We start from the raw sequence: 57671 nt of genomic DNA on the forward strand, positions 1-57671 counted from the left end.
CCTTACTGTAATAGGAAGCAATATTTGCAGCTTCCATTATCGTGGCCTCAGCGGGATTTTTAGATTTGATGACGACGTGAGAGCCTGGTATGTCCTTCGTATGAAGCCATGTATCATCTCTCGCTGCAGCACGGTTGGTTAAGTATTCATTTTGTTTGTTGTTTTTCCCGACAAGGATGACGGTACCGTCTGATGCTAGGTACTGCTCTAAGACGGGAAGAACCACTTTCGCTTTCTTGCCCTTTTTCAAAACCTTCTTCTTCATATATCCGCCATCCTGAAGCTCTTCGCGGATTTCTTCTAAATCTTTAGGAGAAGCAGACTCTATTTGCTGAAGAAGATTATCCAAGTAGTCAATTTCCTCTCCTGCCAGCCTCAATTGCTCATGTATATGGGCAATTGATTTTTTAGCCTTTTGATACTTAGTAAAGTAGCTCTGAGCATTTTCAGAGGGGGTTTTCTGAGGGCTTAAGACAATCGTCATCGTGCTTCCGTTTTCATCATAATAATTAATCACTTCCGCTTGCTTGTCCCCGCGCTTAATGGAATATAAATTAGCGGTCAGCAGCTCTCCATAAAGCTGGAATTTTTCTGCATCTTCCGCGTCGTTCAGTGACCGGTGAAGTTTTTTTATTTTTGACTTATTTTTCTTCAGTTCGTTATGAAGAAACCGCTCCAGATCATTACCCTGCTGCTTTACCCGGTCGCGATCCGCTTTTCCGAAGTAGTACCTGTCCAGCAGTTCGCTCAGGGAATCGAAAAATTTTCTTTCTCCTTTTAAATGGGTGAGGTCCGTTAAATAAAAGGCTTCCTTTTCATGCCCTGTAATCATGACCGGATTCAAGTCCCCCTGCTGAAGACGACTCATTGTCTCTATAAATGCTTTTGGAAGGGTTGCACGATTGACCATACCTGAACGTTCAGTAATCTCGCGGGCTAGCAGAGGGGAAATGCCTGCAAAATGCTCTACAAGCTGTTTGTCAAGTTTTCCTCCAAAGAAATCAAGCTTCTTTAAGACCGTTTCCTCGTCCAATCCAAAAGGCTGCGTTTTGTCCTGGCTAGGGGGAAACACATAAGGATGCCCGGGCAATACAGTCCGATAGCTGTTTACTGCAGGAGGAAGATGCTTGATGCTGTCGAGTATAACTTGCCGTTCTGAGTCAACAAGCACCATATTGCTGTGGCGGCCCATAATTTCGACGATCAGTTCCTTATAGGTGATATCCCCCAGTTCACTGCGTCCTTTCACATGAAAAATGATGATCCGCTCCATATCCTTTTGCTCGATGCGTTCGATAACACTGCCTTCCAAATGCTTTCTCAGCAGCATGCAAAACATAGGAGGGGAGGCGGGATTATCATAATTTTCATTGGTTAAGTGGATTCTTGCATAGCTCGGATGTGCTGAGATCAGCAATTTATAATTGGTGCCTCCAGAACGGATCTGAAGAATCAGTTCATTTTTAAAAGGCTGATAAATTTTAGAGATTCTGCCATTCTCAAGCTTTCCCTGAAGCTCTTTTGTCATGGCATATGTAAAAATTCCGTCAAACGACATGTCCTTCACCTGCTCTGTTTCAAAAAGATTTAGAGGATGGTCCTCTATTTGCATTTCCCTGAATACGTTTCTCATTAGTCCGGAATGCCGGTACTAAAGCCGCCGTTTACAGACGTTTCCCTCTATTATAACGTGTAAAGCCACTATCTTTCACTATAAATGACTTTTTTAATGAGCGTGCATCTAGAGACGGATGCTGTACCTTCTTTTTTAAGTCATCTTTCTGTGCTTGTCTGAATAGGATGATGATAGAGAAGGGCTTGACCAATTTGGAGCAAGGGGTGCATATGCAGATCATGAAATGGCATGAGATGGAGATTCACGATGTGGCGGAGTCCGTTAACACCGACCGGGATACAGGCCTTTCGGACAGAGAGGTACATTCCCGCTATGGTAAATTTGGCTATAACGAGCTGCAGGAGGCGGAAAAGACTTCCGCGCTTTTATTATTTTTAGGGCAGTTTAAAGATTTTATGGTACTCGTTTTGCTTGGGGCTACCATCATTTCTGCATTTTTAGGGGAATACATTGATGCTGTTGCGATTGTGGCGATTGTGCTGATGAATGGCATTCTGGGGTTTTTCCAGGAAAGACGGGCTGAAAAATCGCTTGAAGCCCTGAAACAGCTTTCCGCACCTCAGGTCAGCTGTCTTAGGGAAGGTGAGTGGATCAGGATTCCTTCCAGAGAATTAGTGCCAGGGGACATTATTAAATTTACGGCAGGGGACAGAATTGGGGCCGACTTAAGGCTGTTATCCGTAAAAAGTCTGGAAATAGAGGAGTCTGCATTGACGGGAGAATCCGTACCTGTTCAAAAATCTCAGGACCCTTTGAATGTAAAAGAGGCGGGACTTGGTGATTTAACAAACATGGCCTTTATGGGGACGCTTGTTACAAGAGGAAGCGGAATTGGAATGGTGGTAGCAACGGGGATGAAAACGGCGATGGGACAAATCGCTGATTTGCTGCAGTCTGCTGAAGCGATGGATACACCGCTTCAAAAACGTCTTGAACAGCTTGGAAAGATCCTGATTGTGGTTGCTCTCATTTTAACTGCGCTCGTCGTGGGCGTGGGCGTGATCCAGGGTCACAGCTTATATTCAATGTTCCTTGCCGGGGTATCCCTTGCGGTTGCAGCCATACCGGAAGGCTTGCCGGCGATTGTCACCGTTGCGTTATCACTTGGCGTGCAGCGGATGATCAAGCAAAAGTCCATAGTCAGGAAGCTGCCGGCGGTGGAAACGCTTGGGTGTGCTTCGGTCATCTGTTCTGATAAGACCGGGACGATGACTCAAAATAAAATGACCGTAACCGATATATGGTCAGGCGGAAAACAGTGGAAGGTATCGAGAACGGGCTTTGATGTAAATGGGGAATTTACGTATAAGGAAAGAACGGTTGTCCTGAAAGAAGAAAAAGCGCTTCAGCAGATATTAACGTTCGGAATGCTGTGCAATACTGCTGAATTAACCGAAACGGATGCTGAAAAGAGGATTGACGGGGATCCAACAGAAGGCGCTTTGCTAATTGCCGGAATGAAGGCGGGAATGACAAGAGAGGCCCTTAGCAAAAGATTTACGATAATCGAAGAGTTCCCTTTTGATTCTACAAGGAAAATGATGAGTGTCATCGCAGAGGATTCTGCCGGGAAGCGTTTTGTAGTGACAAAGGGTGCACCTGACGTCCTTCTTGGCATTGCAGGTCAGGTTCTTTGGGAAGACAGGCAGCAGTCCATGTCGTCACAATATGAACAGCGTATTAAAGAATCAATTGAAAGCATGGCGTCCAAAGCGCTAAGGACCATTGCCATTGCCTATAAGCCGATCGGCCGGGACGGGGTGTTTAAACAGGAAGATGCAGAAAAGGATCTAGTGTTTGTTGGACTGCAGGGAATGATTGATCCGCCAAGACCTGAGGTCAAGCAGGCTATAAAAGAATGCCGGGCAGCGGGAATTAAAACCATCATGATTACAGGGGACCACGTTATTACTGCAAGGGCTATAGCGAAGCAGCTTGACCTGCTGCCTCACAATGGAAAGGTAATGGACGGCGCGGCACTGAACAAGCTTTCTTCTGATGATTTAGAGAAGGTTGTAGAGGATGTTTATGTTTTTGCAAGGGTTTCACCTGAACATAAGCTTAAGATTGTTAAAGCCTTTCAAAAACGCGGGCATATCGTGGCGATGACGGGAGACGGTGTGAATGATGCCCCCGCAATTAAAGCTGCAGACATCGGCATTTCAATGGGCATTACCGGGACCGATGTTGCGAAGGAAGCGTCATCGCTTGTTCTGGCAGATGACAACTTTGCTACCATTAAATCCGCGATCCGCGAAGGAAGAAACATATATGAGAATATCCGGAAATTCATCCGCTACCTGCTCGCATCCAATGTAGGAGAAATACTGGTTATGCTGTTTGCGATGCTTCTTGCTCTGCCGCTGCCTTTAGTACCTATACAGATCCTTTGGGTGAATCTGGTGACAGATGGACTGCCTGCAATGGCGCTTGGCCTCGATCAGCCTGAAGGAAATCTGATGAACCGCAAACCGCGGCATCCTAAAGAGGGGGTATTTGCAAGAAAGCTCGGCTGGAAGGTTATTTCAAGGGGATTCCTGATTGGAGCAGCAACACTGGCGGCCTTCATGTTTATATACAACCGTGATCCTGAAAATCTTGCATACGCTCAGACTGTTGCGTTTTCAACACTCGTAATGGCTCAGCTCATTCATGTATTCGACTGCCGCAGCGAGAAATCCATTTTTGACCGCAATCCATTTGAAAATTTATACTTAATAGGTGCGGTCGCTTCCTCCATTCTGCTTATGCTTGTAGTTATCTATTATCCGCCGCTCCAGCCGATTTTTAAGACGGTATCCATCATCCCGAGAGATTGGATTCTTATATTGGGAATGGCCTCGCTTCCTACATTTTTACTGGCCGGTTCACTTTTAACAAGAAAATCCTAACCTGTTATGATATAATTCACAAGGTAATAGCGCGTCTATTACCTTTTTATTTTTTCTTCTTTCTAAATGATTGCTGTTTATTTGCCGCGTAAAATTTTTCGGCAGCAAGGTTTGCAGAAACATCTTATATTTCCAATTCATTCTTGGAAAACGGAAGTGATCATAATGATAGCAAGCATGACAGGGTTCGGAAGGGCCGTTCATGAGAAGGATGGACGGAAGATTTCAGTTGAAATGAAATCGGTTAATCACCGCTTCTGTGAGATTAGTGTAAAAATGCCTAGACAACTTATGTCCGCAGAGGATAAAATCAAAAAAGTAATCTCCGGCCGGATCCGCAGGGGCCGATTAGAAGCATACATAACAATTGACGGAGAGCCGATTGCTAGGCGTACTGTCAGTGTTGACTGGAATCTGCTTGATCAGCTGACGGAAGCTGCATCAAAAATGAAAGAACGGTACGGCTTGAACGGCCAGCTTTCATTGGATGGTCTATTAAAAATAGAAGACGTGTTTGATGTCCGGGAAGAATACGGGGATCAAAGCGGTTTGGCTGAAGAAATTCTTGAAACGGTAGAAACCGCGGTCATAGAGCTTAGTGAAATGAGGCTGAGCGAGGGGAAACATCTGCTTAAAGATATTGAAATCAGGCTGAGTGATGTTCGGAGGGCTGCGGAGCAAATAGAAGCAATTGCTCCAGGTGTCCAAAAGACCTATACGGCAAAGCTTTCCATCAAGCTGCAGGAATTGCTGCAGACCGAAGCGGAAGAGTCGAGGATTCTGACTGAAGCAGCCATTTTTGCAGAAAAAGCCGATATTACAGAAGAAGTTACCCGCATATACAGTCATCTTCAGCAGTTCAGCCAGGCGCTTAATTCGGATGAGGCAATTGGCAGAAAGCTCGATTTTATCGTGCAGGAGCTGAACCGCGAAGCCAATACCATTGGCTCTAAAGCCAATGACAGCCGAATCGCAGCATATGCAGTGGAGCTGAAAAGCGCCATTGAAAAAATAAAGGAACAGGTCCAAAACGTGGAATAGGCGCCTGTTTAGACCGCCATTTTTCAGGCTAAACTAGAGCTGGTATCATATAGGGGGAGCAAACGTTGAACATTAAACTCATTAATATCGGTTTTGGAAATATTGTATCAGCTAATCGAATTATCTCCATCGTCAGCCCTGAATCTGCACCTATTAAAAGGATCATCCAGGATGCCCGGGACCGCGGCATGCTCATTGACGCCACGTATGGACGCAGAACGAGGGCCGTTGTCGTTATGGACAGCGATCATATTATATTATCCGCCGTACAGCCTGAAACTGTGGCACACAGACTATCAAATAAAGAAGAGTTATCTGATGAAGGGTAGGGGTTATTGAAAGCTATGAAAGAAAGAGGACTGCTCATTGTCCTTTCAGGTCCTTCGGGAGTCGGAAAAGGTACAGTCAGAAAAGAGATTTTTTCTCAGGATGATACAAAATTCCATTATTCCATATCCGTAACAACAAGAAAGCCGCGTACAGGCGAAGTCGACGGCATCGATTATTTCTTTAAGTCCCGTGAAGAGTTTGAAGAAATGATCGAGAATGAAAAACTGCTGGAATGGGCAGAATTCGTAGGCAACTACTATGGGACTCCAGTCGATTATGTGGAAAAGACGCTGAGTGAAGGGAAAGATGTATTTCTGGAAATTGAAGTGCAGGGTGCCCTTCAGGTGCGAAAAGCGTTTCCGGAAGGATTATTTATCTTCCTTATGCCGCCATCCCTAGATGAATTGAAAAATCGGATTGTGACGCGCGGGACGGAATCAGCAGATATCATTGAAAACCGCCTGCTTGCCGCTAAAGAAGAAATACTTTTGATGGATGCCTATGATTATGTTGTTGAAAATGATCAGGTAAATCTAGCCTGCGACAGAATCAAAGCAATCGTCACGGCTGAGCATTGCCGCCGCGAACGTGTTGCCCCAAGATATAAAAAGAAAATTTCGGAGGTCGAATAACCCTATGTTAAATCCTTCTATTGACTCGTTGATGAATAAACTTGATTCAAAATACACACTTGTAACGGTAGCATCGAAACGTGCTAGAGAAATGCAGATTTACAAGGACCAGCAGATTCAAAAACCGATTTCGCATAAGTTTGTAGGAAAAGCTTTGGAAGAAATCGATGCAGGACTGCTTTTTTACGATAAAGAAGAGAATTAATTCTGTTTGCTTTGCGCCTCTCAAGGCTGACCCGCTCAATCTGAAAGCCATTAGCTTTTCACCTTTTCTCTGAAGGCTGACTGTTAAATGCCGCCCGGTTGCAATGGGGCGGCCTATTTTTATGGAGAGAAATTTAATGGAGTCTTCTGCTTTGGCATTCCTTGAAACATTGGTAAAATGATAGACAAATAACAATGATGGCGGGGGTTTACAATGGGAGATAAGAAAAAGATTCTGCTGGGAGTAAGCGGAGGCATTGCCGTTTATAAAGCCGCTGCTCTAACAAGCAAGCTTACGCAGGCAGGTTATGATGTAAAAGTGATCATGACTGCCTCGGCCTGCGAATTTGTTTCGCCGCTGACCTTTCAGGCACTCTCAAGACATGATGTATTTACAGATACCTTTGATGAAAAAGATTCAAAGGTAATTGCTCATATTGATTTGGCAGACTGGGCGGATTTGATTGTCATCGCACCGGCCACCGCCAATGTAATCGGCAAGCTGGCCAACGGTCTTGCAGACGATATGCTGACTACCACTATGCTTGCTGCCACAGCACCAGTTTGGATTGCACCGGCCATGAACGTCCATATGTATGATCACCCTGCAGTAAAACGGAATATCCAGACGCTTTTTGAGTATGGATACCGGTTTATCGAACCGAGCGAGGGGTATTTAGCGTGCGGATATGTCGGGCGCGGAAGGCTTGAAGAGCCTGAAAAAATCGTCCGCCTTATTCAAAGCCACTTTCGTATTGATGGACGTGGACCTTTAAAAGGAAAAAAAATTCTGATTACAGCCGGTCCAACTGTGGAACCAATCGACCCTGTACGGTATTTCTCAAACCGTTCCACAGGCAAGATGGGATTTGCACTTGCTGAGAGGGCTGCGGAGATGGGGGCGGAAGTAACGCTTATTACCGGACCTTCCCATTTGGAGGATCCTTACGGAGCAGCTGTTGTAAGGATTCAATCAGCTGAGGAAATGCTGAACGAGGTAATGGAACGATTTGATCGGCAGGATGCTGTTATAAAATCTGCAGCTGTGGCTGATTATCGTCCCGCACACCGCATGCAGCATAAAATGAAAAAACAGGAAGGTCCGCTATCCATTGAAATGGAACGGACAGCAGATATATTAAAAACACTCGGTGAAAGAAAACAGCATCAGCTTTTAGTGGGGTTTGCTGCAGAAACAGACCATGTACATGAATATGCAATGGCAAAACTCGTGAAGAAAAATCTCGATTTGATCATCTCAAATAATGTAACAGTTCAGGGAGCCGGCTTTGCTGCTGATACCAATCTAGTTACAATCCACCGCAAAGAAGGAACCAGTAAGGAGCTGCCTTTAATGTCTAAAAATAAGGTTGCCGAGAGTATTTTGCTGGAGGTTGCTTCAATGCTTAATACGGAGAAAGAAGAATGAAAATTGCAAGGGTAGTGGTCGATGTCCCTGCCATGCAGACGGACAGGCCCTTTGATTATTTAATCCCGGATCAGTGGAAGGATGTCATTGTACCGGGCATCAGGGTGATTGTACCGTTTGGCCCGCGAAAAGTGCAGGGATTTGTAATAGAAGTGACCTCAGCCTCAGAAGTCAGCAAGTTGAAGAAGATCTCAGAGCTTTTTGATTTGACGCCTGCTTTAACGGATGAATTGCTTGAACTGGGAAAGTGGCTTACAGAAAAAACGCTGTGTTTCCAGATTTCGGCTTTTCAGGCCATGCTTCCGGCAGCCATGAAAGCAAAATATGAAAAAAGGATTTGTCTTACCCGGAGCAGCGGTGAAATGTCCCCAGAGCTTGCTGCTCTATTCGAAAACAACCAGGATTTATCCTGGAAGGACGCAGAAGCTCACAATCTTTTCGCTGCTCTGCAAAAGGAGATTAAAAAAGGGACATTAGAAGTTGTCTACCAAGTATCCCAAAAAGGAAAGCAAAAAAAAGTCCGGTATTTGACACCTGCAGCGGATTTTGAAACCTTAAAGAGAACAGCAGAGGAAATGCCGGCACAAGCAGGCAGGCAAAAAGCGGTTCTTGATTATATTATAGCTTCCCAAAAGAGCGAGATTTCAATTTCCGATTTGAAAGCAAGAGTGAATGCAAGTGATTCTTCCATTAAATCTCTTGTTCAAAAAGGGATATTGGCTGAAAAATGGATGGAAATATATCGTGATCCATTCGAGCATCGAACCTTTAAGCAAACGAAAAATATGGCGCTTACCAATGAACAGCAAACCGCCATCGCTCCGATTCTGGATTCGATTGAAGCCGGCAGGCATGAAGTCTTTATGATGTACGGCGTTACAGGCAGCGGGAAAACAGAAGTGTACCTTCAAGCCATCGACCGGGTCATGAAAGAGGGAAAAGAGGCCATTGTGCTCGTTCCTGAAATTTCCCTGACTCCGCAAATGGTTGATCGGTTTAAAGGCCGGTTCGGTTCCAAGGTCGCTGTATTGCACAGCGGATTGTCGACGGGAGAGAAATACGATGAATGGCGGAAAATTCAGCGCAAAGAAGTACAGCTGGCCGTCGGTGCCCGCTCTGCAATATTTGCCCCTTTTGAAAACCTTGGAATCATCGTAATTGATGAGGAGCATGAATCAAGCTATAAACAGGAAGAAAATCCGAAATATCATGCCCGTGATGTCGCGATTCGCAGAGCTGAAAGCTACCGCTGTCCAGTCGTATTAGGAAGTGCGACTCCTTCCCTTGAATCATTTGCAAGGGCAATCAAAGGGGTCTATCATCTCCTTCCATTAAGAGAGCGTGTGAACAGCCGTGCCCTGCCTGAGGTGAATATTGTTGATATGAGAGAAGAGCTGAGAAAAGGAAACCGTTCGATGTTTTCATCAGATCTTTTTGAGCAGCTCCAGCTCAGGCTGGACCGAAAAGAACAAACGGTTCTGTTTTTGAACAGAAGGGGATTTTCCGCCTTTGTTATGTGCCGGGACTGCGGCTATGTGATTCAATGTCCAAATTGTGATATTTCGATGACATACCACCGCCAGGGAAATAAACTAAAATGTCATTACTGTGCACATGAAGCCCCGATGCCTTCTGTATGTCCGGAGTGCAGCAGCGAGCATATCCGCTTTTTCGGAACGGGAACTCAAAAGGTGGAGGAAGAGCTTGCAAAGGTGCTGCCTGAAGCGCGTGTAATCCGAATGGATGTTGATACAACTTCAAGAAAAGGGGCCCATGAACGGCTGCTCGGACAATTTGGGGATGGTAAAGCAGATATCCTGCTTGGAACGCAAATGATTGCAAAGGGCCTCGATTTTCCCAATGTCACTCTTGTAGGCGTGCTTGCTGCAGATACGATGCTCCACCTGCCGGATTTCAGGGCTGCAGAGAAAACCTTTCAGCTGCTTACACAGGTGAGCGGCAGAGCGGGCAGGCATGAATTGTCCGGTGAAGTGGTCATACAATCGTATACCCCGGACCACTACAGCATCCAGCTCGCGAAGGATCACCATTTTGATGGCTTTTACGAGAGGGAAATGATGGAAAGAAAACAGCATGCCTATCCGCCGTTTTATTATCTCGCGGTTGTGAATGTATCGCATCCAGATTTGCTTAAAACTTCGTCAGTTATGGAAAATATCGCCCAGTTTCTTATCCAGAATCTTGATCCTCATACAAAGGTGCTCGGTCCCGTTGCATCACCGATCCCCAGGATCAAGAATAGATATCGTTATCAATGCATGATAAAATACAAACGGGATGAAAAACTGATCCCTTTGCTGAAAAAAGTGATGGATCGCTATCAGCAGGAAATGGCAAGAGATGAACTCGCAATTTCAATAGATTTGAACCCGACAACTTTAATGTGACATCCTAAGACCGGCCGGTGCCGGTTTTATATATGTAATTGGGTCTGAAGAAAGCGTGCTGCTGCCGAAGTTTTTATTTTCTCGGTAACCGGTGAACAATTCAAAATAGTGAGGGAGGAACCTTTTATGGCTATACTGAAAATTGCAGAGCACCCGGATCCAATCCTTGAGCAGTCCTGTGAGAAAGTGACTGTGTTTGATAGAGAATTGACCCGTTTGCTTAAAGATATGTATGAAACCATGATAGAGGCGGATGGGGTTGGATTAGCTGCCCCTCAAGTAGGTGTTGCAAAACGAATCGCTGTAGTGGATATCGGCGATGATTATGGAAAAATCGAAATGATTAACCCGAAAATTATTAACTCCCGCGGTGAACAGACTGGACCGGAAGGATGCTTGAGCTTCCCGGGACTGTTTGGTGAAGTAAAACGCGCGGATTATGTGAAAGTGCATGCGCTCAATCGAAAAGGCAAACCTTTTACTGTGGAAGCAGACGGTTTTTTGGCAAGAGCCCTTCAGCATGAAATTGACCATCTGGATGGCACTCTTTTTACCACAAAAGTTCTTCGATACTATGAAGATGGAGAGCTCGAGGAAATGGAAGGATGAACGAAATGACAAGAATCGTATTCATGGGAACTCCTGATTTTTCTGTTCCTGTTCTAAGAAGGCTCGTAGATGAAGGGTACAATGTGGTCGGTGTAGTAACCCAGCCGGACCGTCCAAAAGGCCGCAAAAAAGAACTGACACCGCCCCCGGTCAAAACGGAGGCGCTAAAGCATGGTATTGAGGTTTTGCAGCCGGAGAAAATCCGCCATCAAAAGGATCTCGACCAAGTGCTGGCATTAAAACCTGATCTGGTTGTAACGGCGGCATTCGGACAAATTCTGCCGAATGAGCTGCTGGAAGCGCCAAAGCACGGCTGCATCAACGTCCATGCTTCCCTGCTCCCGGAACTTCGCGGCGGTGCACCGATTCATTACTCCATTTTACAGGGGAAAGAAAAAACAGGAATTACCATTATGTACATGGCCGAAAAACTTGATGCCGGGGATATCCTGACACAAGCAGAGGTTGTCATTACAGAAGAAGATAACGTCGGTACTTTGCATGATAAACTAAGCAAAGCGGGAACAGAACTTTTATCCGAAACCCTTCCAATGCTTCTCGAAGGCAAACTTAAGCCGATTAAGCAAAACGATTCAAAGGCCACCTTTGCTTCCAATATTAAGCGTGAACAGGAAAAGATCGACTGGACGAGAACAGGTGAAGAAATTTACAACCATATTCGCGGGTTAAATCCCTGGCCGGTTGCTTTCACCACTTTGGAGGGCCAAACGGTGAAAATTTGGCGGGGAGAAAAAATAAAAAGTTCGAATCCATCTGAACCAGGCACGGTCATTGGGGTTGACTCTGACGGTTTTGTTGTGGCTTCAGGAAACGGCACTGCCATTAAAATAGTCGAACTTCAGCCGTCAGGCAAGAAAAAAATGAGCGGGGAAGACTTTTTGCGCGGCAGCCAGATTACTCCCGGAACGAAACTTGGTGAATAAATGAAAACAGCAAATGTAAGAGAATTAGCCGTAGAAGCATTGATTGCCATTGAGAAGAATCAGGCATACAGCAATCTTCTGCTCAATACCACAATTCAGAAAAGTAATTTGTCACCTAAAGACGTGTCCTTATTCACAGAGCTTGTATACGGAACACTCCAAAGGAAAATGACGCTTGATTATTATTTAGAGCCTTTCATCTCCAAAGCAAAAAAAATGGAATTATGGGTACGGATTTTGCTTAGAATGTCCCTTTATCAAATGGAGTACCTTGACCGCATCCCAGAAAGAGCGATCTTTTTTGAAGCAGTCGAAATCTCCAAAAAGAAAGGGCATAAAGGCATTGCCGGGTTTGTAAATGGGGTCCTTCGCGCTGTTCAAAGAGAGGGCGTGCCTTCACTGAATGAAATAGAAGATCCCATTGAGCGTTTGGCGCTTGAAACCAGCCATCCGGTCTGGCTGGTGGAAAAATGGGCAGATCAGTATGGATTGGATAACACACGAAAAATGTGCGAAGTGCATCTTAAGCCGCCTGTCGCTTCAGCGAGGGTCAACCGAATGCATCTTACAGTTGAAGAGGCCGTTGAAGGTCTTCTAGAAGAATCTTTCGACGCTGCAAAAGGAGTTCTTTCAGAGGATGCGGTTATCCTGAAAAAAGGCAACGTATCAAAAAGCAGCCTGTTTAAAGCAGGAAAGCTGTCCATTCAGGATGAAAGCTCCATGCTTACAGCAAGAGCCGTGAATCCAGTAAAAAATGATGCAGTGCTTGATGCATGTGCTGCGCCTGGAGGAAAGTCATTGCATATGGCTGAAATGATGGAGGGCACAGGTGAGGTTGTTTCTCTTGATCTTCACAAACATAAAGTGAAACTAATTGAGGAACAGGCTAATCGGGCAGGCCTTATCAACATTTCTCCTCAGGTCATGGATGCAAGGGAGGCTCCACTAAAACTCAATGGAGTCAAGTTTGACAAAATTCTTGTAGATGCCCCTTGCTCAGGATTTGGTGTAATCCGAAGAAAACCGGATATAAAATATGCAAAAAATGCCGATGATGTTATCAGACTGTCTGCCATTCAGCAGGAGCTGCTGGATTCGGCTTCGCGTTTGCTTAAAAAAGGTGGTACACTTGTCTATAGTACGTGTACGATCGATAAGGAAGAAAACGAAGAGGTTATCGCTGATTTCCTTGCGTCCCACCCAGATTTTGAAGAAGATGATTCCTTAAAACAGTTCCTTCCGGAGAAGGTTCACCCATATATCAACGGCGGAAAGCTGCAAATTCTTCCGCATTATTTTGAAACAGATGGATTTTTCATCACGAGATTAAAAAAGAAGGTGTAGTCATTGAATAAAACAACAGCATTACAAGGAAAAAATGCATTAACAGCTGCCAAGCCGTCTATCTATTCACTTGAGCTCCATGAAATTAAAACATGGCTGGAGGAGAATGGGGAGAAAGGTTTTCGTGCACAGCAAATTTTTGACTGGCTTTTCATAAAAAGAGTCACCTCTTTTGAAGAGATGTCCAACCTGTCAAAAGAACTTCGCCAAAAACTGGAACAGCAATTCACATTGACAACGTTAAAAACGCTGATCCAGCAAACGTCCGGCGACGGTACGATGAAGTTTCTTTTCGAGCTGCATGATGGCTCTTCTATTGAAACGGTGCTGATGAAGCATGAGTATGGAAACTCCATTTGTGTAACCACTCAAGTTGGCTGCCGGATCGGATGTACGTTCTGCGCATCAACCCTTGGAGGATTAAAAAGAAACCTCGAAGCAGGAGAAATCGTTGCTCAGGTCGTAAAAGTACAGAAGGCTCTTGATGAACTTGGCGAACGCGTAAGCTCTGTCGTCATAATGGGAATCGGCGAACCGTTTGATAACTATGATGCGATGATGTCCTTCCTTAAAATCATCAACCATGATAAAGGATTGAACATTGGAGCACGCCATATTACTGTTTCCACAAGCGGAATTATTCCTAAAATCTACAAATTTGCAGATGAACAGATGCAAATTAACTTTGCCCTTTCCCTGCACGCTCCAAACAATGAAATCAGAAGCCGTCTAATGCCGATCAACAAGGCTTATAAGCTTCCTGATCTTATTGAATCCATCCGTTATTACGTAAACAAAACGGGACGCAGAATCTCATTTGAGTATGGATTATTCGGCGGTGTGAACGATCAGGTGGAGCATGCAGAAGAATTGGCTGACCTTATAAAAGGCATCAAATGCCACGTAAACCTTATTCCAGTGAACTATGTGCCGGAACGTGATTATGTGCGGACACCGAGGGAACAGATTTTTGCTTTTGAAAAAGCACTGAAAGACCGCGGTGTAAACGTAACGATTCGCCGTGAGCAAGGTTCCGATATTGATGCAGCATGCGGGCAGCTAAGGGCGAAGGAGCGGAAAGAAGAGACGAGGTGACCTTTTTTGGAGACTGCTTTTCGATCGGACATAGGAAAAGTCCGTTCTCATAATGAGGATTGTACAGGTATTTTCTTTAATAATGAACAAGCGGCTTTTGCCGTGGTAGCAGACGGAATGGGAGGCCATCTGGCGGGCGATGTAGCAAGCTCGATGGCCGTTTCCGCATTCCGCGGATTATGGGAGGAATCCGAGGGGATTCATACACCGGATGACGCGGAAAAATGGCTGAGCGGAAAGATCGAAGAGGTTAACCGGCTTCTGTTTGATCATGCCCTTAACCATCCTGAATGCAGCGGAATGGGGACGACTTTTGTCGGTGCCATCTGCACCCGTTCTTTTGCAACAATCGGGCATATCGGAGACAGCCGCTGCTATTTGCTGAATGCGAGCGGATTTAAACAGATTACCGAGGATCATTCCCTAGTTAATGAACTTGTCCGGTCAGGAGAAATTACGAAGGAAGATGCTGAACATCATCCCCGTAAAAATGTGCTGATGAGAGCGATGGGCACCGAGCTCAGGGTCCAAGTGGAAATCAAATCCTTTTGCACAGAAGAAGGAGATGCGCTGCTGCTGTGCTCAGATGGACTGTCCAACAAAGTAAGCGAAACTGAAATGGAAAACATCCTCACATCCGGTGCATCTCTAAATCATTCTGCTGAAAAGCTGATTCAGCTTGCGAATGAAAATGGCGGAGAAGATAATATTTCGGTTGCCATGGTCCTTATGCCTTCCGGGGATGGGGAAGGTGATCTTACTTGCTAATCGGAAAGAGAATCAGCGGCCGCTATCGCATTCTTGAAGTGATTGGCGGAGGAGGTATGGCGAATGTATACCTTGCTCAGGACGTGATTCTGGAACGAAAAGTTGCGGTTAAAGTGCTAAGATTTGATTTTGCAAATGATGAGGATTTCATTCGCCGATTCCGGCGTGAGGCACAATCAACGACGAGTCTGGATCATCCGAACATTGTGAGTATATACGATGTAGGGGAAGAAAACGGGATATATTATATCGTCATGGAATATGTGGCGGGTACCACCCTGAAACAATACATACAAAATCATGCTCCTCTTCATCCATCAGAAGCCTTGGATATTATGGTGCAGATTGTATCAGCTATTGAACATGCACATGAGAATTTTATCGTTCACAGAGACATTAAGCCGCACAACATACTGCTGGATCATGATGGAAGTGTGAAGGTTACAGATTTTGGAATCGCGATGGCGCTGAGTTCGGCTACTATTACACATACAAACTCTGTGCTCGGTTCAGTTCACTATCTTTCTCCGGAACAGGCGCGGGGCGGTTTGGCAACGAAAAAATCCGATCTGTATTCGCTTGGAATCGTACTTTACGAAATGCTTACAGGAAGGGTTCCATATGATGGAGAGTCGGCTGTGTCGATTGCCTTAAAGCATTTGCAGTCAGAAACTCCATCACCTGAGCGCTGGAATCCTTCTATTCCGCAGAGCTTGATTAATATCATATTAAAGGCAATGGCAAAGGACCCGTTTCATCGATATGATTCTGCCGAGGAGATGGAAGAGGATTTAAGAACCGCTTTGAATGCGGACAGGCTCAATGAGAAAAGATATGAGATTCCAGTAGATGATGAAGCAACAAAGGCCATTCCCGTCATAACGGATCAATACCTTTCAGATAAAAGTGAAACGATTAATCATTCGCAGCCGCCCGGCAATTCAAATGATGAAGCTAATCAGCATGGAAAACCTAAAAAGCCAAAAAAGAAAAAAAGCAAATTTGCTGTCTTTATCATAACAATTTTTATTATTTTGCTGGCTGCAGGAGTCAGTGCAGTCACCATCGTCCCTTCGCTGCTGCTGCCTGAAGATGTTTCAGTTCCCGATGTTTCAGGAGAAGAATACGGAGATGCGGTAAACACGTTAAGCGAGGCTGGATTCAGGGTGACGGAGAGATCGATGGCAAGTGATGACGTACCCGAAAATCATGTTGTGAAAACAGATCCTGAGAATGGAAAAATGGCTAAGGAAGGCTCCATGGTAACAATCTATCAAAGCACCGGAAAGAAAACGGCTGAGATTGAAGATTTAAAGGGCCGGGACATTGATACTGCAAAAGAATTACTGGAACGAAAAGGTTATGTAAACATAACCGTAGATGAAATTAATGACGACCAGGAGGCCGGGCTTGTAATTGATCAGGAGCCTTCGGCAGGAACAGAAGTCATTCCTTCGGAGGATGAAGTTAAGCTAACGGTCAGCAAGGGGCCGGAGGAAATTTTACTTGAAGATTTAAAGGGATATACTCAGAATGATGTAAACAGCTATACACAGGAAAAAGGACTCCTTCTTAAAGAAAAGGAAGAGTATTCTGATACGGTTCCCGAAGGCCAGGTTATTTCCCAGTCACCGGCAGCCGGAGAAAAACTAAAGCCCGGCGAAAGGCTTGAAGTGATTTTTTCACTTGGTAAAGAGCAGCAGGAAGTAGCAACTGTCTCCAAAGAAATTGAGATTCCGTATGAGCCTGCTGTACCTGGTGAAGAACAGGAAGTTCAAATTTGGATTAATGATGCGGAGCGGTCTTTTTCAGAACCGGAAGCAACCTTTAAAATTAAAGCGCCTGAAAAAAGAACGATTCAATTTAAAATAGCTCCCGGCCAAAATGCTTACTATCAGGTAACCGTTAATAGCCGAATCGTTGATAATGATACGATACCTTATCCAGACTAAAGGAGGGAATGTATGCCGGAAGGAAAGATTGTGAAGGCTTTAGCCGGCTTTTACTATGTATTAGACGGAGAGCGTTTTGTGCAGTGCAGAGGCAGAGGTCTATTCAGAAAGAACAAAGTAACCCCGCTGGTCGGGGATGAAGTGGTTTATCAGGCGGATAATGACCTGGAAGGAACGATTCTGGAGGTCTTGCCCAGAAAAAACGAGCTGGTCAGGCCGCCTATTTCAAACGTGGATCAGGCTATTCTTGTTTTTTCGGCTATCGAGCCTGCCTTCAGCACGCTTTTGCTGGACCGTTTTTTGGTATTGGTTGAAGCGAATGCTATTGAGCCGGTTATATGCATCAGCAAAACAGATTTAATTTCAAATCCCGATCAAAGAGAAGAAATTCTTTCATTTGCCGCGGATTACAAGGAAGCCGGATACCAGGTATTCCAGACTTCCACGGAAAGCATGGATGGTATTGCCGCACTGGGACCGCTGTTCGATAATAAAATATCGGTTTTTGCCGGTCAGTCCGGAGTTGGAAAATCATCATTGCTTAATGCGATTAAACCGGATCTTGCTTTAAAGACAGATGATATTTCGAGTCACCTTGGCCGTGGAAAGCATACAACGAGGCATGTTGAGCTCATTACGATTGATAACGGGCTTGTAGCTGACACGCCAGGATTCAGTTCTCTTGATTTCACTGATATTGAAGCCCAAGAGCTCGGCCAGTGCTTTCCTGAAATGAGGGAGAGGGCTCAGAATTGTAAATTCAGAGGCTGCACACATGTATCAGAGCCAAAGTGTGCCGTGAAAGCCGCTGTTGACAGCGGAGAAATTAAAGATTACAGATATGAGCATTATTTAAGTTTTCTAGAGGAAATTAAAGACAGAAAGCCGAGGTACTGACGTGGTTTATATCGCTCCATCTATTTTATCTGCGGATTTTTCAAAGCTAAAAGAAGAAATTAAGGATGTCGAGCACGGAGGGGCGGACTGGATCCATATCGATGTAATGGACGGCCATTTTGTCCCGAATATTACGATTGGGCCGCTAATTGTGAGAGCAGTGCGGCCTGTCACAGAACTGCCTTTAGACGTGCATTTGATGATTGAGAATCCGGATTCATACATTGATGAGTTTGCTGAAGCGGGAGCAGATTTGATATCCGTTCATGCCGAAGCGTGCACACACCTTCACAGAACCATTCAGCATATCAAATCTAAGGGAGTTAAAGCGGGAGTTGTTCTTAACCCTCATACACCGCTGCATGTCCTTGACTATGTATTAAAGGATTTGGATTATGTATTGCTAATGACGGTTAATCCGGGATTCGGAGGACAGGTATTCATACCGGAGATGCTCGCTAAAATTGAGACATTGTCAGAAAAGATTAAAGCGGCGGGTTTATCTGTACTGATTCAAATCGATGGCGGTGTAAATGCGGGCAATGCGAAGGCCTGCATGGAAGCAGGGGCTGATGTATTGGTTGCCGGCTCAGCTGTCTATGGATTTCCTGACCGGAAAAAAGCGATAAATGATATCAGAAGTGCTACTTGAAGGAATCACCGATAAGGTGATTCCTTTTTCATCATAAAATCAATATAATAATATTATGTAAACTTAAGGGGAGGAATTGGCTTTGAAATACATATACATAGTTGCAGGTGGACCTGAGAGGCTGATACCTGACCTTGCTGCTGCTGTTCACCCTGAAGTATCGTGGGTTGGAGTGGACAGAGGTGTCGTCTATCTCGCTGATCGAGGCATGAAAATGGAAGAAGCGATTGGAGATTTTGATTCGATCTCCGAGCGGGAACGCGAGGATCTTCAAACAAGACATAATGAATTGAAGATTTATCCTTCAGAAAAGGATAAAACGGATACAGAACTTGCACTTGACTGGGCAATCAGCAGGAATCCTGAACGAATCCGCATTTACGGTGCAACCGGGGGCAGACTGGACCATTTTTTTGCGAATATTTACTTATTAATGAAGGAATTTGAATGCTCCATTCCAATTGAGTTAGAGGACCGCTTTAATTTTATCAGGCTTTTGCCGCCTGGAAATCATGAGGTCGAATCAAGCGGGATCTTTCCATATGTGTCGTTTGTCCCTGCTGCTTCAGACGTTGAAGGTCTAACGTTAAAAGGATTTAAATATCCTCTGGAAAATCGTCATATTCCTTTTGGTTCTACACTATGTATTAGTAATGAATTGATTCATCACACCGGTACTGTTTCGTTTAACAGCGGCATATTAATGATGGTAAGAAGCCGTGATGAAACGAATATAAAGTGATGAATGCTAACCATAAGGCCAGCTAGTGCAGGGCCATTTCAAAGATCATTGAAAGGGCTGAGGAGGGAAATTATGAAGTTCTATACGATCAAACTGCCAAAGTTTCTGGGAGGAATAGTTCGGGCAATGCTTGGTTCTTTTAAAAAGGACTCATAAACATACAGGCGGATCCGCTTGTTTTCTAAAGTGCAAATCAGCAGAACGATGCTCTTCAACGGGCATCTTTTTCTTTTGGAACCAAAAAAGAGGAAATGCAGGTGATCCTGCCATTTCCTCTTTGCAGCCGTGAACGGCTATCTTATTGGCGTTCCAATTATACGCGTTCCACTTTACCGGATTTAAGGGCGCGAGCTGAAACGTATACACGTTTTGGCTTCCCGTTAACCAGGATGCGCACTTTTTGAACGTTGGCTCCCCATGTACGCTTGTTAGCGTTCATTGCGTGGGAACGTGTATTGCCAGAGCGGGTTTTTCTGCCTGTAATTACACATTTACGTGCCATAATATTCCCTCCTCACCTTGCAAAACCTCATTTGTAGCAAGCTATCGTTTCATTTCCGTTTGTCTTTTTAAAAAGACGCCCATCTTTGATGATTGCTCATACGGTTTAAAACGTCTCTATTCACGAGATACCTTAATAATTTACCATAATCCCCTTTTGAATTGCAACTATTCTTTGTCAAGTTTTTTTCCTTTGCGGACTTTTCACAATCAGGTTACGAATGGATGTGTTAGGGGAAGGTATAACATGAAGGATGCCGGTACCCTCTCCCTTGCTGATGGGAAATTTAAAAAAGTTCTTTCAAGAAAAACCCCTTGACATACCTGATGATGCTATGCTCTATAATAATAAGAGCCTTTTATGCCGTCCTATACAGCAATTCCTTTAAAATTTGCACGGCCTATAGTAAAATAGCTTTATCATGCGTATGGTCATCTAGACTGTGAACACGCCATCATGCTCATTGAAGGAAATTCATTGACCGAAAAACAAGGGAGGAAATAGCATGTCCATCGAACTTACCACCAAATACGGACAAATCGATATCTCCAATGAAGTAATTGGAACGGTAGCAGGCGGTGCCGCCATTGATTGCTACGGTATTGTAGGAATGGCCTCCAAAAATCAGATTAAAGATGGAATTACAGACATCCTCCGCAAGGAAAATTTCAGCAGGGGTGTCATCGTGCGACAAGCAGAAGACAGCATTCACATCGATATGTATATCATTGTAAGCTACGGAACGAAAATTTCAGAGGTAGCACATAACGTACAGACCAAAGTGAAATATACGCTTGATCACACGGTTGGATTAGCTGTAGACTCAGTAAATATTTTCGTTCAGGGAGTTCGTGTAACGAACCCGTAGTAAGGAGGAAAAATCGTGTCAATCAAAACTTTGGACGGCGAGCGCTTTGCTGAAATGATTTCACAGGGTGCCAGCCATTTATCCAATAATGCCAAAATGGTGGATGCCCTAAATGTTTTTCCGGTTCCAGATGGAGATACAGGCACTAACATGAACCTGTCTATGACATCAGGGGCCAAGGAAGTGCAAAAAAATGTCCAAGCCCATATTGGCAAAGTAGGGACAGCCCTTTCCAGAGGACTGCTTATGGGTGCACGGGGGAATTCGGGCGTCATCCTTTCTCAGCTGTTCAGAGGCTTCTCGAAGTCAATTGAAAGCAAAAGCACGATTACAGCGAAGGATTTTGCACAAGCTCTTCAAACCGGTGTTGATACAGCCTACAAAGCTGTAATGAAGCCTGTAGAGGGGACGATCCTTACTGTAGCAAAAGATGCAGCCAAAAAAGCCGTTTCTGAATCTAAAAATGAAGATGATCTTGTCAAACTGATGGAAGCGATTCTTGACGAAGCAAAGGCTTCATTGAATCGCACCCCCGATTTGCTTCCTGTTTTAAAGGAAGTGGGAGTTGTCGACAGCGGAGGTCAAGGTCTTGTATTAGTATACGAAGGGTTCCTGGCTGAATTGAAAGGCGAGAAAGTACCTGGAACTCCAATGGCACTGCCGTCCATGAATGATCTTGTCAGTGCGGAACACCATAAGAATGTTCACGCTCATATTAATACGGAAGACATTGAGTTCGGATACTGCACAGAGTTCATGGTTCGCTTTGAAGAGGGCAAGAAAGTCTTTTCTGAGGATCAGTTCCGCAATGATTTAAGTGAATTCGGAGATTCATTGCTCGTGATATCTGACGATGAGGTAGCGAAAATACATATTCATGCAGAGCACCCTGGCGAGGTGCTGTCATATGGACAAAAGTATGGAAGCCTGATCAGCATGAAGATTGAAAACATGCGTGAACAGCATAGCAGTCTTGTCGGTGAATCAGCTAAATCTCAGCCTGCCCAGAAGAAAAAGCAGAAGGAAAAATACGGCATCATCACCGTTACTATGGGTTCAGGAATTGCCGAATTGTTTAAAAGCATAGGCGCCCATGAAGTCATAGAAGGCGGCCAGACGATGAATCCAAGTACAGAAGATATCGTTTCTGCGATTGAAAAAGTGAATGCAGAAAACATTATCATCCTTCCGAACAATTCAAATATTGTGATGGCAGCCCGCCAGGCCGCATCAGTTGTTGAAGAGAATGTGCTGGTTATCCCTTCTAAAACCGTTCCTCAAGGGATGTCTGCTCTGCTTGCTTTCAATCCAGGCGTTAAACCTGAGGAAAACGAAGAAGTTATGACTGAAGCTCTCGGAAATGTAAAATCAGGTCAGGTAACATATGCCGTTCGCGACACTCAAATTGACGGCATGGATATTTCCAAAAATGATTTTATGGGTATTCTGAACGGAAAGATCGTGACGAAGGACAAAGTGCAAGTTCAGGCTGCTGTTAAGCTTCTTAAAGAAATGATCAATGATGAAGATGACATCTTGACCATTCTTTATGGAAGTGAATCAAGCGAAGAAGAAGTAAGCGAGCTTGTAAAGCAAATTGAAACGATGTTCAGCGACATTGAAGTGGAAGTGCATAACGGCAAACAGCCTCTGTACTCTTACATTTTCTCTGTCGAGTAAGAAGCTGTTATAAGGGTTAAGGACCGTCTGTATGACAGACGGTCCTATTTATGCGGAATTCGGCCGTATACAGGTTTAAAAGAAATCTGTTAAACTGAAATCAAACTGTAATAGGATGGTTTCTTTCATAAGAGAGGGGTATACAAAGCATGAAATATCGCAGTGTATTTGACATCATCGGTCCAGTCATGATTGGACCTTCAAGTTCTCATACAGCTGGAGCTGCAAGAATTGGCAGAGTAGCCCGCAGTTTATTCGGCAGGGAGCCGAAATGGGCGACCGTGTCTTTTTACGGTTCTTTTGCAAAAACGTACCGCGGACACGGGACAGATGTTGCCATTATCGGAGGCATTCTGGATTTTGATACGTTTGATGAACGCATCAAAACATCCCTGCAAATAGCGGATGCCAACGGGATGAAGATCACGTTTATAGAAGAGGAAGCAGTTGCAGATCATCCAAATACAGCAAGAGTGATTATTGGAGATGATCAGGGGCAGCTTGAACTGGTTGGTATATCAATTGGCGGAGGCAAGATTGAGATAACTGAGCTGAATGGCTTTCTGCTGCAGCTGTCCGGCAACCATCCAGCCATTCTGGTTATGCATAATGACCGCTATGGTGCAATCGCAGGGGTGGCAAATGTCCTCGCTAAGCATGCGATCAATATTGGACACATGAATGTTTCGAGGAAAGAAAAAGGCCAGCTGGCGCTCATGACCATTGAAGTGGATCAGAATATTGAAATAGGGGTTATTGAGGAATTGAAAACGCTGCCAAATATTCTGCAGGTTACTAAAATAGCAGAATAAAATAGATCGGCTATTGAAGATTGGAGGAAACAGCATGTTTCGAAATGTAGCTGAGCTCGTGGAGCTTGCAGTAAGCCGGAATTGTAAAATTGCTGAGGTCATGATTCAGCAGGAGATGGAAGTAACCGGCAAAAGCCGTGAGGATGTATTTTCTATGATGGACCGTAATCTGAAAGTCATGGAGCAGGCTGTAGAAAAAGGCCTTGCCGGAGTCAAATCCCACTCTGGCCTTACTGGCGGGGATGCGGTGCTGATGCAGGCATATATTGAAAAAGGGAATTTTTTATCTGGTGAAACCATTTTAGATGCAGTAAGCAAAGCGGTAGCAACGAATGAAGTTAACGCCGCAATGGGAACGATCTGCGCGACGCCGACAGCAGGTTCTGCCGGTGTTGTACCGGGTACGCTCTTTGCTGTAAAACATAAACTGCATCCGACAAGAGAAGAAATGATTGAATTTCTATTTACTTCCGGAGCTTTTGGATTTGTCGTAGCCAATAATGCCTCCATTTCTGGTGCGGCTGGAGGCTGTCAGGCCGAGGTGGGTTCTGCTGCTGGAATGGCTGCCGCCGCTATCACAGAAATGGCAGGGGGAACACCGGCTCAGGCTGCTGAAGCCATGGCTATTACGCTTAAAAATATGCTTGGTCTCGTTTGTGATCCGGTAGCCGGACTTGTCGAAGTTCCTTGCGTCAAAAGAAATGCTATGGGTGCAGCGAATGCAATGGTTGCAGCGGATATGGCCCTTGCTGGAATAACAAGCAGGATTCCATGTGATGAGGTTATTGATGCGATGTACAAAATTGGACAGACCATGCCAAGTGCATTAAGGGAAACCGCGCAGGGAGGTCTCGCTGCCACACCTACGGGACGTGAACTGGAAGCGAAAATTTTCGGAATCCCTCTGGATCGCCGTGAACCCTAATCTCAATCAGCCTGTATCCGTATTGAAAGGAATCGGAGAAGAAACAGCCTCCGTTTTACTTGAAATGGGGATAAGGACCATTGAGGACCTGCTTGAATATTTTCCTTACCGGTATGAAGATTACCGGCTGAGAGATTTGGCTGAAGTTCAGCATGATGAGAGAGTTACAGTTGAAGGGAAGGTTCATAGCGAGCCTTCTCTTGCTTATTACGGGAAGAAAAAGTCAAGACTCACCTTTAGGCTGCTTTCCGGCAGATATCTGGTAAGTGTCGTCTGTTTTAACCGTCCTTTTTATAAAAAACAGCTTTCAATCAATCAAGTTGTTACAGTGAGCGGAAAATGGGATAAGAACCGTCAGACCATAACACTGCAGGACATCTCCTTTTCGCCGCATGTATCCAAGCAGGATTTGGAACCGGTGTATACGGTTAAAGGTTCTGTCACCATCAAGCAGCTCAGGAAGCATGTCGTCAATGCACTGAAAGAATTTGCAGAGGAGATTCCAGAAAACCTGCCTGCCCAAATTCGCGATGCCTACAAGCTGATGCCGAAGCATGAAGCGGTCAAAACCATTCATTTGCCTCTTAGCCATGCTGATTTAAAGCATGCCAGAAGAAGATTTGTTTATGAAGAATTTTTAATGTTCCAGCTGAAAATGCAGTCATTGCGCAAAGTCCAGAGAGAGAACTCTAAGGGAATTGAACATCAGTTTACAGATGATGAACTTTCTGTCTTTACGGATGCTCTTCCATTTAACCTGACGGAAGCTCAAGCAAAAGTGCTGGATGAAATCCTGGGTGATATGAGGTCGCCATATCGGATGAATCGATTGCTTCAAGGAGATGTCGGATCAGGAAAAACGGTTGTAGCGGCAATTTCCATGTATGCAGCCATTCTATCAGGCTATCAGAGTGCTCTCATGGTGCCGACTGAAATACTCGCCGAGCAGCATGCGAATTCCCTGTCAGCACTCTTTGAACCGCTAAATATCACGGTTGCTCTTTTAACAAGCTCTGTGAAAGGGAAAAGGAGAAGAGAACTGCTGGAGCGTCTTTCAAACGGAGAGATTCAAATTTTGGTAGGAACCCATGCCCTTATTCAGGAGGAAGTGAACTTCCAGAAGCTAGGTCTCGTAATTACCGATGAGCAGCATCGATTTGGAGTGAATCAGAGAAGGGTGCTAAGGGAGAAAGGGGAATCGCCGGATGTTCTTTTTATGACAGCAACCCCGATTCCAAGGACCCTGGCGATTACCGCATTCGGAGAGATGGATGTTTCCGTCATTGATCAGCTCCCTGCCGGAAGGAAAACGATTGAGACTTACTGGGTGAAGCATAATTTGCTGGACCGGATACTGGGATTCATAGATAAAGAGGTGAAAAAAGGACGGCAGGCCTATGTCATCTGCCCTTTAATTGAAGAATCAGAAACGCTCGATGTCCAAAATGCAATAGACGTTCATGCGATGCTTGTTCATTCTTTCTCGCCAAAGTGGAATGTCGGTCTAATGCACGGGCGTCTTCATCCAAATGAAAAAGAAGCTGTGATGAGGGAATTCAGTGAAAATCAGACGCAGATTCTCGTCTCAACGACTGTAGTGGAAGTCGGTGTCAATGTCCCGAACGCCACTATTATGGTTATTTATGACGCAGAGCGTTTCGGGCTTTCTCAGCTCCATCAGCTGAGAGGACGTGTAGGAAGGGGAAGTGAACAATCCTATTGCATACTGCTCGCTGATCCGAAATCGGAAACAGGCAAAGAGCGAATGAAAATTATGACTGAAACGAATGACGGATTTGTGCTGTCAGAAAAGGATCTTGAACTGCGCGGACCTGGCGACTTTTTTGGGAAAAAACAAAGCGGTGTCCCGGAATTCAGAGTGGCTGACATGGTTCATGATTACCGGGCACTTGAAACGGCAAGAGGGGATGCGGCAAAATTGATCAATTCCAAGGCATTTTGGCATGAGCCTGAGTATGAATGGCTAAGAAAATATCTTGAATCGACAGGGGTTCTTGAGGGAGAAAAACTGGATTAAATCATCCTTGCAATCCGATTATTAAGATTATATACTACTATTAGTACCTAGTCATAATAGTGCGGATGGTGTAACCTATAACATGAAAAGAACGAAAAAAGACAGACAGCAGCAGCTGCTGGAAACGATAAATGATACTCCTTTTATTACGGATGAAGAGCTTTCAGATAAATTTCAGGTCAGTATTCAAACCATTCGTCTTGACCGGCTTGAGCTGAGTATACCGGAGCTCCGCGAGAGAATCCGTTCCGTAGCTCAAGCTTCTATGGAAGACGAAATAAGAGCATTGCCTCCGGAAGAAATTATCGGAGACATCATTGACCTGGAGCTTGATCATAGTGCGATTTCCATTTTTGAAGTCAAGAAAGAGCATGTTTTCCGGCGCAATCAAATTGCCAGGGGTCATCATTTATTTGCCCAAGCCAATTCCCTTGCCGTTGCCGTGATTAATGATGAACTGGCATTGACAGCAAAAGCGGATATCCGGTTTACCAGACAGGTAATGGCGGGGGAACGTGTAGTATCGAAAGCAAGAGTAGCGAACGTAAACGGAATGAATGGACGAACGCTGGTGAGTGTTAACAGCTATGTAGGGAACGAGCTGGTGTTTTCAGGAGATTTTGAAATGTACCGCTCTAATCAACCATTGGATAAAGGATGATTCACAGATGAAAATCGCTATTGATGCAATGGGCGGCGACAATGCCCCGCAAGCACTGTGTGAGGGTGCTTTAAAGGCCGCGAATGCTTTCACCGATCTTGAATTAACGCTGATCGGGAACGAAGCTGAAATCAGCAAGTACCTTTCAGGGCATGACCGGATCAAGGTTATACATACAACTGAGGTCATTGAATCTGAAGACGAACCGGTAAGAGCGGTTCGCAGAAAGAAAAATGCTTCAATGGTTTTAATGGCCAATGAAGTAAAAGAAGGAAGAGCGGATGCTTGTATTTCTGCCGGCAACACCGGTGCCCTTATGACAGCAGGACTGTTTATTGTCGGCAGAATTGAGGGCATTGACCGTCCCGCCCTTGCTCCTACCCTTCCAACTATGGATGGACAAGGCTTTCTTTTTTTGGACGCAGGCGCAAACGTTGATGCGAAGCCTGAACATTTGCTGCAATATGCTATTATGGGCTCGGTTTACGCTGAGAAAGTCCGCGGAGTAAAAAATCCTTCAGTCGGCCTTCTGAATGTAGGAACAGAAGATAAAAAAGGAAATGAATTAACGAAGCAGGCGTTTTTAAAGCTGAAGGAATCCGGACTTCATTTTAAAGGCAATGTAGAAGCCAGAGATCTTCTGGAAGGTGCCGCTGACGTAGTCGTGACCGATGGTTTTACTGGGAACGTCACGTTAAAAACGATCGAAGGAACCGCATTTTCTGTTTTCTCAATGCTTAAGTCTGCTTTAACAAGTACCTTGCTGGCTAAGCTTGCGGCCGCGGTTCTGAAACCGAAATTGAATGAAATCCGTTCACAGATGGACTACTCGGAATACGGCGGTGCTGCTCTATTCGGCTTAAATGCACCTGTAGTAAAAGCTCACGGCTCCTCTGATGCAAATGCAGTTTATAACGCTATCCGCCAAACAAGAGATATGATTTCAAATGATGTATCAGGGACGATAAGAGCCGCAATGGCTGGCCGTCATCATCCTGAATAACCGACGGAGGGAAGAATATGTCTAAAATCGCATTTGTGTTTCCCGGACAGGGATCCCAAACAGTAGGAATGGGTCAGGACTTTGCAGAACAAACTCCTGAAGGGAAAGAACTTTTTCAGAAAGCCGATGAAGTATTGAATGATCAGCTCAGCAAAATCATGCTTCAGGGTCCTAAGGAAGAATTAACTCTTACATATAACGCACAGCCTGCTCTTGTTACAGCAAGTATTGCTGCTTGGAAGCTCCTTGATAAAGAGGGAATTAAACCAGATTTCACAGCCGGACACAGCCTTGGTGAGTATTCCGCTCTTGTAGCATCAGGAGTTCTTTCCTTCGAAGATGCCGTGGTCGCTGTCCGTAAGCGCGGTGAATTTATGAATGAAGCCGTTCCGTCCGGACAGGGAGCGATGGCGGCAATTATGGGGATGGAAGCAGGAGCTTTGGAAGAAATAACCCAATCTGTTACAGAAGAGGGCCATTCCGTTCAGCTGGCGAATTTAAATTGTCCAGGTCAGATTGTCATCTCCGGAACAGCTAAAGGAGTAGAGGTTGCTTCTGCTAGAGCAAAAGAAGCGGGAGCAAAAAGAGCGATACCTCTTGAAGTGAGCGGACCTTTTCATTCAGAATTAATGAAGCCTGCAGCAGAGAAGCTGAAAGCCGTTCTGGACGGCATGTCCATTGCCGACACAGACCTTCCTGTGATTGCAAACGTTACAGCACAGCCGGTGACGGACGGCAAACAGATTAAGGATCTTTTGATTCAGCAGCTGTATTCTCCGGTACGCTGGGAAGAATCAATCAAAACCTTGATTGAACAAGGGGCAGACACTTTTGTGGAAATTGGTCCCGGCAAAGTCCTCTCAGGCTTAATCAGAAAAATAGACCGGAGTGTGAAAACCCTGTCTGTATCAGATATGGATACGCTTCAGTCTGCAATTACAGCACTAAAGGAGGAAGCATAATGCTAACGGGCAAAACAGCACTAGTAACAGGCGCTTCCCGGGGGATCGGCCGGGCCATTGCTTTGGATCTGGCGAAAAATGGCGCGAACGTAGCGGTCAATTTTGCAGGCAATGAAGCAAAAGCAAAGGAAACAGTAGAAGAAATTATAGCTCTGGGCAGAGAAGCATTCGCCATTAAAGCAGATGTTTCCAGTGCGGATGCGGTAAAAGATATGATTAAAGAAGTGACGGACCGTTTCGGAACCCTCGATATCCTTGTTAACAACGCCGGAATTACAAGAGATAACCTTCTTATGAGAATGAAAGAGGATGAATGGGACGATGTAGTGGATACCAATCTAAAAGGCGTTTTCTTATGCACAAAGGCTGTAACAAGACAAATGATGAAGCAAAGAAGCGGGCGGATCATTAACATCACGTCCGTGGTCGGCGAAGTCGGCAATCCGGGCCAGGCCAATTACGTTGCAGCAAAAGCGGGAGTAATCGGTCTTACTAAGACATCGGCAAAGGAGCTTGCCGCCCGAAATATTACGGTAAATGCCGTAGCGCCAGGTTTTATCTCCACGGATATGACAGAAAAACTAACCGATGAAATTAAAGAAGAAATGCTTAAGCAAATCCCGCTCGCAAAATTTGGAGAGGGCCAGGATATTGCCGATCTCGTTACGTTTCTTGCCAGCGGGAAAAGTGCTTATATTACTGGTCAAACGCTTCATGTTAACGGCGGAATGTTCATGTAGAACATTTCTGAAATCAAACTGGTGTTTTGAGTCTGAATTGACTATAATACTTGAGGGGAGGTGAATGTAATGGCAGACGTTTTAGATCGTGTAACTAAGATCATCGTTGACCGCCTTGGAGTCGATGCTTCTGAAATTAAGATGGAGTCTTCTTTTAAAGATGACCTCGGAGCTGATTCCCTGGATGTAGTTGAGCTTGTAATGGAACTTGAAGATGAGTTCGATATGGAGATTTCTGATGAAGATGCAGAGAAAATCGCTACAGTGGGTGACGCTGTTAACTACATACAGAGCCAAGCTTAAAGTATGTTGAAGTCCCGCTCCTGACAGCGGGGCTTTCTCCCTTTATAAAGGGGGGAGCCGCCCAATTGTTTTGGTAATGATGGAGGTAGTTATGCAAAAGCATACACATTATAAAGAGAGAAGAAATTTCGCCAAAAAAGCGGAAGAATTTAAACAGTTTCAGGAAAGCGTCGGACAGACTTTTACCAATGAAAAGCTGCTCTACCAAGCTTTCACCCATTCATCGTATGTGAATGAGCATCGAAAAAAACCTTATGAAGACAATGAACGCCTTGAATTTTTAGGAGACGCCGTGCTGGAATTGACGGTTTCCCAATTTCTTTATAAGAAATATCCAACTATGACAGAGGGAGATCTGACGAAGCTCCGGGCAGCGATTGTATGTGAACCGTCTCTCGTTTCATTTGCAAATGATCTGTCGTTCGGCAATCTGATTCTGCTTGGAAAAGGGGAAGAAATGACGGGGGGCCGTGCAAGACCTGCACTTCTCGCGGATGTTTTCGAAGCATTCATTGGGGCTCTTTATTTAGATAAAGGTCTCGAACCTGTTGTTGTCTTTCTAGAGAAATATGTTTTCCCAAAGGTGAACGATGGTGCTTTTTCTCATGTGATGGATTTTAAAAGCCAGCTTCAGGAACTTGTGCAAAGAGATGGCAGAGGACCGTTAGAGTATAAAATACTTACTGAAAAGGGACCTGCCCACAGCAGGGAATTTGAGGCAGTTGTTTCTCTGGGTGGCGAAGTGCTGGGCACTGGAAATGGCCGCTCCAAAAAAGAAGCGGAACAGCATGCTGCTCAGGAAGCACTCTCCAAAATGCAAACGAAACCTTAAAACTCAATGAGCTGACCCAGCTTGACAGACTCCGCCTGCCGGATAAGATGAGGCAGGAAGGGACCTGAGAGCCGGGCCGGCTTTTTTTATGTTCGGATGATAAAGCCAGGCGGACAAAGAATTTATGCGTAATAAGTAAATGTTGCTTTGCAGCAGGATTGCGCGGAAGTCCCTGTTGCTTTTCTATTATTTTTAACTAAAGGATTGTGTTAAAATATGTTTGAATTTAATGATAGTAAGGAGGACCTAAGATGTTCCTCAAACGATTGGACATAGCAGGATTTAAATCTTTTGCAGATCGGGCAAGTGTTGATTTTGTAAAAGGGGTTACGGCAGTTGTCGGGCCGAATGGAAGCGGGAAAAGCAATATTACTGATGCCGTCCGCTGGGTACTGGGTGAGCAGTCCGCAAAATCACTGCGCGGCGGTAAAATGGAGGACATTATTTTTGCCGGGAGCGATTCCAGAAAAGGCCTGAATCTTGCCGAAGTTACACTCACCCTTGATAATGAAGATCATTTTCTGCCAATTGATTATCACGAAGTGAGTATTACAAGGAAAGTGTTCCGTTCCGGAGAAAGTGAATATTATATTAATAATCAGTCCTGCCGCTTGAAAGATATTGTGGATTTATTTATGGATTCAGGGCTAGGGAAAGAAGCCTTCTCGATTATCAGCCAAGGGAAGGTAGAAGAAATTCTGAGCAGCAAAGCAGAAGAACGGCGAAGCATTTTTGAAGAAGCTGCCGGGGTGCTGAAATATAAATCAAGAAAAAAGAAAGCCGAACATAAATTGACAGAAACGCATGATAACCTGAACCGCGTCCAGGACATTCTACACGAACTGGAAGGACAGGTGGAGCCACTAAAGGTTCAGGCATCGATAGCGAAAGATTACTTGGAAAAGAAGGAGGAGCTTGAGCAGATTGAGGTAGCCTTGACGGTACATGATATCGAGGAGCTCCATCAGAAATGGACAAGCTTAACCAAAACGGCGGAAGACGGCAAGGAGAAAGAAGCTGAGCTTGCAGCTTCCGTTCAAAAACAGGAAAAGGCTATCAGTGATTCCCGCAGCAGGGTTTCCGAACTGGATGGGACTCTTGACAGTCTTCAGCAAATTCTCCTTCAAACGAGCGAAGAGCTTGAAAAACTGGAGGGGAAAAAAGAAGTATTAAAAGAGAGAAGAAAAAATGCTCAAGCGAACCGCGGCCAGCTCGAACAGCTTATTGGAGAGCTGAGCGGAAAAATTGAAATTCTTGCGAAAGACCGTGATGCGGAAGCGGAAAAAGTAGCACTTCTTTCTGCTGAAATGAAAGAAGCAAAGCGGCTTGTGAAAGAAAAGCAAAGCCTTCTCGATGCTCAAAACGGAAACATCGGCCATGAGATCGAACAGCTTAAAAGCGAGTACTTCGATGTACTGAATCAGCAGACATCTGCGAAAAATGAGACAGCTTACATAACAGAGCAGCTAAGACAGCAGTCTGTGAAGAACGAGAGGCTTTCCGGCAGCAACAGCAAGTATCTGCAGGAGCGCCGCCTCTTAACTGAAGAAAAAGAAAAACTGCAAAAAGAATTTGCTTCGGCGGAAGTGAAAATGAATGCGCAGGCTGCGGCTTTCCGCGAAGCGCTAAAAAGGCTTGAAACCGATCGTGAATCCTACAGCAAGAAAGAATCAGCGCTATACAAGGCCTATCAATTTTTGCAGCAAATACGCTCGCGCAAAGAAATGCTGGAAGCGATGCAGGAGGATTATTCCGGATTTTTCCAAGGGGTTAAAGAGATATTAAAGGCAAGAGACCGTTTCAGCGGAATTCACGGAGCTATCGCCGAGCTTCTAAAAACGGAAAAAGAATATGAAACGGCCATTGAAATAGCGCTGGGGGCTGCTTCGCAGCACATTGTGACTGAGGATGAAAAAATAGCACGATCCGGTATCGCCTATCTTAAGCAAAACTCTTTCGGGCGGGCTACTTTCCTGCCGCTTTCGGTTATGAAAAGCAGAAAGATCAGCAATGCCGACAAAATGAAGCTCTCAGAACATTCTTCTTTTGTCGGCATTGCATCCGAACTCTCTATATATGATTCCCGCTATACGGCCGTCATGGAAAATCTTCTTGGCGCAGTCATTGTAGCAAGGGATCTAAAGGGAGCAAATGAATTGTCAAGAATCCTTCAATTCAGATACCGAATTGTTACGCTTGAAGGCGACGTCGTCAATCCGGGTGGATCAATGACAGGTGGTGCGGTTAAGCAAAAAACCGGATCCCTCCTGAGCCGGAACCGCGAATTAGAAGCCATCTCAGTCCAGCTGAAGGAAATGGAAACCAAGACAGACGAGCTTGAACGAGATGTAAAAAAACGGAAAGCTCTTTTACAGGAACAAGAACAGCAAATTGAGGAGCTCAGAAAAGCGGGAGATATGCTCCGCGTCAGTTTAAATAACGTCCAAACCGCTGTAAAAGAGGCGGAATGGAAAGAGAAAAATGTAAATGATCATCTTTCTATCTATGATGCTGAAAAGGAATCGTTCGATCAGGAACAGCAGAAAAATGAGGCGCGTTTAACTGAACTTAAAGGCTTAATCGAAAAGACAGCAGACAAGCTGCAGCAAATGGACGAAGAAATAAGCAAACTTTCATCGCTAAAAAACACGCAGCAGGAATCAAGAGCAGGGCTTCAGCAGGAGCTGACTGAGCTCAAGATTATTCTGGCGGGCAAGCAGCAGTCCTTTGAGAACGTTTCAGAAAAAGCCGGCCGGTTAAAAGAAGAGCATATCGAGAGTGCGAGAAGACTGAAGGAAGCAGAGGAAGATCTGTCACTTTTGACAACTGAAGTCAGCTCAAATACAAGCGGTGAACAGACCCTTGCCAATGCTTCAGCAGAGAAACTGAACGAAAAGAATAAAACAATCGAAATGATCGCTGAAAAAAGATCTGAGCGTTCAAACCTGCAGCAAAAGCTGGAAAACATGGAGCATGAGCTGAAGGAAAGCTCACGCATTCATAAGCAGATGTCCGACTGGATAAAAGATGAGGAGTTAAAAATCACCCGTCTTGATATCGAGCTTGATAATAAGCTGAACCATCTGCGCCAGGAATACCTGCTTACATTTGAACGTGCAAAAGAGAGATACGAACTATTGCTTGAACCGGAAGAAGCAAGGAGAAAAGTGAAACTGATCAAGCGGGGCATCGAAGAGCTCGGTACGGTAAATCTCGGTGCAATCGATGAATATGAACGGGTGTCAGAACGCTATCAATTCCTCCATGATCAGCGGGAAGACCTCCTGGAGGCTAAGAATACGCTCCACCAGGTTATTGATGAAATGGATGGAGAGATGAAACGGAGATTCTCCGCAACCTTCGAGCAGATCCGTTCCCATTTCGAGTCTGTCTTCCAAGCTTTGTTTGGAGGCGGAAGGGCTGAGCTGAGGCTATCAGATCCGGAAGATCTTCTGAATACCGGTGTGGATATTGTTGCTCAGCCTCCCGGAAAAAAACTGCAGAATCTTAGTCTGCTGTCAGGAGGCGAAAGAGCGCTCACTGCGATTGCACTTCTATTCTCTATATTAAAAGTCAGACCGGTGCCTTTCTGTATTCTTGATGAGGTCGAAGCAGCACTTGATGAAGCAAATGTATACCGGTTTGCCCAGTATTTGAAACAATTCAGCGAGCAGACTCAATTCATTGTCATTACCCATCGCAAAGGGACGATGGAAGAATGTGATGTGCTCTATGGAGTTACAATGCAGGAATCGGGAATATCCAAGCTCGTATCTGTCAGATTGGAAGATTCTAAAGAATTTGCCACAACAAAGTGAAGGGAAGAAAACCAATGAGCTTTTTTAAAAAGTTGAAAGAGAGCATTACGAAGCAGTCTGATACCGTTTCTAATAAGTTTAAAGATGGACTAACTAAAACAAGGTCCAATTTTTCCACAAGAGTAAACGAACTAGTCTCCCGCTTCAGAAAAGTAGACGAGGAATTTTTTGAAGAGCTGGAGGAAATTCTAATCGGTGCCGATGTAGGGGTTGCGACCGTCATGGATTTAATTGAAGAACTGAAGACTGAGGTTAAGGTCCGCAACATTCAGGATCCCCTCGAAGTTCGAGACGTAATTTCAGAAAAGCTTGTCGAAATATATGACGATGGAAAAGAATCCTCCACCGCCCTGAATATAAAAGAAAACCAGCTGAATGTTATTTTAGTTGTAGGTGTAAATGGAGTGGGGAAGACAACGACGATCGGCAAACTCGCCAACAAATTCAAAAATGAAGGCAAATCCGTCGTCCTTGCGGCTGGAGATACGTTCCGTGCAGGTGCAATCGAGCAGCTTGAAGTGTGGGGGCAGCGAACAGGAACTGCAGTCATCAAGCAATCAGCAGGATCCGACCCCGCAGCAGTTATGTTTGATGCCGTACAGGCTGCCAAAGCAAGAAAAGCAGATATTCTTATTTGTGATACAGCAGGACGCCTTCAAAACAAAGTGAACTTAATGAACGAGCTTGAAAAAGTAAAGCGCGTAATCGAACGGGAAATTCCAGGTGCTCCTCATGAGGTGCTGCTCGTCCTTGATGCAACGACAGGCCAAAACGCCATGAGCCAGGCCAAGCAGTTTTCTCAATCTACCAACGTAACAGGAATTGTCCTGACCAAGCTCGATGGAACCGCAAAAGGAGGCATCGTCCTCGCCATCCGCAATGAACTGGAGATTCCTGTCAAGTTCGTAGGGCTCGGAGAAAAAATAGACGACCTCCAGGAATTCAACGCACAGCAATATGTATACGGTCTGTTCGCTGATTTGGTAGAGGAAGCATAATCATTTAAAAAGAAAGCCTGGCTGTCAGGCTTTCTTTTTGATTAGGCGGGGGAACCGGGACTATGCTGAGTACACTTAAAACAGCAAATTTGGCGGGTTAGCAGTTCGAAAAAGAAGAATAAGGATGACTTTTCCTAGAAGGTGTTGTCTGACAAGAAGAAATTTACATGCTGGTGAGGGGCAGAGAGGGTGGTTTTTTACATTCTTGCTGACAATTAATCGATAATTGCTGACATTCCCTCGATAATTGCTGACTTTTTGTACATAATTGCTGACATTTACTCAATAATTGCTGACACTTAGTTAATAATTGCTGACTTTTACTCAATAAATGCTGACTTATTTCAAAGGTAACTGCTATTACGGAAAGGGGCAGCTAAGAGGCAGATCAGTTCTGAGTTGAGGCAGGACGCCTTGCCTTTAGCAGAACATCTTTACTAGGCGCTAGCGCTTCGGCCGCATCGCTTCTTCGGTCTAGGGCCTGCACGATGCAGGCCCGTTCAGCATTGCGACAGGACGTCGCGCACTTAGCTGAACAACCTCACTTGAGCGCCTCTCGGTCAGAAGCTCCACCGTCTCTCACGGCTGGGCAAGCGTCCTATCGAACTTGTTTTCTGTGTCTAGCTCCGGGCGCTAGCGCTTCGGCCGCTTCGCTCCCTCGGTCGGGGCAAAAAGCGCCTCTCGGTCAGAACTCCACCGTCTCTCGGCGCTGAGCAAGCGCCCTCCGCTTTTCTAAATTGTCTAGCTCCGGCGGCTAGCCGTTCGGCCGCTTCGCTGGCCCTGTCAAAGTCAAAGAGCGACTTTGTCAGTTCCAGCTCCACCGTCTCTCACGGCTGAGCAAGCGCCCTATCGAACTTGGTTTCTGTGTTTAGCTCCGGGCGCTAGCGCTTCGGCCGCTTCGCTGGCCCTGTCAAAGTCAAAGAGCGACTTTGTCAGTTCCAGCTCCACCGTCTCTCACGGCTGGGCAAGCGCCCTATCGAACTTGGTTTCTGTGTCTAGCTCCGGGCGCTAGCGCTTCGGCCGCTTCGCTCCCTCGGTCGGGGCAAAAAGCGCCCCTCGGTCGGAAGCTCCACCGTCTCTCAGCGCTGAGCAAGCGCCCTCCGCTTTTCGAATTGTCAAGATAAAAACTTGACATGCCGTCTTATAGTCGGTAAACTGTAATTGTTGTAAAGGCATTTCACTTAACAAAAGGGGAGAGAGCCGTGATTTTAGAAAAAACGACGCGGATGAATTACCTCTTTGATTTTTACCAGTCACTGCTTACATCGAAGCAGAAGAGCTATATGTCTCTTTATTATCTCGATGATTATTCCCTCGGTGAAATTGCCGAAGAGTACAGCGTCAGCAGACAGGCCGTTTATGATAACATTAAACGGACGGAAGCGATGCTTGAGCAATACGAAGAAAAGCTGCTGCTGCTTCATAAGTTTCAGAAGCGCAATGCAATTATGAAACAGCTTAAGGAACTTGCGTCTGAAACCGAGCGCGAAGGACAGCTGCTGGATCTTTTTGAAGCGCTGGATAATTTGGAATAAGGAGGCGGTATAGATGGCTTTCGAAGGATTGGCCGACCGGCTTCAGCAGACCATAACGAAGATTCGCGGCAAAGGGAAAGTTTCCGAGGCCGATGTAAAAGAAATGATGCGGGAAGTCCGTCTTGCTCTGCTTGAAGCGGATGTTAATTTCAAGGTCGTTAAAGACTTTGTCAAACGCGTAAGCGAGCGGGCTGTAGGCCAGGAGGTCATGCAGAGTCTTACTCCCGGACAGCAGGTCATTAAAGTCGTTAAGGAAGAATTAACGGCATTGATGGGCGGAGAGCAAAGCAAAATTGCTGTTGCGAAAAAGCCGCCTACCGTCATTATGATGGTAGGTCTGCAAGGGGCAGGTAAGACAACGACGACAGGTAAGCTTGCTAATCTTCTTAGGAAGAAGCAAAACCGCAAACCGCTTTTGGTCGCTGCAGATATATACCGTCCGGCTGCAATTAAACAGCTGGAAACCCTTGGTAAACAGCTGAATATGGATGTTTTTTCACTTGGAGATCAGATTAGTCCTGTTGAAATTGCCAAGCAGGCAATCGCTCATGCGAAGCAGGAGCATCATGATTATGTGCTGATTGATACAGCCGGCCGTCTTCATGTTGACGAAAATCTGATGGATGAACTGACTCAGGTAAAAGAACTGGCAAATCCGGATGAAATTTTTCTTGTGGTTGATGCCATGACCGGACAGGATGCTGTGAATGTTGCCCAAAGCTTTAACGAGCGCCTCGGACTTACCGGAGTTGTGCTCACGAAGCTTGACGGCGATACGCGCGGCGGAGCTGCCCTTTCCATTCGTGCTGTAACCGAAACGCCTATTAAATATGTAGGTCTCGGTGAAAAGCTCGATGCGATTGAGGCGTTTCACCCTGAACGGATGGCTTCAAGGATCCTTGGAATGGGGGATGTTCTCACCCTGATTGAAAAGGCTCAGGCCAATGTCGATGAAGACAAGGCAAAAGAGCTTGAACAGAAAATGAGAACGGCGAGCTTTACGTTTGATGATTTCCTTGAACAGCTTGGGCAGGTCCGGAGCATGGGACCGCTTGATGAACTGCTTGGAATGATTCCAGGTGCCGGAAAGATGAAGGGACTTAAGAACGTTCAGGTCGATGAAAAGCAAATTGGTCATGTTGAGGCGATCATCAAGTCCATGACAAAGGAAGAAAAGCAGCATCCGGAGGTCATCAATGCCGGACGCAGGAAACGGATTGCGAAGGGAAGCGGCACATCGGTTCCTGAAGTAAACCGACTGCTTAAGCAATTTGAAGACATGAAAAAGATGATGAAGCAGATGACAAGCATGTCTAAAGGCAAGAGAAAAGGCGGCATGAAGTTTCCATTCATGTAAATTTTAGGTCTGTTAAGAAAAAACACTTTACAAACCAATGCAACATTGATAATATACTATCTTGTGAACTATTTTCGGAGGTGCTTTAATAATGGCAGTAAAAATTCGTTTGAAACGCATGGGAGCAAAAAAATCTCCTTTTTATCGTATCGTAGTAGCAGATTCCCGTTCTCCTCGTGATGGACGTTTCATTGAAACAGTTGGAACTTACAATCCTGTAGCTCAGCCTGCAGAAGTGAAAATTGATGAAGCTTTGGCTCTTCAATGGATGCAAAACGGTGCAAAACCATCTGATACGGTTCGTAACCTGTTCTCAGCTCAAGGAATCATGGAGAAATTCCATAATTCTAAATTGAACAAGTAAGATGAATCAGATGATCGGGTTAATCGAAACAATTGTTAAACCCCTTGTAGATGATCCGGACGCGGTTTCGGTTGAAGAGGAAGTCCAGAGCAAGGTTATTGTGTACCGGCTCACCGTCAGCCGGGATGACGTCGGAAAAGTCATTGGCAAGCAGGGAAGAATTGCAAGAGCGGTTCGTTCCGTTGTGTATGCAGCGGGGACAAGGTCCTCTAAACGAATTCAGCTTGAAATAAACGATTAACTTGAAAAGGCGGGGGATGAACCCCGTCTTTTTTTATGCCTGAAGATATTTGTCCTCCCTTTCTTCTTTTTTAAAAATAATGATAAAATAGAGAGAGTGTGTTTGAAGGGTGGATGGCGTGTGAAGATCATGCAGACGGTATCAGTTATGCAGGTTTTGACAGAGAATAGTAAAAACAAATTGCTGGACGGGTTTAATTCAAATCGGGAGCAGCTGCTAAGAGAGTGCGATCAGTTGTACTTTCAATTGAAAAAACTTGAGAAAACCAACATAAGCATTGAAATGCGCCAGCAATATAAGAAAGAAATAGAAAAGCGCAAGGACAAAATAAAGATGGTTGACTTTCAAATTGATCAGCTAAACACCCTGCCGCTAGGCAGTGAGCTGAAAGAAAAAGAGGTACAGGCAATCGTGGAGCTTGAAGAAGGTGATTCCTGGACAAGCTCAATCAATGAAAGAAGCATTATCGTAACAGATGGTATCATTACTGAAATACGCTGAGGTGACATTATGGAAGGTAAATGGTTTAACGTTGGTAAAATTGTGAATACCCATGGAATCCGCGGAGAAGTGAGAGTCATTTCTGTCACAGATTTTGCAGATGAACGCTACCAGCCGGGGAAGAAGATTTTTATTTTCGGCGAGCAAGGCGCCAAGCATAAAGAGGTTGAAATTGAAAGTCACCGCAAGCATAAAAACTTCGACTTGCTGACGTTTAAAGGCCATCCGAATATAAACGATGTAGAAGGCTATAAAGGTATGGTGATCCGGATTCCAGAATCTGAACTGTCAGAGCTTAATGAGAATGAATTCTATTTTCATGAAATCATTGATTGCGTCGTGTTTACGGATGATGGAAAAGAGATTGGCAAAGTAAAAGAAATCCTTACTCCTGGAGCAAATGATGTGTGGGTTATAAAAAGACCCCGCAAAAAAGATTTGCTGATTCCATATATTAAACAAGTCGTTAAAGAAATTAACCCTTCTGAAAAGAAAATTATCATCACACCGATGGAAGGTCTGATTGATGATGAGGATTGATTTTCTGTCTATTTTTCCTGAAATGTTTGAAGGTGTGCTCCATCACTCCATCATGAAAAAGGCGCAGGAAAAAGATGCAGTAAAATTTAACGTGATTAATTTCAGGGATTATGCAGACAACAAGCATCAAACGGTGGATGATTATCCGTACGGCGGAGGTGCAGGGATGGTTCTGAAGCCGCAGCCGATTTTTGACGCGGTGCAGGCCATTAAAGACGCGTCCGCAGCCGAACCAAGGGTTATTCTTGTCTGCCCGCAGGGGGAGCGGTTTAATCAGCAGAAAGCAGAAGAATTGGCTGAAGCGGAACACCTTGTCTTTATTTGCGGGCATTACGAGGGCTATGATGAGCGGATCCGGGAGCATCTTGTAACAGATGAGATTTCAATCGGCGATTTTGTCCTCACCGGAGGAGAACTTCCATCCATGACAATCGCTGACAGCGTTGTCCGTCTGCTGCCGGGAGTTTTAGGCAATGAGGATTCCCCTGTCCTTGATTCATTCAGCTCAGGCCTGCTTGAGCACCCGCATTACACGCGTCCGGCGGATTTCAGAGGAATGAAAGTTCCGGATACTCTCATATCAGGCAATCATAAGCTGATTGATGAATGGCGGGAAGAAGAATCCCTGAAGCGGACCTTCGAAAGAAGACCTGATTTGCTTGACACCTACGACTTATCAGAGAAGCAGCAGAAATATATAGAAAAGCTTAAAAAACGCTGAAATTCCAGTTGCAAAACAAAGATAGAATATGGTAAGATATTTCTTGTGGTTTGCAGAGATTCATTGATTTTCTGCGAATCTTATTAAGATGTTCCGCTGCAATGCATAAGATTGGAATGAGCATCTGTTGGAAGGAGTTGAATACGATGCAAAAACTAATTGAAGAAATCACAAAAGAACAGCTTAAAACTGATCTTCCGGCGTTCCGTCCTGGTGACACTGTACGTGTACACGTTAAGGTTGTTGAGGGAACACGTGAACGTATCCAGCTTTTTGAAGGTGTTGTGATTAAGCGTCGTGGTGGTGGAATCAGCGAAACATTCACAGTCCGTAAAGTTTCTTACGGTGTTGGTGTTGAGCGTACATTCCCGGTACACACGCCTAAAATCGCTAATCTTGAAATCGTTCGCCGCGGTAAAGTACGCCGTGCGAAGCTTTACTACTTGCGTGAATTGCGTGGTAAGAAAGCCCGTATTAAAGAAATCCGATAAATTAGAGAAAGAGCTTGTTAAAGCAACAAGCTCTTTTTTTATGAGATAATAAAGGTAAATGCATCATTAAAAAGCAAAAAAATGCAGTGCTCAGCCGTTCCCATCAAATATCGAGGTTTTAACTAACCGCTGCTGTGCAAAAATAGAATTAGCTGAATATATTGGGATGGTGAGCTGTTTGACTAAAGAAAGAAAAGAAATTTTTGAATGGCTCAAAGCAATTGGACTGGCCATTATCATCGCATTTATCATTCGTCATTTTCTATTTTCCACGGTTGTAGTGGATGGAGAATCGATGCTCCCGACTCTTAACTCGTATGACAGGATGATTGTCAACAAGGCGGGCTTTTCCCTTGCAGGTCCTAAGAGATTTGACATTGTTGTGTTTCATGCCTCAGAGGATGAGGATTATATTAAAAGGATTATCGGACTTCCAGGAGATAGTGTTGAATATAAGTATGATCAGCTCTACATAAATGGCAGGCCGGTTGATGAGCCCTATTTGAAAGAGTATAAAAGTGAGCTGATTGATCCGCCTCTGACAGAGAATTTTACTCTGGAAGAAATAACAGGACGCAAAAAGGTGCCGAAAGGGCAAGTCTTTGTAATGGGGGACAACCGAAGGATCAGCAAAGACAGCCGTCATATCGGCACAGTGCCGGTGTCAGAGATCATGGGAGAGGCAAAGGTTGTTTACTGGCCGCTGCCTGATATGCGTATTGTGAAGTAAAAGGAAGGTGTTAGAATGGCTATACAATGGTTTCCCGGCCATATGGCGAAAGCCAGAAGGCAGGTAACAGAAAAACTGAAGCTGATTGATATTGTATATGAATTGGTGGATGCTAGGCTGCCTCTTTCGTCAAGAAATCCGATGATTGATGAAATTGTTTCAGTCAAACCTCGGATTATTCTGCTGAACAAAGCAGATATGGCGGACCCTAGAATAACGAAGGAATGGCTAAGCTATTTTAAAGAAAAAGGAATGCATGCCCTTCCCCTGGATGCTCAGTCCGGAAAGGGACTTAAAGAAATTCTCCCGCTTTCCAAGCTTGTTTTAAAGGAGAAGCTGGACCGGCTTGAAGCGAAAGGAGTCCGGCCGCGCGCCATCAGAGCTCTCATTATCGGAATTCCGAATGTAGGAAAATCTACGCTGATTAACAGACTGGCTAAGAAAAATATGGCCAAAACAGGAGATCGTCCTGGTGTCACAACTGCCCAGCAATGGGTAAAGGTTGGCAAGGAAATCGAACTGCTCGATACACCGGGGATTTTATGGCCGAAATTCGAGGATCAGCTTGTCGGATATAAGCTTGCGGTTACGGGAGCAATCAAGGATACCATTTTAAATTTGCAGGATATTACGGTTTATGCCCTGAATTTTCTAAGAGAAAATTACCCTGAGCGGCTTAAGGAGCGCTACGGGCTTGAGGAAATACCGGAAGAAATCGTCCCGCTTTTTGATGAAATCGCCAATCGCAGAGGCTGTATGATGAGCGGCGGCATGGTGGACTACGACAAAACTTCAGAGCTCGTATTGCGTGAAATCCGTTCTGAAAAATTAGGTGCTCTGTCTTTCGAAAGACCAGGAGAAGAGATATGATAAAGAGACTTGCATGATGCGAGTCTTTATTTTTTTGTGAAAAAACCGATATTATTCAAGAAGGAAGTTTACCAAATGAAGCAAACCGTTAAAGAAATACAAGCCATTCTTTCTGATGTACATAATCTTCAAGATCCGCTTATTCAGGCGTATAGCCTGGATGAGAGAGCCTCTGTACGAAAGCTTGCTGAACGTCAAAAGGCTAAGCTTGAAAAAAAAGCGAGAATGAAAGAGATCTTTGAGGAGTTAAAAAGTTTTGAATACGAAGCACGTTCCAAAGGATTTAAATCGATAGCCGGGATTGACGAAGCCGGAAGAGGGCCTTTGGCCGGTCCTGTTGTCGCGGGTGCCGTCATCCTTCCCGAAGACTTTTATTTGGAAGGTTTGACCGATTCTAAAAAATTATCCGAAGCGAAGCGAGATTTCTTTTTTGATGTCATTCAGAAAGAAGCGCTTGCGATCGGAGTGGGGATTGTAGAGGCGGATGAAATTGACCGGATCAATATTTATCAGGCAGCTAAGAAGGCCATGAAGCTTGCAATTAAAGACCTTGAATTGAGCCCTGACTATTTGCTGATTGATGCGATGGAGGTAGAGCTTGATATCCCGCAGGAAAAAATTATAAAAGGAGATGCACGGAGCATTTCCATTGCGGCGGGTTCGATCGTGGCAAAAGTGACGAGAGACCGGATTATGAAGAACCTCGCTGCTGATTATCCAGACTATGGCTTTGATCAGAATATGGGATATGGCACTTCTGTGCATCTGAAGTCTTTAGCTCTGCATGGCGCAACACCCCATCACCGGAAAACGTTCAGTCCGGTAAAAGAACATCTAAATTAGGAGTGAAAACAGTTGGATCGAATAACCTCAGCTCTGCAGCCTCTTCTTGCCGCTCAAGCCCCCGGCTCTCTGCAGCTTAGAAACGGCCAGCTCGTTATTGGAAAAATAAGCGAACTTTACCCGAATCAGCGTGCACTCATCCAAATTGGCGCAAACAGGGCTCTGGCTGTTATTGAAGCCCCTCTGGTTAAAGGGGGAGAATATCTTTTCGAGGCTGCCGTTTTGTCAAAAACGGAAGTTCCTAAATTAAAATTACGCGATCGGTTAGACACCTCGGGAAATACGGACCGTCTTTTTGCTGCCATAAACCGCAGCCTTGGCCTGCCTCCTGCAGCCAAAGGGTATTCACAGCTGGCAGAACACCTTTTAAGAGCAAACATCCCTTTTTCTGCAGAAGAACTGCCGGAAGCTGCGGAGTGGCTTAAAAGCGTGCCTGAGAGCTTCAAAGCTGAAGGGATAATGGCGGTTTCTGCTGCTTTTGATCGCAGGCTCCCTAAAATAGGTGACACTTTTTCAGCTCTTCTTGAAGCATTGAAGGGAGATCCATTGAAAAATGACCTTCAGCGGCTGGCTTCAGAGCTAGCCGCAGGGGATCATCAAGCACCGAAGACCATAGGATTAAGGCAGGTAATCGAAGCCATTCTTACCGGCCCGGAGCTTCGAAAAGCCTCACAGATGATGAACCGTCTCGTCCAATGGAGCACTGATCCGAAGTCCGCTGAACATTTTAATGCTTCAGGCATTCTGAAAAAATTGAATACCGCTCCCAATCCTGAAGAAGTGCTCCGTACAATACTTGCAGCGGGTTCTGATCAGAACACACAGCTTTCATCAGAAGAAAGCAGCTGGCTTAGGAATAAAGGGAAAGAAATAGAGGTGCTGGCTCAGCCAAAGGAACTGGTCCGGCTTTTTTCCATGCTTGAAAAGTCGCTTGCCTTTATACAGGAGAATTCAAAGAAGGCTGTGCAGGAGGATGCAGCAATCAAATCCCTCTTAGCAGATGCGGCCGATTTGGGAGGTGCTGCAGGAGAACGTGCAGAGAAGCTTTCCCAAAAACTGAACGGTTACCAGCTGCTGCAAACGGAGCAGCCTGGAGTTACAGCGGCATGGCATCATTTTCCAATACAGGATGAACGCATACGTTCAGATGTGTCCGTTCATTTTCAGCTCCGTAAAGACACTGAGGGAAAAATCGACCCGGCCTTCTGCAAGATGGTTTTTTATCTGGAGCTTGCCAATCTTGGCCACGTTATGGCTGATGTTCAAATTCAAAACCGGATTGTGACAGCAGTTGTGCATTCCCAGCATGATCTTAGTGCCCTGACTGCTGGTGCAGCTGCCGAGCTGAAGGCTCAATTTCAGAGCCTGCCCTATCAATTTTCAGGTATTTCCTTTAAAAAAATAGAAAAAAGCAGTGTTCCTGAACCGAATCTCTATCAAACTCCCAAGAAAGGATTTGATTATAGAATATGAAAGACAGGGAACTGCGCAAGGCGATAGCACTCAAGTATGAAGGAGAAGGCGGAAGGGCTCCGAAGGTAACAGCTAAAGGACAGGGACTGATTGCAGACGAAATCCTTTCAAGAGCACGGGAGGCCGGAGTTCCTGTTAAAGAGGATGCATCCCTGGCAGCCCTCCTCCAATCCCTTGAAATTCATCAGGAGATTCCAGAAGATCTTTATGCAGTAGTCGCGGAAATTTTTGCATATATTTACAAGCTGGATAATTTAAAAGAGAAGAATTGACCGTCTATTAGTGTGGCTTAGATGCCACACTTTTTATATTTTCACAAAAACAATTTGCAGAGAAAGATTACGAATTTTTCGAAGGATTTAAAGATTTTGAGTGGAATGGTAGACAACCAATCAACTATTTTATAAAATGAAAGCGCAGTCTAATTTAGCTGATACATAGGTTAGGAGGATGGGATATGAATATCCATGAGTACCAGGGAAAAGAAATCCTCAGAAAATATGGGGTTGCAGTGCCTAACGGGAAAGTCGCGTTCACTGTTGAAGAAGCAGTTGAAGCAGCAAAAGAGCTTGGAACACAGGTAACGGTGGTAAAAGCACAAATTCATGCAGGCGGCCGCGGTAAAGCAGGCGGGGTAAAGGTTGCAAAAAGTCTGGATGAGGTAAAAGAATACGCAAGCGAAATCTTGGGGAAAACGCTGATCACCCATCAGACGGGTCCTGAAGGTAAAGAAGTTAAGCGTTTGCTTATCGAGGAAGGCTGCGACATTAAGAAGGAATATTACGTGGGCCTAGTTCTTGACCGTGATTCTTCAAGAGTCGTGCTGATGGCTTCTGAAGAAGGCGGAACAGAAATCGAAGAAGTAGCAGAAAAAACGCCTGAGAAAATTTTTAAAGAATCCGTGGATCCGGCAGTCGGCCTTCAAATGTATCAGGCGCGCCGCATCGCATTCAACATTAACATCCCGCGTGAGCTTGTGGGACAGGCGGCTAAATTTATGATGAGCCTATATAAAGCGTTTACTGAGAAAGATTGTTCGATTGCTGAAATCAACCCATTGGTTGTAACAGGCGACGGAAAAGTCATGGCGCTTGACGCAAAGCTGAACTTCGATGCGAATTCTTTGTACCGTCAAAAAGATGTACTTGAATACAGGGATCTTGATGAAGAAGATGCAAAGGAAATTGAAGCATCCAAATACGACCTAAGCTACATCTCATTAGATGGCAAGATTGGCTGCATGGTTAATGGAGCCGGGCTTGCAATGGCGACAATGGACATTATCAACTACTATGGCGGAGAACCCGCAAACTTTCTTGATGTTGGGGGCGGCGCGACTGCTGAGAAAGTAACGGAGGCCTTCAAAATCATTTTGTCCGACCAAAATGTAAAAGGAATTTTCGTTAACATTTTCGGCGGAATCATGAAGTGCGACATCATTGCAGAAGGCGTAGTGGAAGCTACAAAGCAAGTTGGCCTTGAAATTCCATTGGTTGTGCGTCTTGAAGGCACAAACGTTGAATTGGGCAAGCAGATCTTAAAAGATTCAGGATTGAATATTACGGCAGCTGAGTCCATGGCAGATGGAGCTCAAAAAATCGTTTCTTTAGTAGGCTAAGAAAGGCGGGGGATAAAAATGAGTGTTTTCGTTAACAAAGATACAAAAGTTATCGTTCAGGGTATTACAGGTTCAACAGCTCTTTTCCATACAAAGCAAATGCTTGAGTACGGCACGAAAATTGTCGGCGGCGTAACACCTGGAAAAGGCGGCACAGAGGTTGAAGGAGTGCCGGTTTTCAATACAGTCATTGACGCAAAAAATGAAACAGGTGCAAATGCATCCGTCATTTACGTTCCTGCGCCTTTTGCAGCTGACTCCATTATGGAAGCAGTAGACGCAGAGCTTGATCTTGTTATTTGTATCACAGAGCATATCCCGGTTATGGATATGGTGAAGGTTAAACGTTACATGGAAGGCAAGAAAACACGCCTGGTGGGCCCTAACTGCCCGGGCGTCATTACACCTGGCGAGTGCAAAATCGGCATCATGCCGGGCTACATTCATACAAAAGGCCATGTAGGGGTTGTTTCCCGTTCCGGAACGCTTACATATGAAGCGGTGCACCAGCTTTCCCAAGCAGGCATCGGACAGTCTTCAGCTGTTGGGATCGGCGGAGACCCGGTAAACGGCACAAACTTTATCGATGTCCTGAAGGCATTCAATGAAGATCCAGAAACGTATGCTGTGATCATGATTGGGGAAATTGGCGGTACAGCAGAGGAAGAAGCTGCTGAGTGGGTGAAAGCGAACATGACGAAACCTGTAGTCGGCTTTATCGGAGGGAAAACAGCACCTCCAGGTAAGCGTATGGGCCATGCAGGAGCCATTATCTCAGGCGGAAAAGGAACGGCTGAAGAAAAAATCAAAACCATGAATGCTTGCGGCATTCAAGTAGCGGATACTCCTTCAGTAATGGGTGAAACCCTCATTTCTGTTCTGAAAGAAAAAGGCATCTATGAGAACTGTAAGACACATTAATAATTAAATAGTAGAAACGGGTGCGAAGCATCCGTTTCTATTAGTATGGAAATAAGAAAGGGTGCTTTTGTGAACACCATACAAGACAAATTGCTCCTGATTTCTCACTGCAGGGGTATTCGTGCTGCAAAACTTAGAAGACTTTATCAAATCGATCATTCCTTCAGCCTTCTTCAAAGCTTGAAATCCTCTGAGTACCTGTCGTTAGGACTGATTACCCCCTCCTATTATTCCACATTCTCCGAAGATTTTTCTTCATTGAAATTATCAGCCATACGGGCCAATCTTGAAAAACACGGGACCCATTTCCTCACTATTCTCGACCCGCTCTATCCTGACCTCCTTAAAGAAATCCCTGATCCGCCTCTATTCTTATTTTGCAAAGGTAATCTTCAGCTGTTTCAGCATCCTGAATCACTGGGTGTAGCAGGAGCCAGACAGTCCACGCCATACGGCAGAGAAGCGCTGGACAAAATCCTCATCCCCCTAATTAAGAGAGGGTTTGTCATAGTAAGCGGTCTTGCTGAAGGCATAGATACGGCAGCGCACGCTGTGTGTATTGTAAATGGGGGCAGAACGATTGCTGTGCTTGGAGGGGGATTTCAGCATATCTATCCCTTTTCCAATCGTGCTCTGGCTAATGAAATTGGCCGGCACCATCTGCTGATTTCTGAATACGCCCCACATATCAAGCCCCAGAAATGGCACTTTCCTGAAAGAAACCGATTGATCAGCGGATTAGGAAATGGGACGCTGATTGCAGAGGCGAAGCAGCGCAGCGGCTCCCTTATTACAGCTCAGTATGCCATGGAGCAGGGGAGGGATGTTTTTGCTATTCCGGGCCGCATTCTGGATTGCACCTCTGATGGGACAAATGAATTGATTAAAGATGGGGCAAAACTTGTGATGACCGCAGAGGATATTTTAGAAGAGTTTTACGGGATAGGATTGAAAGCTTCCGGGACTGCGAAGGAATAAAATTCCATCAAGGGGGAAATTACTGTTTGACAAACGCATGATATATATTTAATAATAGTGGGGATTTAACTTGGAAAGATAAAAATGCTTACAAAAAGCTTTTATACACGTATACCCAGCGTTAACGAGCAGGGAAATCCTTCCTCGTCATCTGAATGAAGGAAGGCAGACTGCCTGTTAATGCCAGGACGCAAGATTAAGCTCCTAACCATTATTGGGGAACCTTCCAATAAATAAAGTTTCATTTTTTAGATAGGCTATGTTAAAGCATGATATTCATTTTTTAAACACCTGTTGATTGGAGCGGAAGTCGTGTGACTCCTTGTGCAGCAGCGGGACTGTTGAGACCCCGCAGGCGCACAGTGCAGAGGAGGCTTACCGCACGCGCAAGGATAAGCGAACGCCTGCTAGCTGCAATAAACAGCCAAGTTTAACAGAGCTTTTAGACAAAGAGAGAGAATACCTCTTGAGGGGGACATAAGGATGTCGGATTACCTGGTTATTGTAGAATCACCAGCAAAAGCTAAAACAATTGAGAAGTATTTAGGGAAAAAATTTAAAGTGAAAGCATCAATGGGACATGTCCGGGATTTGCCGAAAAGTCAAATTGGTGTGGACGTTACACAAAACTTTGCGCCTAAGTATATAACAATCAGAGGAAAAGGCGATGTATTAAAAGAATTAAAATCTGCTGCAAAAAAAGCTAAGAAAGTCTATCTCGCGGCTGACCCGGATCGCGAAGGTGAAGCAATTGCCTGGCATCTGGCACATAGCCTCGATCTTGATGTTCATTCCGACTGCCGGGTTGTCTTTAATGAAATAACTAAGGACGCCATCAAAGAGTCCTTTAAACATCCGAGAGCGATCAATATGGACCTGGTGGACGCCCAGCAGGCGAGAAGAATTCTGGATAGACTTGTTGGCTATAAAATAAGTCCGATTCTTTGGAAAAAGGTGAAAAAAGGCCTTAGTGCAGGCCGGGTTCAATCAGTGGCACTCCGTCTGATCATCGACAGGGAAAAAGAAATACATGCTTTCATACCTGAAGAGTATTGGACAATTGAAAGCCAGTTTTTCAAAGGCAAGGATCAATTCGAAGGTTCTTTTTACGGTATGGATGGTAAAAAACGCGAGCTTAAAACGGAAGATGATGTAAAAGAAGTGACAGCCCGCATCAAGGGTAATTCGTTTAATGTGGCGAATGTGACAAAGAAAGAGAGAAAGCGCAACCCTGCGGTGCCGTTTACAACATCCACCTTACAGCAGGAAGCTGCCCGGAAGCTGAATTTCAGAGCCAAGAAAACGATGATGATTGCTCAGCAATTATATGAAGGAATTGATCTTGGCAAAGAAGGGACAGTCGGGTTAATCACATATATGAGAACGGATTCCACAAGAATTTCTGAAACCGCTCAAACTGAAGCAGCAGGATACATTGAACAGCAATACGGACAAGACTATCTGGGTGTTAAGAAAGCCGCGAAGAAAAATTCCAATTCACAGGATGCCCATGAAGCCATTCGTCCGACATCTACATTAAGAGACCCATCCTCCATGAAGGAATACTTGAGCCGTGACCAGCTCCGTTTATACAAATTGATTTGGGAGCGCTTCTTAGCAAGCCAAATGGCTTCAGCGGTGCTTGACACAATGAGCGTAGACTTAGATAATAATGGAGTTATCTTTAGAGCTACAGGGTCTAAGGTTAAATTTCCGGGCTTCATGAAAGTATATGTTGAAGGTAATGATGATCAGGTTGAAGAAAAGGACCGCTACTTGCCGGAGCTTGCCGCAGGTGACGAAGTGTTTTCAAAGGATACGGAGCCTGCTCAGCATTTTACCCAGCCGCCTCCAAGGTACACCGAAGCACGTTTGGTTAAAACGCTTGAAGAACGGGGCATTGGGAGACCATCCACCTATGCGCCTACACTGGATACCATCCAAAAAAGAGGGTACGTATCACTTGATAACAAGCGCTTTGTTCCTACGGAGCTTGGAGAAATTGTCCTTGAATTGATTATGGAATTTTTCCCGGAAATCATTGATGTCGAATTTACAGCCCGAATGGAAAACAGTCTGGATGAAGTCGAAGACGGCCACATTCAATGGGTGAAAATAATAGATGATTTCTACAAAGATTTCGAAAAACGGATCACCATTGCCGAAACCGAAATGGAAGAAGTGGAAATCAAACCGGAATATGCAGGTATAGACTGTGAAGAGTGCGGAAACCCCATGGTCATCAAAATGGGCCGCTACGGTAAATTTATGGCATGTTCTAATTTCCCGGACTGCCGCAATACAAAGCCGATTGTGAAAGAAATCGGAGTACCATGTCCTAAATGCGATAAAGGTAATGTTGTTGAACGCAAGTCCAAGAAGAAACGGATTTTTTACGGCTGCGACAGATATCCTGAGTGTGACTTCCTTTCATGGGATAAGCCGATCGCAAGGAACTGCCCGCGCTGTGAAGCCATGCTGGTTGAAAAGAAGCTGAAAAAAGGTGTTCAGGTTCAATGTACAGCCTGTGATTACAAAGAAGAGCAGCAAAAGTAATGGTGAGCCCTTTTATGCTCACCTTCTTTTTATTTAAACCCCATGAGGAGGAAAATCAATATGAGTCAGCAATCTACTGTTAATGTCATAGGAGCAGGACTAGCCGGGAGCGAAGCGGCATGGCAGCTTGCAGAAAGAGGAGTTAGCGTCAATTTATTTGAAATGAGACCGGTTAAGCAAACACCTGCACATCACACAGACAAATTTGCTGAGCTTGTATGCAGCAATTCACTAAGAGGAAATGCACTGACAAATGCTGTTGGAGTGCTTAAAGAAGAAATGAGACATTTAAACTCGGTCATTATTAAATCTGCAGATGATTGTGCGGTTCCGGCCGGTGGAGCACTTGCCGTCGATCGTCATGAATTCGCAGGGCTAGTCACAGATAGAGTAAAGAACCATCCGAATGTGACGGTTATGAATGAAGAGGTTACACATATCCCTGAGGGACCGACGATCATTGCAACAGGCCCGCTTACTTCAAAGGCACTGTCAGATGAGCTGCAAAAACTGACAGGTGAAGATTATTTTTATTTTTATGATGCGGCAGCACCTATTCTCGAAAAAGACAGCATTGATATGGACAAAGTGTATTTAAAGTCCCGCTATGACAAAGGGGAGGCGGCTTATTTAAATTGTCCGATGACAGAGGAAGAATTTGACCGTTTCTATGAAGCTCTCATTGAGGCTGAAACCGTCCCATTGAAGGAATTTGAAAAAGAAATCTTTTTTGAGGGCTGCATGCCGATCGAAGTAATGGCTAAGCGCGGAAAGAAGACCATGCTTTTTGGACCGATGAAGCCTGTTGGACTGGAAGATCCTAAAACAGGGAGGCGCCCGTATGCAGTAGTTCAGCTTAGACAGGATGATGCAGCGGGTACCCTATATAATATTGTCGGTTTTCAGACACATTTAAAATGGGGCCCTCAAAAAGAGGTGCTAAAGCTGATTCCAGGTCTTGAAAATGCTGAAATTGTCCGCTACGGTGTTATGCACCGTAATACATTTATTAATTCTCCAAAACTGTTAAAGCCTACTTACCAGTCCAAACACCGTGAAGATTTATTCTTTGCAGGTCAAATGACAGGTGTGGAAGGGTATGTAGAATCAGCGGCTTCAGGGCTTTTGGCCGGCATAAACGCCGCAAATCTTGTGCTGGGAAGAGAACTTGCTGTGCTGCCGCCTGAAACGGCATTAGGAAGTATGGCTAACTACATTACCTCAGCTAATCCGGACAATTTCCAGCCAATGAATGCAAACTTCGGAATCTTCCCGGAACTTCCTAAAAGAATCAAAGTGAAGAAAGACCGTTACGAGGCTTATGCAAACAGAGCGCTGGAAACAATTCAAAAAATTTCGAAAACGATTTGATATTCATTGCAAGGGCGATTACAATGTGATAACATTTAATCGCCCTTGTGAGGTGAAGAAATGGATATTGTTAAGAAAAGTTTAATTTTGTTCGTAGAATATTTACAAATTGAGAAAAACTATTCACAATATACAATTGTGAATTACTCTGCAAATATTGAAGAATTTGCCCTTTTTATGCAAGAAGAGGGAATTGCGGGTCTTGATCTTGTGACCTACCAGGATATTAGACTGTATTTGACAAAGCTTCATAAAATGAAACTGGCAAGACGGACGATTTCAAAAAAAATTTCCAGTCTCAGAAGCTTCTATAAGTTTCTAAATCGTGAAAAAATGCTGAATGATAACCCGTTTGCTCTTGTTTCCCTTCCAAAGAAAGAGGGAAGGATTCCAGCTTTTCTGTATGAAAAAGAGCTGGAACTTCTATTCACGGTTTCCGACCTCTCCACTCCGCTGGGCCAGAGGAATCAGGCGCTGCTCGAAATGCTTTATGGCACAGGTATGCGGGTAAGCGAGTGTGCAGGGTTAAAAAAACAGGATGCGGATCTGTTTATGGGAACAGTTCTTGTGAACGGAAAAGGGAATAAGCAGCGGTACGTTCCGTTCGGCAGCTATGCACAGGATGCTTTAGAGCTGTATTTGAAAGATGGCCGCGAGCAGCTCATTCATAAGGCTGCACCTCATGATGCGATTTTTGTGAATAATCGCGGAAATCCATTAAAGGCTGGTGGTATCCGGCATATCTTAAATGAGCTGGTGAAAAAATCAGCTGCAAACTTACATATTCATCCGCACATGTTCCGGCATACGTTTGCTACACATCTGCTCAATGAAGGTGCCGACCTGCGAAGTGTTCAGGAGCTGCTGGGTCATTCTCACCTGTCATCCACGCAAATTTATACACATGTTTCCAAGGACCAGCTGAAGAAGACATATATGTCTCATCATCCTAGAGCGTAGATTGTTGATTAGAGGAGGAATGGATCATGAGTGAATTCCATGCAACCACAATATTTGCGATTCACCATAAAGACGGTTATGCGATGGCTGGCGACGGCCAGGTAACATTCGGCAATGCTGTTGTCATGAAACATACAGCAAGAAAAGTGCGCAGACTGTTTAATGGAAAGGTTATTGCCGGTTTTGCCGGATCTGTAGCAGATGCCTTTACCCTGTTTGAGATGTTTGAAGGCAGACTAGAAGAATACAATGGCAACCTGCAGCGTGCAGCAGTAGAGCTCGCTAAGGAGTGGAGAAGCGATAAAGTCCTTAGAAGGCTTGAAGCAATGCTTATTGTTATGAATAAAGAAGATTTGCTTCTTATATCAGGCACTGGGGAGGTCATCGAACCGGATGATGGCATCCTAGCAATCGGCTCAGGAGGCAACTATGCTCTTTCAGCCGGAAGAGCCTTGAAGCGCTATAGCGGAGAAAGCTTATCGGCAAAAGAAATCGCTGAAGGAGCTTTGAGGATTGCAGGGGAAATCTGTGTGTATACGAATGGCAATGTGATTGTAGAAGAGCTGTAGGAAAGGATTGGTACCCATGAAAAGCCAATTAACGCCCCGTCAGATTGTTGAACGGCTGGATCAGTACATTGTCGGCCAGAATGATGCAAAACGTGCAGTTGCGGTTGCTTTAAGAAACCGCTACCGCAGAAGTCTTCTAGATGAATCATTGAAAGATGAAGTGGTGCCTAAGAATATTTTGATGATTGGACCTACCGGTGTAGGGAAAACCGAGATTGCGAGACGGATTGCCAAGCTTGTCGGGGCTCCATTCATTAAAGTAGAAGCGACAAAGTTCACCGAAGTCGGGTATGTAGGCCGTGATGTTGAATCGATGGTCCGGGATTTGATGGAGAGCTCCATACGCATCGTAAAGGAAGAAAAAATGAGTGAAGTAAAGGGCACAGCCGAAGAAAATGCCAACCGCAGGCTTGTTGAGCTGCTCGTCCCTTCTGCAAAAAAGAATCAGTCCAATAAAAATCCGTTTGAAATGCTTTTTGGCGGAGCTCAGGAACACGATCAGACGTCAGCCAATGATGATGATTCGAATCTGAGTGAAAGAAGGAAAAAAATCGCTCATCAGCTGGCACTCGGCGAACTTGAAGATCATTATGTAACCGTGGACGTTGAGGAGCAGCAGCCGTCTATGTTTGATATGCTTCAGGGCTCGGGTATGGAACAGATGGGCATGAACATGCAGGACGCTTTCAGCAGCTTTATGCCTAAGAAAACTAAGAAGCGAAAGCTGACTGTGAAAGAAGCTCGAAAAGTTCTTCAAAATGAAGAAGCGCAGAAGTTGATTGATATGGATGAAGCCACACAGGAAGCAGTATCCCGTGCAGAACAATCCGGAATCATCTTTATTGATGAAATCGATAAAATCGCCAAGAAAAACAGCGGCGGAGGCTCAGCTGATGTTTCAAGAGAGGGCGTTCAGCGTGATATCCTTCCAATTGTCGAAGGATCGACAGTTGTAACAAAATATGGATCAGTCAAAACAGATCATGTTCTTTTTATCGCTGCAGGTGCTTTTCATATGGCTAAGCCATCGGACTTAATCCCGGAGCTTCAAGGGAGATTTCCAATCCGCGTAGAGCTTTCAAAATTAAGTACAGAGGATTTTGTCCGGATCCTTGTTGAGCCTGACAATGCACTTCTGAAGCAATACACTGCTTTACTGGAAACAGAAGGTATAAAACTTGAATTTTCAGACGAAGCTATTCGTAAGATTGCGGAAGTTGCTTTTCAAGTGAATCAGGACACGGATAATATTGGTGCGAGAAGACTACATACCATACTTGAACGGCTGCTGGAGGACCTATCCTTCGAAGCTCCGGATGTGACAATGGACAAAATAACGATTACACCGCAATATGTTGAAGAAAAGCTGGGGAAAATCGCAAGCAATAAAGATTTAAGCCAATTTATCTTATAGAGATTGATTATTTTTAGGAGGAAACCCAATCATGGCTTTACTAGAGAAAACAAGAACAATCAATGCAATGCTGCAGAAAGCGGCAGGAAAGCCTGTTAACTTTAAAGAGATGTCAGAGATTCTTAGTGAAGTGATCGAGGCAAATATCTTTATCGTCAGCAGAAGAGGAAAGCTGCTTGGATTTGCCATCAATCAGCAAATCGAGCATGAACGAATGAAACAAATGCTTGAAGACCGCCAATTTCCGGAAGAGTATACAAAAAACTTATTCAAAGTTTCTGAGACATCCTCCAACCTGGATGTATTCAGCGAATATACAGCATTTCCTGTTGAAAACCGCGACCTTTTTAAAAATGGTTTAACTACCATCGTTCCGATTATTGGGGGCGGAGAGCGCCTGGGCACATTAATTCTTGCACGTCTTGAAGCTCAATTTGAAGATGATGATCTTATCCTTGCTGAATATGGCGCGACTGTAGTAGGGATGGAAATTCTTCGTGAAAAAGCTGATGAAATTGAAGTGGAAGCAAGAAGCAAGGCAGTTGTTCAAATGGCGATTAGCTCTCTTTCTTACAGTGAGCTTGAAGCGATTGAACACATTTTTGAGGAGTTAAATGGAAATGAAGGCCTTCTAGTAGCAAGTAAAATTGCAGACCGTGTAGGAATTACCCGTTCTGTGATCGTAAATGCACTTCGCAAGCTTGAAAGTGCTGGAGTAATTGAATCACGCTCCCTTGGTATGAAAGGAACATACATTAAAGTCCTTAACGACAAATTCCTCATTGAATTGGAACGTTTAAAATCAAATTAATGAAAAAAGGCACCCGTCAAGCGGGTGCCTTTTTATTTTTGTGGTTCAAATTAACTATAAAATATAGTAAAATAGTCCCGTTCAAAAAATAGAACAATATGAGGACGAAAATTTACAAGAAGTTCATAGACTTTGAGCCTATATAAACTTACAATAACAGTATGGATTTAACATAATTCGACATGAATAAGATACGAATGACTCAGAACTATTGTGGGGGTTTTAGCGGTGCTCTTCTCAAATACAATTAATTCTCTTGAAAATGCTCTCAAAACATCCAATATACAGCAAAAAGTAATCTCAAATAACATTGCCAATGCAGATACCCCTGGATATAAAGCCAAAAAGGTATCTTTTCAGAATGTTCTAAGCAGCGAGATGGATTCCATGAAGGCGACTAGGACGGATCAGAGACACTATGAATTTACCAATGCCTCCTCAGCTGGAGCAGTGATTAAAAATAAGAACAGTTCTTATCACCCGAACGGAAACAGTGTAGACATTGATCAGGAAATGTCCGATCTTGCAAAAAACCAAATTCAGTACAACGCTCTTGTAGACAGATTAAATGGCAAGTTCAAATCGCTTCAAACAGTTTTAACGGGAGGGAGATAATGCATGACCATTTTTAACAGCTTAAATACTTCTGCATCAGCTCTAACGGCACAGCGTCTGAGAATGGATGCTGTCTCCTCGAATATTGCAAATGCTGAAACGACCAGAGGCAAATTCGTTGATGGTGAGTGGCAGCCTTATAAAAGGAAAATGGTGGAGATAAAAGAGAAGGACAGCTTTTCCTCAATGCTTTCAAGGGCGGGAACCGGCCATGCAGGGAACGGAGTGCAGGTAACCGAAATCAGTGAAGATTCTTCTCCCTTTAAATTAGTTTATGACCCTGCGCATCCAGATGCAGATGCTCAAGGATATGTGAAGATGCCGAATGTTGATCCGCTGAAGGAAATGACGGATCTGATCAGCAGTACGCGTTCATACGAGGCAAACGTAACCGTGTTTAATGCGTCAAAAAGCATGCTCTTAAAAGCATTAGAAATTGGAAAGTAAGGTGAAGATGCATGATGAATGGAATTACC

The 57671-nt window shown here is 44.7% G+C and carries 57 protein-coding genes (2 of these 57 running past the window's edge); 55 read left to right on the plus strand and 2 right to left on the minus strand.

The features are described 5' to 3' along the window. On the minus strand, nucleotides 1–1558 hold the 5' portion of the coding sequence (locus J9317_RS09150; RefSeq protein ID WP_211562252.1) for an Rqc2 family fibronectin-binding protein. 152 nt of this gene lie to the left of the window's left edge; only the first 1558 of its 1710 coding nucleotides appear in the window; it begins with the start codon at nucleotides 1556–1558; the stop codon falls past the left edge of the window. Nucleotides 1559–1854: 296 nt separating this feature from the next. Between J9317_RS09150 and J9317_RS09155 the strand changes: the two genes are divergently transcribed. The 17 genes from J9317_RS09155 (at nucleotide 1855) to spoVM (ending at nucleotide 19730) form a co-directional block, all read left to right on the plus strand. Then, nucleotides 1855–4527, plus strand: coding sequence for a cation-translocating P-type ATPase (locus J9317_RS09155; protein WP_211562253.1), 2673 nt, complete (start codon nucleotides 1855–1857; stop codon nucleotides 4525–4527). A 165-nt stretch (nucleotides 4528–4692) separates the two neighbouring features. Further along, entirely contained in the window at nucleotides 4693–5568 is an 876-nt protein-coding gene (locus J9317_RS09160; RefSeq protein WP_211558031.1) for a YicC/YloC family endoribonuclease, read from the plus strand. Nucleotides 5569–5633: 65 nt separating this feature from the next. Continuing rightward, nucleotides 5634–5897, plus strand: a complete 264-nt coding sequence (gene remA / locus J9317_RS09165) for an extracellular matrix/biofilm regulator RemA (protein ID WP_035412829.1) — start codon at nucleotides 5634–5636, stop codon at nucleotides 5895–5897. Between the two features lie 15 nt (nucleotides 5898–5912). Continuing rightward, nucleotides 5913–6530, plus strand: a complete 618-nt coding sequence (gene gmk / locus J9317_RS09170) for a guanylate kinase (protein WP_211558032.1) — start codon at nucleotides 5913–5915, stop codon at nucleotides 6528–6530. A 4-nt stretch (nucleotides 6531–6534) separates the two neighbouring features. After that, nucleotides 6535–6735, plus strand: a complete 201-nt coding sequence (gene rpoZ, locus J9317_RS09175; protein ID WP_211558033.1) for a DNA-directed RNA polymerase subunit omega — start codon at nucleotides 6535–6537, stop codon at nucleotides 6733–6735. Between the two features lie 213 nt (nucleotides 6736–6948). After that, on the plus strand, nucleotides 6949–8163 hold the full coding sequence (gene coaBC / locus J9317_RS09180; RefSeq protein WP_211558034.1) for a bifunctional phosphopantothenoylcysteine decarboxylase/phosphopantothenate--cysteine ligase CoaBC: 1215 nt from the start codon (nucleotides 6949–6951) through the stop codon (nucleotides 8161–8163). Further along, complete coding sequence (gene priA, locus J9317_RS09185; protein WP_211558036.1) at nucleotides 8160–10571, plus strand: primosomal protein N'; 2412 nt, start codon at nucleotides 8160–8162, stop codon at nucleotides 10569–10571. Before coaBC ends, priA begins: the two co-directional genes overlap by 4 nt. 126 nt (nucleotides 10572–10697) lie before the next feature. Continuing rightward, nucleotides 10698–11180 carry a peptide deformylase gene (gene def / locus J9317_RS09190; RefSeq protein WP_211558038.1) on the plus strand — a complete coding sequence of 161 codons (483 nt, stop codon included), beginning with the start codon at nucleotides 10698–10700 and terminating at the stop codon, nucleotides 11178–11180. A 5-nt stretch (nucleotides 11181–11185) separates the two neighbouring features. After that, nucleotides 11186–12124 carry a methionyl-tRNA formyltransferase gene (gene fmt, locus J9317_RS09195; protein ID WP_211558040.1) on the plus strand — a complete coding sequence of 313 codons (939 nt, stop codon included), beginning with the start codon at nucleotides 11186–11188 and terminating at the stop codon, nucleotides 12122–12124. Next, nucleotides 12125–13468 carry a 16S rRNA (cytosine(967)-C(5))-methyltransferase RsmB gene (rsmB, locus tag J9317_RS09200; protein WP_211558042.1) on the plus strand — a complete coding sequence of 448 codons (1344 nt, stop codon included), beginning with the start codon at nucleotides 12125–12127 and terminating at the stop codon, nucleotides 13466–13468. A 3-nt stretch (nucleotides 13469–13471) separates the two neighbouring features. Further along, complete coding sequence (gene rlmN / locus J9317_RS09205) at nucleotides 13472–14563, plus strand: dual-specificity RNA methyltransferase RlmN (RefSeq protein WP_211558044.1); 1092 nt, start codon at nucleotides 13472–13474, stop codon at nucleotides 14561–14563. A gap of 6 nt (nucleotides 14564–14569) precedes the next feature. Next, a complete protein-coding gene (locus J9317_RS09210) occupies nucleotides 14570–15331 on the plus strand; it encodes a Stp1/IreP family PP2C-type Ser/Thr phosphatase (protein WP_211558046.1) in 762 nt (253 codons plus the stop codon). After that, the gene (pknB, locus tag J9317_RS09215) at nucleotides 15325–17283 is read left to right on the plus strand and encodes a Stk1 family PASTA domain-containing Ser/Thr kinase (RefSeq protein WP_211558048.1); all 1959 of its coding nucleotides are present in this window, start codon (nucleotides 15325–15327) and stop codon (nucleotides 17281–17283) included. The genes J9317_RS09210 and pknB overlap by 7 nt, the downstream gene beginning before the upstream one ends. Nucleotides 17284–17295: 12 nt before the next feature. Further along, on the plus strand, nucleotides 17296–18180 hold the full coding sequence (gene rsgA / locus J9317_RS09220; RefSeq protein ID WP_211558050.1) for a ribosome small subunit-dependent GTPase A: 885 nt from the start codon (nucleotides 17296–17298) through the stop codon (nucleotides 18178–18180). Between the two features lies 1 nt (nucleotide 18181). Next, entirely contained in the window at nucleotides 18182–18832 is a 651-nt protein-coding gene (gene rpe / locus J9317_RS09225) for a ribulose-phosphate 3-epimerase (protein WP_211558052.1), read from the plus strand. 82 nt (nucleotides 18833–18914) lie between these two features. Then, nucleotides 18915–19574 carry a thiamine diphosphokinase gene (locus tag J9317_RS09230; protein WP_211558054.1) on the plus strand — a complete coding sequence of 220 codons (660 nt, stop codon included), beginning with the start codon at nucleotides 18915–18917 and terminating at the stop codon, nucleotides 19572–19574. Nucleotides 19575–19646: 72 nt separating this feature from the next. Continuing rightward, a complete protein-coding gene (spoVM, locus tag J9317_RS09235; protein WP_035412797.1) occupies nucleotides 19647–19730 on the plus strand; it encodes a stage V sporulation protein SpoVM in 84 nt (27 codons plus the stop codon). Between the two features lie 157 nt (nucleotides 19731–19887). Here the strand turns inward: spoVM and rpmB are convergent, their stop codons facing one another. After that, nucleotides 19888–20076 carry a 50S ribosomal protein L28 gene (gene rpmB, locus J9317_RS09240; RefSeq protein WP_035412795.1) on the minus strand — a complete coding sequence of 63 codons (189 nt, stop codon included), beginning with the start codon at nucleotides 20074–20076 and terminating at the stop codon, nucleotides 19888–19890. Nucleotides 20077–20581: 505 nt separating this feature from the next. On the opposite strand from rpmB, the gene J9317_RS09245 reads away from it, so the two are divergent. The 38 genes from J9317_RS09245 to fliE form a co-directional block, all read left to right on the plus strand. Further along, nucleotides 20582–20944, plus strand: coding sequence for an Asp23/Gls24 family envelope stress response protein (locus tag J9317_RS09245; protein WP_035412793.1), 363 nt, complete (start codon nucleotides 20582–20584; stop codon nucleotides 20942–20944). A gap of 15 nt (nucleotides 20945–20959) precedes the next feature. Next, nucleotides 20960–22624 carry a DAK2 domain-containing protein gene (locus J9317_RS09250; protein WP_211558055.1) on the plus strand — a complete coding sequence of 555 codons (1665 nt, stop codon included), beginning with the start codon at nucleotides 20960–20962 and terminating at the stop codon, nucleotides 22622–22624. Between the two features lie 149 nt (nucleotides 22625–22773). Further along, a complete protein-coding gene (sdaAB, locus tag J9317_RS09255; RefSeq protein ID WP_211558056.1) occupies nucleotides 22774–23436 on the plus strand; it encodes an L-serine ammonia-lyase, iron-sulfur-dependent subunit beta in 663 nt (220 codons plus the stop codon). A gap of 34 nt (nucleotides 23437–23470) precedes the next feature. Next, the gene (gene sdaAA, locus J9317_RS09260) at nucleotides 23471–24361 is read left to right on the plus strand and encodes an L-serine ammonia-lyase, iron-sulfur-dependent, subunit alpha (protein WP_211558057.1); all 891 of its coding nucleotides are present in this window, start codon (nucleotides 23471–23473) and stop codon (nucleotides 24359–24361) included. After that, a complete protein-coding gene (recG, locus tag J9317_RS09265) occupies nucleotides 24351–26399 on the plus strand; it encodes an ATP-dependent DNA helicase RecG (RefSeq protein ID WP_211558058.1) in 2049 nt (682 codons plus the stop codon). The genes sdaAA and recG overlap by 11 nt, the downstream gene beginning before the upstream one ends. Before the next feature lie 82 nt (nucleotides 26400–26481). Continuing rightward, a complete protein-coding gene (gene fapR / locus J9317_RS09270) occupies nucleotides 26482–27060 on the plus strand; it encodes a transcription factor FapR (RefSeq protein WP_211558059.1) in 579 nt (192 codons plus the stop codon). Nucleotides 27061–27067: 7 nt separating this feature from the next. Next, nucleotides 27068–28063 carry a phosphate acyltransferase PlsX gene (gene plsX, locus J9317_RS09275; protein ID WP_211558060.1) on the plus strand — a complete coding sequence of 332 codons (996 nt, stop codon included), beginning with the start codon at nucleotides 27068–27070 and terminating at the stop codon, nucleotides 28061–28063. A 17-nt stretch (nucleotides 28064–28080) separates the two neighbouring features. Continuing rightward, entirely contained in the window at nucleotides 28081–29025 is a 945-nt protein-coding gene (gene fabD / locus J9317_RS09280; RefSeq protein ID WP_211558062.1) for an ACP S-malonyltransferase, read from the plus strand. Beyond that, a complete protein-coding gene (fabG, locus tag J9317_RS09285; protein ID WP_211558063.1) occupies nucleotides 29025–29765 on the plus strand; it encodes a 3-oxoacyl-[acyl-carrier-protein] reductase in 741 nt (246 codons plus the stop codon). Before fabD ends, fabG begins: the two co-directional genes overlap by 1 nt. A gap of 69 nt (nucleotides 29766–29834) precedes the next feature. Continuing rightward, nucleotides 29835–30068 carry an acyl carrier protein gene (acpP, locus tag J9317_RS09290; protein ID WP_211558064.1) on the plus strand — a complete coding sequence of 78 codons (234 nt, stop codon included), beginning with the start codon at nucleotides 29835–29837 and terminating at the stop codon, nucleotides 30066–30068. Between the two features lie 91 nt (nucleotides 30069–30159). Continuing rightward, nucleotides 30160–30900: a ribonuclease III gene (gene rnc, locus J9317_RS09295; protein WP_211558065.1), complete on the plus strand. Its 741-nt coding sequence runs from the start codon at nucleotides 30160–30162 to the stop codon at nucleotides 30898–30900. 251 nt (nucleotides 30901–31151) lie between these two features. Then, nucleotides 31152–34718: a chromosome segregation protein SMC gene (smc, locus tag J9317_RS09300; RefSeq protein WP_211558066.1), complete on the plus strand. Its 3567-nt coding sequence runs from the start codon at nucleotides 31152–31154 to the stop codon at nucleotides 34716–34718. 14 nt (nucleotides 34719–34732) lie between these two features. After that, a complete protein-coding gene (gene ftsY / locus J9317_RS09305) occupies nucleotides 34733–35716 on the plus strand; it encodes a signal recognition particle-docking protein FtsY (RefSeq protein ID WP_211558067.1) in 984 nt (327 codons plus the stop codon). 1202 nt (nucleotides 35717–36918) lie between these two features. Further along, the gene (locus J9317_RS09310) at nucleotides 36919–37251 is read left to right on the plus strand and encodes a putative DNA-binding protein (RefSeq protein WP_035411995.1); all 333 of its coding nucleotides are present in this window, start codon (nucleotides 36919–36921) and stop codon (nucleotides 37249–37251) included. Between the two features lie 13 nt (nucleotides 37252–37264). Next, complete coding sequence (ffh, locus tag J9317_RS09315; protein WP_211558068.1) at nucleotides 37265–38608, plus strand: signal recognition particle protein; 1344 nt, start codon at nucleotides 37265–37267, stop codon at nucleotides 38606–38608. A 91-nt stretch (nucleotides 38609–38699) separates the two neighbouring features. Next, a complete protein-coding gene (gene rpsP / locus J9317_RS09320; protein WP_035411990.1) occupies nucleotides 38700–38972 on the plus strand; it encodes a 30S ribosomal protein S16 in 273 nt (90 codons plus the stop codon). Between the two features lie 10 nt (nucleotides 38973–38982). After that, complete coding sequence (locus tag J9317_RS09325; RefSeq protein WP_211558070.1) at nucleotides 38983–39213, plus strand: KH domain-containing protein; 231 nt, start codon at nucleotides 38983–38985, stop codon at nucleotides 39211–39213. A gap of 120 nt (nucleotides 39214–39333) precedes the next feature. Beyond that, a complete protein-coding gene (locus J9317_RS09330) occupies nucleotides 39334–39714 on the plus strand; it encodes a YlqD family protein (protein WP_211558071.1) in 381 nt (126 codons plus the stop codon). Between the two features lie 9 nt (nucleotides 39715–39723). Beyond that, complete coding sequence (rimM, locus tag J9317_RS09335) at nucleotides 39724–40254, plus strand: ribosome maturation factor RimM (RefSeq protein ID WP_211558073.1); 531 nt, start codon at nucleotides 39724–39726, stop codon at nucleotides 40252–40254. After that, on the plus strand, nucleotides 40244–40975 hold the full coding sequence (trmD, locus tag J9317_RS09340) for a tRNA (guanosine(37)-N1)-methyltransferase TrmD (protein WP_211562254.1): 732 nt from the start codon (nucleotides 40244–40246) through the stop codon (nucleotides 40973–40975). The genes rimM and trmD overlap by 11 nt, the downstream gene beginning before the upstream one ends. Nucleotides 40976–41121: 146 nt before the next feature. Beyond that, the gene (gene rplS, locus J9317_RS09345; protein WP_035411981.1) at nucleotides 41122–41466 is read left to right on the plus strand and encodes a 50S ribosomal protein L19; all 345 of its coding nucleotides are present in this window, start codon (nucleotides 41122–41124) and stop codon (nucleotides 41464–41466) included. Nucleotides 41467–41644: 178 nt separating this feature from the next. Next, nucleotides 41645–42196, plus strand: coding sequence for a signal peptidase I (gene lepB, locus J9317_RS09350; protein WP_284143269.1), 552 nt, complete (start codon nucleotides 41645–41647; stop codon nucleotides 42194–42196). A 15-nt stretch (nucleotides 42197–42211) separates the two neighbouring features. Then, nucleotides 42212–43066 (plus strand): ribosome biogenesis GTPase YlqF, encoded by an 855-nt coding sequence (gene ylqF / locus J9317_RS09355; protein ID WP_211558077.1) that lies wholly within the window; start codon nucleotides 42212–42214, stop codon nucleotides 43064–43066. A gap of 75 nt (nucleotides 43067–43141) precedes the next feature. After that, the gene (gene rnhB / locus J9317_RS09360; protein ID WP_211558079.1) at nucleotides 43142–43909 is read left to right on the plus strand and encodes a ribonuclease HII; all 768 of its coding nucleotides are present in this window, start codon (nucleotides 43142–43144) and stop codon (nucleotides 43907–43909) included. A gap of 12 nt (nucleotides 43910–43921) precedes the next feature. After that, nucleotides 43922–45382 carry a hypothetical protein gene (locus tag J9317_RS09365; RefSeq protein WP_211558081.1) on the plus strand — a complete coding sequence of 487 codons (1461 nt, stop codon included), beginning with the start codon at nucleotides 43922–43924 and terminating at the stop codon, nucleotides 45380–45382. Next, nucleotides 45379–45654 (plus strand): EscU/YscU/HrcU family type III secretion system export apparatus switch protein, encoded by a 276-nt coding sequence (locus J9317_RS09370; protein WP_211558082.1) that lies wholly within the window; start codon nucleotides 45379–45381, stop codon nucleotides 45652–45654. The genes J9317_RS09365 and J9317_RS09370 overlap by 4 nt, the downstream gene beginning before the upstream one ends. Before the next feature lie 185 nt (nucleotides 45655–45839). Continuing rightward, nucleotides 45840–47000 carry an ADP-forming succinate--CoA ligase subunit beta gene (sucC, locus tag J9317_RS09375; protein WP_211558084.1) on the plus strand — a complete coding sequence of 387 codons (1161 nt, stop codon included), beginning with the start codon at nucleotides 45840–45842 and terminating at the stop codon, nucleotides 46998–47000. A gap of 18 nt (nucleotides 47001–47018) precedes the next feature. After that, entirely contained in the window at nucleotides 47019–47921 is a 903-nt protein-coding gene (gene sucD / locus J9317_RS09380) for a succinate--CoA ligase subunit alpha (RefSeq protein ID WP_211558085.1), read from the plus strand. A gap of 69 nt (nucleotides 47922–47990) precedes the next feature. Continuing rightward, nucleotides 47991–48899, plus strand: a complete 909-nt coding sequence (dprA, locus tag J9317_RS09385) for a DNA-processing protein DprA (RefSeq protein ID WP_211558086.1) — start codon at nucleotides 47991–47993, stop codon at nucleotides 48897–48899. A 483-nt stretch (nucleotides 48900–49382) separates the two neighbouring features. Next, entirely contained in the window at nucleotides 49383–51455 is a 2073-nt protein-coding gene (topA, locus tag J9317_RS09390; RefSeq protein ID WP_211558087.1) for a type I DNA topoisomerase, read from the plus strand. A 60-nt stretch (nucleotides 51456–51515) separates the two neighbouring features. After that, nucleotides 51516–52826, plus strand: a complete 1311-nt coding sequence (gene trmFO, locus J9317_RS09395; protein ID WP_211558088.1) for an FADH(2)-oxidizing methylenetetrahydrofolate--tRNA-(uracil(54)-C(5))-methyltransferase TrmFO — start codon at nucleotides 51516–51518, stop codon at nucleotides 52824–52826. A 60-nt stretch (nucleotides 52827–52886) separates the two neighbouring features. After that, nucleotides 52887–53786: a tyrosine recombinase XerC gene (xerC, locus tag J9317_RS09400; RefSeq protein ID WP_211558089.1), complete on the plus strand. Its 900-nt coding sequence runs from the start codon at nucleotides 52887–52889 to the stop codon at nucleotides 53784–53786. A 26-nt stretch (nucleotides 53787–53812) separates the two neighbouring features. Continuing rightward, the gene (gene hslV / locus J9317_RS09405) at nucleotides 53813–54355 is read left to right on the plus strand and encodes an ATP-dependent protease subunit HslV (protein WP_211558090.1); all 543 of its coding nucleotides are present in this window, start codon (nucleotides 53813–53815) and stop codon (nucleotides 54353–54355) included. Between the two features lie 16 nt (nucleotides 54356–54371). Then, nucleotides 54372–55769 (plus strand): ATP-dependent protease ATPase subunit HslU, encoded by a 1398-nt coding sequence (gene hslU, locus J9317_RS09410; RefSeq protein ID WP_211558091.1) that lies wholly within the window; start codon nucleotides 54372–54374, stop codon nucleotides 55767–55769. A gap of 31 nt (nucleotides 55770–55800) precedes the next feature. Beyond that, complete coding sequence (codY, locus tag J9317_RS09415) at nucleotides 55801–56580, plus strand: GTP-sensing pleiotropic transcriptional regulator CodY (protein WP_035411944.1); 780 nt, start codon at nucleotides 55801–55803, stop codon at nucleotides 56578–56580. 228 nt (nucleotides 56581–56808) lie between these two features. Continuing rightward, complete coding sequence (flgB, locus tag J9317_RS09420; RefSeq protein ID WP_347880521.1) at nucleotides 56809–57195, plus strand: flagellar basal body rod protein FlgB; 387 nt, start codon at nucleotides 56809–56811, stop codon at nucleotides 57193–57195. A 3-nt stretch (nucleotides 57196–57198) separates the two neighbouring features. Beyond that, nucleotides 57199–57642: a flagellar basal body rod protein FlgC gene (gene flgC / locus J9317_RS09425; protein WP_211558094.1), complete on the plus strand. Its 444-nt coding sequence runs from the start codon at nucleotides 57199–57201 to the stop codon at nucleotides 57640–57642. A gap of 11 nt (nucleotides 57643–57653) precedes the next feature. Continuing rightward, a protein-coding gene (gene fliE / locus J9317_RS09430; protein WP_211558095.1) for a flagellar hook-basal body complex protein FliE crosses the window boundary here: on the plus strand, nucleotides 57654–57671 show its start. The gene runs 282 nt beyond the window's last position; only the first 18 of its 300 coding nucleotides appear in the window; it begins with the start codon at nucleotides 57654–57656; its stop codon lies off the right edge, out of view.

The sequence above is a fragment of the Metabacillus flavus genome (assembly GCF_018283675.1).
GTDB classification, from domain to species: domain Bacteria; phylum Bacillota; class Bacilli; order Bacillales; family Bacillaceae; genus Metabacillus_B; species Metabacillus_B flavus.

Bases quoted from the DNA above. Each gene is read 5' to 3' on its own strand.
- sucC (WP_211558084.1), top strand. From the start codon at position 45,840: ATGAATATCCATGAGTACCAGGGAAAAGAAATCCTCAGAAAATATGGG.
- codY (WP_035411944.1), top strand. From the start codon at position 55,801: ATGGCTTTACTAGAGAAAACAAGAACAATCAATGCAATGCTGCAGAAA.
- rsmB (WP_211558042.1), top strand. From the start codon at position 12,125: ATGAAAACAGCAAATGTAAGAGAATTAGCCGTAGAAGCATTGATTGCC.
- rplS (WP_035411981.1), top strand. From the start codon at position 41,122: ATGCAAAAACTAATTGAAGAAATCACAAAAGAACAGCTTAAAACTGAT.
- acpP (WP_211558064.1), top strand. From the start codon at position 29,835: ATGGCAGACGTTTTAGATCGTGTAACTAAGATCATCGTTGACCGCCTT.
- trmFO (WP_211558088.1), top strand. From the start codon at position 51,516: ATGAGTCAGCAATCTACTGTTAATGTCATAGGAGCAGGACTAGCCGGG.
- sdaAB (WP_211558056.1), top strand. From the start codon at position 22,774: ATGAAATATCGCAGTGTATTTGACATCATCGGTCCAGTCATGATTGGA.
- fmt (WP_211558040.1), top strand. From the start codon at position 11,186: ATGACAAGAATCGTATTCATGGGAACTCCTGATTTTTCTGTTCCTGTT.
- ffh (WP_211558068.1), top strand. From the start codon at position 37,265: ATGGCTTTCGAAGGATTGGCCGACCGGCTTCAGCAGACCATAACGAAG.
- rpsP (WP_035411990.1), top strand. From the start codon at position 38,700: ATGGCAGTAAAAATTCGTTTGAAACGCATGGGAGCAAAAAAATCTCCT.
- smc (WP_211558066.1), top strand. From the start codon at position 31,152: ATGTTCCTCAAACGATTGGACATAGCAGGATTTAAATCTTTTGCAGAT.
- spoVM (WP_035412797.1), top strand. From the start codon at position 19,647: ATGAAGTTCTATACGATCAAACTGCCAAAGTTTCTGGGAGGAATAGTT.
- rnhB (WP_211558079.1), top strand. From the start codon at position 43,142: ATGAAGCAAACCGTTAAAGAAATACAAGCCATTCTTTCTGATGTACAT.
- J9317_RS09155 (WP_211562253.1), top strand. From the start codon at position 1,855: ATGAAATGGCATGAGATGGAGATTCACGATGTGGCGGAGTCCGTTAAC.
- rpoZ (WP_211558033.1), top strand. From the start codon at position 6,535: ATGTTAAATCCTTCTATTGACTCGTTGATGAATAAACTTGATTCAAAA.
- trmD (WP_211562254.1), top strand. From the start codon at position 40,244: ATGAGGATTGATTTTCTGTCTATTTTTCCTGAAATGTTTGAAGGTGTG.
- J9317_RS09370 (WP_211558082.1), top strand. From the start codon at position 45,379: ATGAAAGACAGGGAACTGCGCAAGGCGATAGCACTCAAGTATGAAGGA.
- rsgA (WP_211558050.1), top strand. From the start codon at position 17,296: ATGCCGGAAGGAAAGATTGTGAAGGCTTTAGCCGGCTTTTACTATGTA.
- hslV (WP_211558090.1), top strand. From the start codon at position 53,813: ATGAGTGAATTCCATGCAACCACAATATTTGCGATTCACCATAAAGAC.
- topA (WP_211558087.1), top strand. From the start codon at position 49,383: ATGTCGGATTACCTGGTTATTGTAGAATCACCAGCAAAAGCTAAAACA.
- hslU (WP_211558091.1), top strand. From the start codon at position 54,372: ATGAAAAGCCAATTAACGCCCCGTCAGATTGTTGAACGGCTGGATCAG.
- flgC (WP_211558094.1), top strand. From the start codon at position 57,199: ATGACCATTTTTAACAGCTTAAATACTTCTGCATCAGCTCTAACGGCA.
- rpmB (WP_035412795.1), bottom strand. From the start codon at position 20,076: ATGGCACGTAAATGTGTAATTACAGGCAGAAAAACCCGCTCTGGCAAT.
- rimM (WP_211558073.1), top strand. From the start codon at position 39,724: ATGGAAGGTAAATGGTTTAACGTTGGTAAAATTGTGAATACCCATGGA.
- ftsY (WP_211558067.1), top strand. From the start codon at position 34,733: ATGAGCTTTTTTAAAAAGTTGAAAGAGAGCATTACGAAGCAGTCTGAT.
- ylqF (WP_211558077.1), top strand. From the start codon at position 42,212: ATGGCTATACAATGGTTTCCCGGCCATATGGCGAAAGCCAGAAGGCAG.
- xerC (WP_211558089.1), top strand. From the start codon at position 52,887: ATGGATATTGTTAAGAAAAGTTTAATTTTGTTCGTAGAATATTTACAA.
- priA (WP_211558036.1), top strand. From the start codon at position 8,160: ATGAAAATTGCAAGGGTAGTGGTCGATGTCCCTGCCATGCAGACGGAC.
- def (WP_211558038.1), top strand. From the start codon at position 10,698: ATGGCTATACTGAAAATTGCAGAGCACCCGGATCCAATCCTTGAGCAG.
- rnc (WP_211558065.1), top strand. From the start codon at position 30,160: ATGCAAAAGCATACACATTATAAAGAGAGAAGAAATTTCGCCAAAAAA.
- fapR (WP_211558059.1), top strand. From the start codon at position 26,482: ATGAAAAGAACGAAAAAAGACAGACAGCAGCAGCTGCTGGAAACGATA.
- gmk (WP_211558032.1), top strand. From the start codon at position 5,913: ATGAAAGAAAGAGGACTGCTCATTGTCCTTTCAGGTCCTTCGGGAGTC.
- sdaAA (WP_211558057.1), top strand. From the start codon at position 23,471: ATGTTTCGAAATGTAGCTGAGCTCGTGGAGCTTGCAGTAAGCCGGAAT.
- sucD (WP_211558085.1), top strand. From the start codon at position 47,019: ATGAGTGTTTTCGTTAACAAAGATACAAAAGTTATCGTTCAGGGTATT.
- coaBC (WP_211558034.1), top strand. From the start codon at position 6,949: ATGGGAGATAAGAAAAAGATTCTGCTGGGAGTAAGCGGAGGCATTGCC.
- plsX (WP_211558060.1), top strand. From the start codon at position 27,068: ATGAAAATCGCTATTGATGCAATGGGCGGCGACAATGCCCCGCAAGCA.
- fabG (WP_211558063.1), top strand. From the start codon at position 29,025: ATGCTAACGGGCAAAACAGCACTAGTAACAGGCGCTTCCCGGGGGATC.
- J9317_RS09325 (WP_211558070.1), top strand. From the start codon at position 38,983: ATGATCGGGTTAATCGAAACAATTGTTAAACCCCTTGTAGATGATCCG.
- J9317_RS09160 (WP_211558031.1), top strand. From the start codon at position 4,693: ATGATAGCAAGCATGACAGGGTTCGGAAGGGCCGTTCATGAGAAGGAT.
- fabD (WP_211558062.1), top strand. From the start codon at position 28,081: ATGTCTAAAATCGCATTTGTGTTTCCCGGACAGGGATCCCAAACAGTA.
- J9317_RS09245 (WP_035412793.1), top strand. From the start codon at position 20,582: ATGTCCATCGAACTTACCACCAAATACGGACAAATCGATATCTCCAAT.